The following is a 53364-nucleotide window of genomic DNA, read 5'->3' on the forward strand; positions in this document are numbered from 1 at the left end:
GCTGACGCTTATATTGTTGCCTGAACGCCGGTCGAATCTCCCGCTGGCACGGGCCCCAGCGACCCGCTAGAGGGCCGCGATGACCACGCGGACCGACACCCATACGCCGAGCCCCACAATCGAGAGCCGCGAGGATCTGCTTCGCGTTTTCGCGAATGGCGAGAAGCCCAAAATTGACTGGCGGATCGGCACCGAGCATGAGAAGTTCGTCTACCGCGTCGAGGATTATCGCGCGCCCTCATACGATGAGAAGGGCGGCATCCGTGACCTGCTGATGGGCCTTACCGATTATGGCTGGTCTCCGATCTTCGAAGGCGAGAATGTCATCGCCCTCTCCGGTCCGGACGGCACGGTCAGCCTCGAGCCCGCCGGCCAATTCGAGCTTTCCGGTGCGCAACGCACGCATCTGCATGAAACCTGCGCTGAGACAGGCAAGCATCTCGCCCAGGTCAATGCGGTCGGCGACAAGCTCGGCCTCGGTTTCCTCGGCCTTGGCATGTGGCCCGACAAGACGCGCGCTGAACTTCCGCGCATGCCAAAGGGTCGCTACGGCATCATGCTGAACTACATGCCGAAGGTCGGCAACCTCGGCCTCGACATGATGCTCCGCACCTGCACCATCCAGGTCAATCTCGACTATGCCTCCGAGGCGGACATGGCGCAGAAATTCCGTGTCGGCCTCGCGCTCCAGCCGCTCGCCACCGCGCTCTTTGCCAATTCGCCATTCACCGAGGGCAAACCGAACGGTTTCCTCTCCTTCCGCAGCCACATCTGGTCGGACACGGATCCCGATCGCACCGGCATGCTGCCCTTCGTGTTCGAGGACGGATTTGGCTACGAGCGCTACCTGGACTACGCGCTCGATGTACCGATGTACTTCGTCTACCGCGACGGCAGATATATCGACGCCTCCGGTCAGTCGTTTCGCGATTTCCTCGATGGCCGCCTTCCCGCGCTGTCGGGCGAAAAGCCGCTCGTCACCGATTTCACCGATCATCTGTCGACCATCTTTCCCGAGGTGCGCCTCAAGAGCTTTCTCGAAATGCGCGGTGCCGACGGCGGGCCATGGAGCCGGATCTGTGCGCTGCCGGCGCTCTGGGTCGGTCTCCTCTACGATCAGTCGGCGCTCGATGCGGCGTGGGACGAGGTCAAGGGCTGGTCCATCGCGGAGCGCCAGGCGCTTCGCGATGCGGTGCCCAAGCTCGGCCTCAAGGCACAGACGCCTCGTGGCGAGACGCTGCTCGATCTTGGCCGGCGCGTGCTGGCGATTGCAGAGGGGGGGCTCAACGCACGGGCGCAGCTGAATCCGTCGGGCGACAACGAGTCGGGCTATCTCGACCCGCTGCACCAAATCCTCGCGACCGGCGTCACCCCGGCCGAGCGCCTGCTCGAGCACTACCGGCGCGACTGGGACGGGGATCTGCGCCGGGTCTATGATGAGAAGAGCTTCTAGTCCCTACAGGCAGGCATCTCGCCCTTCGGCCTTCAGCCGATCGACGATGTCCTTGACGCGCTGGCTCTGATCCCTCGGCACGACCAGAACGGCGTCCGGAGTGGCCACGACCACCAGATTCTCGACGCCCACCACGGCGACCAGCGGCCCTTCGGAGCGGATCAGGCAATCGCGCACGTCAATGGCAATGATGTCGCCACCGACATCGTTGCGCGCCGGACCCCTGGCTGCATTCTCATGCAAAGCTTCCCAGCTGCCGATGTCGGACCAGCCGATCGACACAGGTGCGACCGCGACCTTCTCGGCCTTCTCCATCAGGGCATAGTCGATCGACACGGCCGGGGCCGAGGCGAACGCTGCGGCGTCCGGCTCGATGCGGCCGTTCCCGGCGTTCTGTCCTTCAACCGCGTCACGGACAGCCGCCAGGATGTCGGGAGCGTGCCGCGCCAGGCCATCGATGACCACATCGGCGCGCATAAGGAAAATCCCGCCGTTCCAGTCGTGCCCGCCCTCTGCAAGGTAACGGGCTGCGGTCTGCGCGTCCGGTTTCTCGACGAAGCGGTCCACCGCGAACAGTCCGTCGCCGAGCGGCGCGCCACGCCTGATGTAGCCATAGCCGGTCTCCGGCCGATCGGGCGTCATGCCGAAGGTGACGATCCAGCCGGCCTGCGCGAACGGCAGCCCGCGGCGAACGGCCTGGTTGAAGCCGTCGGCATCGCCGATGCTGTGATCGCTCGGGAGGACAAGCAGCACTGTTTCGGCCGGCATGTTCAATGCAGCCAGCGCGATCGCGGGGGCTGTGTTGCGCGGCGCCGGTTCGAGGACCAGTCGCGCCGCCGCTCCGACCTCGGCAGCGATCGCCTCGGCCTGGGCGGCGGCGCCGACGATCAGCGCCGGATCGTAGAGACCGGGATCATCGACACGACGGACCGTCTGGCGCAGCATAGAGTCCGTGCCGGTCAGCGCCAGCATTTGCTTGGGCCTGTCGCGCCGCGACATCGGCCACAGCCGTGTGCCCGCGCCGCCGCACAGAATAACCGGCGTGATCCGCCCATCCTTGTCCGCAGAGTCCATGGCCGATCCCTAGAGCCAATCCGCCATGGTGGAAATGCGTGTCAAAGCTGGGTGCGAAGGGTCCACAGCTCCGGAAAGGCGCGCTTGAGGAGGGTGGACTGGAGATATTTGACGCCGGCGGTGCCGCCGGTGCCGCGCTTGAACCCGATCACCCGCTCCACGGTCACCGCATGTTTGTGCCGCCATGTGGCCAGCGCATCGTCAATGTCGACCAGCTTCTCGGCGAGCTGGTAGAAGCGCCACCATCGGTCGGTGTCGCGGTAGACCTCGGCCCAGGCCGCCTCCACGTCCGGCGAAGGCTGGTAGGGCCGGGTCCAGTCCCGCTCCAGTGTCTCGGCGGGCAGGGCGAAGCCGCCGCGCGCGAGCGCCGCATTGGCCTCGTCCCACAGGCTCGGCCGGCCGAGCGCGCCGGCGAGCTCCGCGTGCGCAGCCGAACCCTCCTCATGACGGGACAGGTGCGCCCCGTCCTTGAGGCCGAGCCGGTACTCGACTTCACGGAACTGGGCCGACTGGAAGCCGCTCGAGGAGCCGAGCACACCCCGGAAGGTGAGGTAGTCTGTCGGCGTCAGCGTCGCGAGCACGTCCCATGACAGGGTCATCACCGACTGGATCCGCGACACGCGCGAGAGGTTCTTGTGGACCTCGATCAGCTTGTCGGCGCGAACCAGTTCCACCGCGAGGCGCAGCTCGTGCAGGATCTGCTTGAGCCAGAGTTCCTTGGTCTGGTGGATGATGATGAACAGCAGTTCGTCGTGATGATCCGAGACCGGATGCTGGGCGGTCAGCAACGGCTCCAGCGCCAGATACTGGCCGTAGGTCATATCGGATGTCGCCATGCGCCTGCACTTACACGCGGCGCCCGCATGCAGCAAACAAGCGTTTCGTGCGTTCAACGATCCGTTCGCAGGACAACCAAGGGGCGAGCAATGGCGGATGGGCATTTTGCGTGGCGGACTTCCATCGCCCTGGCTTCTATGGCGATGCTGTCGGGCTGCGGCGGCGGCGATGGCGGGTCTCCGGACCCGGGGCCGTCCAATCGGCCGCCGACCTTCACCTCAGCTGCGACCGCAAGCGTCCAGGAAGGCGCCACGGGTACGGTCTACACCGCCACCGCCAGCGATCCGGACGGCAACGCGCTGAGCTTCAGCCTGACCGGCGGCGCCGATCAGGCACGCTTCGCGATCACCGCCGCCGGTGCCCTGTCTTTCGTGACGCCGCCCGATTTCGAGGCGCCGACCGACGCCGACGGCAACAATGTCTACCTGGTCCAGATCGCCGTCAGCGACGGCACGACCAGCGCGACGCTGAATCTCAGCGTGACGGTTACCGACGACGGCACCGGCAGCGCCTTCCGCGTGACCCGGGTCGGCACCGGCTTCAGTTCCCCGCTGGCGCTCGTCGGTATTCCGGACAGTTCCGGCCGTGTCTTCATCGTCGAGCGGGCCGGGCGCATTCGAATTCTCAACCCGGCGAGCGGCGCCTCGAGTCAGTTCCTCGACATTGCGTCGCAGACGACGACCGACGGCGAGCGCGGCCTGCTCGGCCTCGCGCTGGCATCGGATTTTCCGACCAGCGGCACCTTCTATGTCTATCTGACCAACACCGCCGGAAACATCGAAGTCCGCCGCTATCGGACGGTTGCCGGCAATCGCGACCAGGGCGATCCGGCGAGCGGCGACGTCCTCCTCGTCATCCCGCATCCGGGCGCCTCCAATCACAATGGCGGCTTCATCGAGTTCGGCCCGGACGGCCTGCTCTATCTCGGCACCGGCGATGGCGGGGGCGCGAACGATCCCGACAACAACGCCCAGAATCGGGGCAGTCTGCTCGGCAAGATCCTGCGGATCGACATCGCCGGCGACGCCTTTCCCGCCGATCCGCAACGCGACTATCGCATCCCCGCCGGCAACCCGTTCGCCGGAGGAGGGGGCGCTGCCGAAATCTGGGCCTATGGCCTGCGCAATCCCTTCCGCGCGAGCTTCGACCCGCTCACCCAGAATCTGTGGATCGGCGACGTCGGCCAGGGCGCGCGCGAGGAGGTCGATCTGATGCGGCCCACCGACGGCGGCGCCAATTTCGGCTGGGATGTGGTCGAGGGCACGCTCGGCACGCCGCAAGCCGGCTTCGTCCCGCCGGTCGCCGAATATGGTCATGGCAACGGCCCGACGCAGGGCAATTCGATCACCGGCGGCCGCGTCTATCGCGGACCGATCGAGGCGCTGCGCGGCCAGTACATCTTCGGCGATTTCATCAGCGGCAATCTGTGGTCCTTCCCGATCGCGCAGGCGGCGATCGGCCAGACCATTCCGGCCAGCCAGTTCACGCTCCGCAACACAGATTTCGCGCCCAATGCCGGTACGATCGACAATCCCGCCGGGTTCGGCGTCGATCAGACGGGCAATCTCTATATCGTCGACTTCGACGGGGAGATTTTCCGGATCGAGCCGGCCTGAGCCGCTAGAGCCGCTCCGCGGTCGAGACCATCTCCACCGCCCGGAGAGCGGCGAGAATGCCCATCAGGTGCTGGAGATCGTGCACCTCGATGTCGAAGTGAAAGGTGTGGAACGATCCGTCCCGCGCCGTCTGGTCCATGCTGACGATATTGGCGCCGTGCCGGCCGAGGATGCCCGCCACCGCAGCGAGCGCGCCGGGCTCGTTCTTCACCACCACCGCGAGCCGCGCCGTGCCGCCGTCGGTCTCGTTCCCCCAGGCGAGATCGACCCAGTCGGCATCGACGCCGCTGGCGAGCGTGTCGCAGCCGATCGTGTGCACCTCGATCCCTTCGCCCTCGCGGCGCAGGCCGACGATCCGGTCGCCAGGGATCGGGTGGCAGCATTCGGCGAGCTGGAACGCGACGCCGGGGGTGAGGCCCTTGATCGAGATGGCCGTGCGCTGCGGCGGCGGCTTCGTCCCCTCGGTCGCGGAGCCCGGCATCAGCGCTTCCATCACCGCGACGTCGTCGACCCGCTTGGTCGCGATGGCTTCCATCAGCGCCTCATCGTTGGGGAGCTTCAGCCGGCGTAGCCCTTCGGTGATCGCTTCCCACCCGAGCGGGGTCGGCAGACGCTGGACGATCTCGTCGAAAATCTTGCGGCCCAGCGAGACCGTCTCCTCGCGCTCCTTCGACTTCACCCAGCGGCGGATCTTCGCGCGCGCCTTGCCGGTGACGACATAGGAAAGCCAGGCCGGCTGCGGGTGCTGTGCCTTGGAGGTCAGGATCTCCACCTGGTCGCCATTGTCGAGCAGGGTGCGCAGCGGCATCACCCGGCCGTTGATCTTGGCGCCGACCGTCTGGTCGCCGAGATCGGTGTGGACGGCATAGGCGAAATCGATCGGCGTCGCACCCTTGGGCAGCTGGATCAGCTCACCCTTCGGCGTGAAGGCGAAGATCCGGTCGGTGTACATCGCCATCCGGGTATGTTCGAGCAGCTCCTCGGCCGTCGCCGCATGCTCCAGGATCTCGACGAGATCGCTGATCCAGGGATGATCGCCGGTCGCAGTCGGCGCGCCTTCCTTATAGGCCCAGTGAGCGGCGAGGCCGTGCTCGGCCTGGGCATGCATCTCCCGCGTGCGGATCTGGATCTCGATCCGCATCTGCTCGTCATGGATGATGGTGGTGTGGATCGAGCGGTAGCCGTTGCGCTTCGGCGTCGAGATGAAGTCCTTGAAGCGGCCGGGGACCATCGGCCAGCGCTGGTGGATCAGGCCAAGGGTGCGGTAGCAGTCCTCGACGCTGTCGACGATCGCGCGGAACGCCATCACGTCGGAGAGCTGCTCGAAGCTGACATGGCGCTCGGCCATCTTGCGCCAGATCGAATAGGGGTGCTTCTCGCGGCCCGTCACCTCGGCCTCGACACCGTTCGCCTCGAGATGCGCCTTGATGCCGCGGCCGATGCGCTGGATGAGATCGTCGCCGCCGCCCTTGTTCAGCTGCGCCAGCCGCTTGGTGATCGATTCATAGGCGTCGGGCTCGAGCTCGCGGAAGGCGAGCGTCTGCATCTCGGTCATGAATTCGTACATGCCGATCCGCTCCGCGAGCGGGGCGTAGATATCCATCGTCTCCCTGGCGATGCGGCGGCGCTTCTCTTCGTTCTTGATGAAGTGGAGCGTACGCATGTTGTGGAGCCGGTCGGCGAGCTTCACGAGCAGCACGCGGATGTCGTCCGACATCGCCAGCAGGAACTTGCGCAGATTCTCGGCGGCGCGCTGGCTCTCGCTCTGCGCCTCGATCTTGGAGAGTTTGGTGACGCCGTCCACCAGGCGGGCGACGTTCTGGCCGAAATGCTTGCGGATCTCTTCGGGAGTCGCCAGCGTGTCCTCGATCGTGTCGTGGAGGATCGCGGTCGCGATCGTCTCGTCATCGAGATGGAGATCGGTGAGGATACCCGCCACCTCGATCGGATGGCTGTAATAGGGATCGCCCGAAGCGCGGGTCTGGTTGCCATGCGCCTTCATCGAGAAGACATAGGCGCGATTGATCAACGCCTCGTCGGCGTCGGGGTCGTAGCTCTTGACCTTCTCGACAAGCTCATACTGCCGCAGCATGCCCTAAAGATGTGGCGCTGCGGCGTTTCGATCAACCGAAATCGCTTGGTCTGCGGCTAGTTCTGCCGCGCCCGCATATTGCAGCTTTCCAGCTCCTCGGCAGCAAAGGCCCGGCCCTCGACCGAGAAGCTGCGCAGCCGGCCAACCTCGCGAACCAGCGTCTGGCAGACGATCGCCGGCCGCGCCGCGGTGCGGGCCGACTGGCACGCCCGGCTGTCGCAGCGCCAGATATTCTCGCGGACGAGGAAGCGCGCCTGGGCCGGCTGCACCTCTGGCTCGGCATGATAGTAGCTCTGCGCGAAGGTCGGGGCGGCGACGAAGGCGAGGGAGAGGGTGGCGGCGCGCAGCATGAAGGATTCCTCCATCTAGTTTCGTGCCGCAACCTATATGAATGATAGTTGCTGTTTACAACGGAAAATGCCACGCCATATCCATTTGCCGAGAAACAGCGTAGGATCGTCGGTCATGCTGGATGTCGAACGCCATCGCGAGCTGCTGCGGCAATGCTCGATCGCAGCTGCGCTGGAATCGGTGGGGGAGCGCTGGTCGTTCCTGATCCTGCGCGGCGCTTTCAACGGGCTCCACCATTTCGAGGAGTTCCAGTCGACGCTCGGCATCGCCCGCAACATCCTCTCCAATCGTCTCACGCGGCTGGTCGAGCGGGGCATATTGGCACGCGAGCCCGATCCGGCCGATCGACGCAAGATTGCCTATATGCTGACGGAAAAGGGACGGGATTTGCTGCCCGTGCTCATCTCGCTCCGGCAGTGGGGCGAGAAATGGGTATCGGAGCAGCCCAGCAATCCGGTGCTGGTCGACCGGCAAACGCGACGCCCGATCGCGCTGATGACCGTCCGCGCGGCCGATGGACGCCCGCTCGCGCTCGGCGAAATGGAGTGGCTGGACCGGTCGGAGATCATATCCGGATAAACGAACAGGGCAGGGTTCCGCGGTGAGCCGCGGAACCCTGCCCTGCGCAAACGGGATAAACGACTACGGGCTGGCCGGGGTGCCCTCGTCGCTGTCGTTCGAGACCGCGATCGCGATGATGGCGACGAGAAGCAGAACGCCCAACGCGATCCCCGCACTACCAGCCATCGAATTCGCATCGTCCATCGGCGCCGCGGCGCGAACGGGCGTCGCGACACTGAGCGGAGCCGCCGCCTGCGCGGCAACCGGCGACAATGCCAGTGCCGACGCGCTGACTGCGGTAAGAAGCCTCTTAAAGTTCACATCTGCCTCCCTGTTACAAAGGGCAAAGTCCCCTGCCCGTCGCTTCGAGTAACACAACAAAGCAGAACGTGCCAAGAGCCGCAAGGCTCCACGCTAATTGCGGATGCGAAATATTATTTCGGCAAGATCGGCTCAGCCGTCGTAATCGGCACCGGCATTGGTGTTGCGCTGGGGCGCTGCAGCGGTGAGGCGCAGCGCCTCGGCCGATGCGGAGAGCGAGCCCACCTCGTCGGCGACGTCGTCGTCGTCGACCTGCACGCGCTGCAAGCTGCCAACCAGCGCCTCTTCGAGATCGCGCGGACGAACCGTCTCCTCCGCGACCTCGCGCAGCGCCACGACCGGATTCTTGTCGCGGTCGCGATCGATGGTGAGTTCGGCGCCGCCCGAAATCTGCCGCGCGCGCTGCGCGGAGAGGAGGACGAGCTCGAACCGGTTCGGGACTTTGTCGACGCAATCTTCGACGGTAACGCGCGCCATGCGGCTGCTCCAACTCTATGAATCTGGTCTTGCGGGAAAGCCCGCGCGCCTATCAGCGCGGGCCCGCCGAGTCAATGTAAGAGGCCGGATGGTGGGGCGCTAGACCCGCATCGGCATCAGCACGTAGAGCGCTGGCGCCTTGTCATTCTCGCGCAGCAGCGTCGGCGCTGCAGCGTCGGCGAGGTGGACTTCGACCGCGTCGCCCTCGATCTGGTTCAGAATGTCGAGCAGGTAGCGGGCATTGAACCCGATCTCGAATCCGTCCGCGGCATAGTCGGCCGGCACTTCCTCGGCCGCCGTACCATTTTCGGGCGAGGTGACCGACAGCGTGATCCGGTCGCGCTCGAGGCTCATCTTGACCGCCCGGGTGCGCTCGCTGGCGATGGTGGAGACGCGGTCGACGCCCTCCTCGAAGCTGCGCGGATCAATCTTGAGGAGCTTGTCATTGGCGGTCGGGATGACCCGGCTATAGTCCGGGAAAGTGCCGTCGATGAGCTTGGACGTGAGCACCGCATTGCCGAGACCGAAGCGGATCTTGGTGTCGGAAAGCGACACCTGCACCGAGCCGTCGACCTCGTCGAGCAGCTTGCGGAGCTCGCCGACGCATTTGCGCGGAATGATCACGCCGGGCATGCCCTGCGCGCCATCGGGGCGCGGCACCGTCACCCGTGCCAGGCGGTGACCATCGGTGGCGGCCGCCTTCAGCACCGGCTGCGCCTCGTCTGAGACGTGGAGGTAGATGCCGTTCAGATAATAGCGCGTCTCCTCGGTCGAGATCGCGAAGCGGGTCTTGTCGATGATCTGGCGGAGCGCCGCCGCCGGCAGCTCGAACCGGTGCGGCAGCTCGCCCTCGGCGATCACCGGGAAGTCGTCCCGGGGCAGGGTCGCCAGGGTGAAACGGGCACGGCCGGCATTGACCTGCATCCGTCCTTCGGCGGCGATCAGCTCGACCTGGCTGCCTTCGGGCAGCTTGCGGGCGATCTCGAAGAGGGTGTGCGCCGGGACGGTCGTCGCGCCCGGATCGGAGATATTGGCCTCGACCATCTCGTTGATCTGGAGATCGAGGTCGGTCGCCATCAGGCGGATCGACCCGTCCTCGCCGGCCTCGATCAGGACGTTGGACAGGATCGGGATGGTGTTGCGCCGTTCGACCACGGAATGGACGTGGCCCAGTCCCTTGAGGAGCGTCGCCCGTTCGATCGTCGCCTTCATCGATTACCCCTGCTCGGCATTCTTTTCGGTTTCGGCAAGGTTATAGCGGCCGTTGCAAAGCCCGCCAGTGGGAAGTGAAACAAAAGGGGCCGGAGCGTCGCCGCCCCGGCCCGATATGGCACCGGCCCTAAGGCCGGGTGGATCCGCTCATGCCCCTCAGAAGCGGAAGCCGAAACCGCCGACCACCTGGTGGCGGCTGAAGCCGTCCTCGTAGTTCGAGTAGCGATACTCGGTCTTGAGGAAGGCGTTCTGACTGAGCGCATATTCCGCACCGGCGCCGAGACGGACGCCGTCCAGATTGCGGCCGATGTTGAAATCGGACGTCGTCGCGGCCGTGCCGTCGTCATAGTCGAGGCGGACGCGGCCGTTGGTGTAGCCGGCCTTCGCATAAAGCAGCAGGTTGCGGCTCACCGCGGCACCGGCGCGGCCGCCGACATAGAGGTCACGGCCAGCACCCGCACAGAGCTGGTCGCCGGCGATCACGGTGCCGCTGATGCACTCGTCCGCCGACGAATCGGTGACTTCACCCTCGATGCCGAAAACGGCGCGGCCGCGCTGCAGGTCGTAGCCGACCGCGGCGCCATAGGTCACGCCATTCGCTCCCTCTCCTTCGACATTGACGCGATCCCAGCCGACGATGCCCTCGATGCGGGCACCCTGGAAGGTGGCGTCCTGCGCGACAGCCGGCGTGGCAACGACACCGGCGAGAAGAAGCAACACAACAGACTTACGCATTATTCTAACTCCCATATTCTCCAGCCCTGAGGGGTAATGTCGGGCCGGCGGCGCCGCTCTGGCCCGGCGTTGGTGAACCTCAGCCGAACGGGTTTTTCAGTTGCCAGCAAGGTTCCGCGCGGGCGATCAGGGGCGGATGGTTCGGGGCTCCGTCTTTCTCGCTCTCCTCGCACTGGCCGCGCCGGCGGCGGCGCAGCGCCAGTCGCTGGGGGTGTTCGGCACCTGGGGTGCGTTTCGCGGCGCGGACTCCTGTTATGCGATTGCCCAGCCGTGGCAGGCGCCGGCGCCGGAGGGTTGGCGGCCATTCGTTTCGGTCGGACACTGGCCGGGCCGGCGCGTCGCCAACCAGCTCCACGTCCGGCTCAGCCGCGAGAAGCGTGAGGGCTCTGCGGTGCTGCTGCGGATCGACGGCGAGGTTTTCCAGCTGACCGGCAGCGGCCGCGACGCCTGGGCGCCGGACCGGCGTGCGGACGACGCGATCCAGGATGCAATGCGGACCGGTCTGGACCTCGTCGTCGAGACCCGCTCGACCCGCGGCGCACTGGTGCGTGACCTCTATCGCCTCCGCGGTGCCGCCACGGCGATGGACGCGGCTGCCGTGGCCTGTGTGGGGCGGCGCTGATGCGGTTCTTCATCGCCCGTCATGGCGCGACCGTGTTCAACGCCGCCGCGCGGCTGCAGGGCGGCGCGCGACATACGCCGCTCACCCGCGCCGGCTTTGCGCAAGCCGAGACGATGGGCGAGACCTTGCGCGCGGCGCTTGGCCCGCGTCCGGCCCTCGACCTGTGGGCCTCGCCGACCGATCGCGCGCTGCAGACGCTCGCGGTCATCGCCGAGCATCTCGAGCTGGACTGGCATGGCGCGCGCACCGATCCGCGTCTCGCCGAGATCGACGTCGGTGACTGGGGGAGTCGCACCTATGGCGAGATCGAGCAGCTCAGCCCCGGCTTCTTCGATCCGGCCGCGAAGCTCTTCGCGCGGCGGCCGCCCAGTGGCGAATGGTATGACGACATCGCCGCGCGCCTGACGACATGGCTGGACGATCTGGCCGGGGAGACGGCGGACCGCCTTGTCGTCATGCATGGCATCTCTTCATGCGTGCTTCGTGGCCTGCTTACCGGTCAGCCGCATCGCGACGGCTGCGGCGCGCCAGTGGCGGTGGGGCTTGCCCAAGGGTCGGTCGCTTGCGTGGCGGGCGGGCGGGAGACCGTTCTGGCTAGGCCGAACCGCGGAAGCTGAGGCCCGTCCAGGCAGCCAGCGCGATCATCAAGGCTGCGGTCGCCAGGAAGGGCAGCGGCAGGCTGATCATGTAGAGCCCGACGCCGACCGCGGGCGCGGCGATATAGGCGATGCCGTTGACCGAGGTGACCATGCCGGCGACGGCATTCTGCTCGTCGCGCCCGACGGCGAGACTGGCGCCGCTGGTGAAGCCGGGGCGGAACAGGCCGAAGCCGAGCGAACCCAGCGCATAGCCCAGGGTGATCCCGTAGAGCGTCTCGGCGACGCCGGTGACCGCTGTTCCTGCAGCGGTGACCAGGGAGCCCCACAGGATGAGCTGGCGCGGATCGAGCGCAAGCTGCGGAATCAGCCACCACTGCGCCAGCAGGGTGGCGAAGGCGCCGACGATCAGCACGATCGCGATCCATTGTTGGGCCTGGTCGGGCGCGATCGAAAGCCGGTCGATGACCAGGAACCCGACGACGCTGAGGAGGATCGCCTGGCCGTGACCGCCGATCATTCCCGCCATCAGCCAGGGCCATACCCGCGGATCGCGCCAGCGCAGCGGCGTGCGTTCTCCGTTTTCCGTCGGAGCGTGCGCGTCCGGGGCGCCGATCGAGGGATAGGCGACGATCGGCCCGCGCGCCGGATTCTTCGGCGTGTCGTCGGGAAGACGGGTGACCAGCAGCGCCAGCACGATCGCACCGATTCCGGCGAAGACGATCAGGGGCGCCGACAGGCCGAGCGGCGGAAAGATGAAGAGCGGCGCAACTGCCGGCCCGATGATCGTGCCAAGCCCGAACGACGAGGCGAGCGCGGCGAGCGCGTTGATGCGCTGCTCACCGTCGGTGCGCGCGGCGATATAGGCCTGCACCGCCGGCGGCGAGGCCGCGCCGAAGGCGCCGTAAAGCGAGCGTCCGAGGATGAAGACGACGAAGGCGGCGACCGGCCCGACATAGCCGGCAAGACCGGCGGCCAGCGCGCCGCCGCAGATCAGCATCGAGGAGACGAAACCGTAGAGCCCCACCCGCATCAGCGCACGCCGGCCGCGCCGGTCGGCGCGATGCGCCCAATAGGGTGCCGCGATGACCCAGAGCACCGCCGACAGGCTGAAGGCGAGCGCGACCCAGATGTCCGCGACGCCGAGCACCCGGCCGATCGACGGCAGCAGCGATTGCATCGCGGTGTTGCCCGCCGCGGCGACCAGCATCACCGAAAAGAGCAAGGCGAAGCGCCCGCGCGACAAGCCCAAGCCGCTCATAAGGTGTGACTTTCCGCCGCCGTCATCGGCTGCCGCTTCGTCCCGATCCGGCCCGCACGGGACCAACGGGACAGCGCTTGCCGCTGGACAAGCGCCCGGCGATTTGCGAACGCGTCATCTTTCCGCAACTGTTTGGACATCGGCATGTCGGCATCCTGGGACGAAGCGCGTAGAGAAAGCCGGTTCGCGCGTGGCGCGGGCGGCGGCCCGCTCTGGCACTTCCTGCGCGGCTTCATCAAGCATCCCGTGATGGTCGGCTCGATCATTCCCTCGTCCCGGCAGACGATCGACAAGGTGCTCGCCAAGGTCGACTGGGCCAATTGCAAGCTGTTCGTCGAATATGGCCCGGGCGTCGGCACCTTCACCGAGCATGTCCTGCGGCGCATGGCGCCGGACGCGACCCTGGTCGCGATCGACACCAACGAGGATTTCATCCGCTACCTGCGCGGCAAGTTCACCGACAACCGCCTGTTCGCGATCAATGGCTCGGCGGCGGACGTCAGGCAGATCATCGCCGATTGCGGTTTCGAGCATGCCGACTATGTCCTCTCCGGCCTGCCCTTCTCGACCCTGCCGCCCGGTGTCGGTCCCGCCATTGCCGAGCAGACCTATGAGGCGCTGCGTCCGGGCGGTGCCTTCCTCGTCTACCAGTTCACGCCAAAGGTCCGCGATTTCCTGGAGCCCCATTTCGACCGGATCGACCGCGGCATCGAATGGGTCAACGTGCCGCCCTGCACGATCTTCTGGGCCTGGAAGGATTGAGGCAAGCTCAGGTCGGCTCCGCCTCCCCGGCGAAGTTGAGCCGCCGGGTGATCCGGTAGTCGGCGATCGCCACGAGGAAATAGCCGATCGCCCAGCGCAGCCGGTTGAGGAAGGTGCGCTGCGCCTTGTGGCCTTCGCGCGTGATCTCCCGGGAATCAGCGACCTCGCCGTCGACATAGAGGCGCATTGTCGCCGCGAACGCATCGTCCTCGATCCGCAGCATCATCTCCAGATTGAGGAACAGGCTGCGCATGTCGAAATTGGCCGAACCGATATGGACGACGTTGTCGATCACGAACAATTTCGTGTGCAGCTTGGTCGGCTGATATTCGAAGATGCGCACGCCGCGCTTGAGCAGGGTCCAGTAGGTGTAGCGCGCGGCCGCAATCGTCGCGTTGTTGTCCGACTTGGCGGCGGTCACCAGCCGCACCGCGCCGCGCCGCGCGACATTCCCCGAGCGCCGCAGCAGCACCGGCCCCGGCGCGAAATAGGCGGCAATGATGTCGAGCCGTTTCGCGGACCGCATGTCCTTGCGCACCGCCTTGGCCCAGGGGCTCAGTCGCCGCGTCGGTCCGCCGAACAGCCAGTGGAGCCTGCCGTCGATCTTGCTGTGCTTCTGCAAAACGCGCCTGAGCTGCCGCATCGAGCCTTCGGGCTTCAGCGCCCATTTGAACAGATCGTCGAAATAGGCGACGGGGCGGGCGACGCTGTCGCCCTCGACCAGCAGCCCGAGATCGCGCCAGGCGCCCTCGGCGACCGTGCCGAAATAATCGGCGCCGATGTTGAATCCGCCGACGATCACCCGCCGGCCATCCGCGACGGCGAGCTTCTGGTGATTGCGCAGCAGATAGCGCCGGCCGAAGCGCGGCACGAATCGGCAGGATCGTGCGCCGGCCTCGGTCAGCTCGCGGAAGAATCCGTCCGGAGCGTTGGCGGCGCCGAAGCCATCGACCAGCAGCAACACCTCGACGCCGCGCCGCGCCGCCGCGATCAGGGCATCGCGGACGCGGCGGCCGACGGCGTCATTCTCCCAGATATAATAGAGGATTCGCAGCGATTCCCGCGCTCCGTCGATCAGGCCGATCAAGGCCTCCAGCCGCTCCGGCCCGTCGGGAAGCAGGGTGAGGCGATTGCCGGCCACCTCGATCGGCGCGATCCGCACCGGCTCTTCTGTCAGCGCATCCTCCATCCCGGGAAATGCTAGCCGGTGGAAATGACGGGGGGAAGCGTTCCGGTTGAAGGCGCGACCACTTGCGCTAGAGCGGAGCCGTGCACGTCGACCGCCTCAGCCTGACCGACTTCCGCTCCTATGCGGACGCGTCGCTGTCGCCCGGCCCGGGCCTCGTCGTCCTGACCGGCGAGAACGGCGCGGGGAAGACGAACCTGCTGGAGGCGGTGTCGCTCCTCTCGCCCGGCCGCGGCCTCAGAGGCGCGAGCCTCTCCGACATGGCGCGCAAGGGCGGCCCCGGCGGCTTCGCCGTGGCCGGCCGATTTGGTGAGATCGACATCGGCACCGGCATCCTCGCCGCGGCGCCGGATCGACGGCAGGTGCGGATCAACGGTGCCCCGGCCTCGGCGAACGCGCTGTCCGAATGGCTGTCGATCCTGTGGCTTACTCCGGCGATGGACCGGCTGTTCACGGAAGGCGCCTCGGGCCGCCGCCGCTTCCTCGACCGCCTCGTCCTCGCGCTGCGCCCGGACCATGCGACCCATGCCGCCCGCTACGAGGCGGCGATGCGGGCGCGCAACAAGCTGCTCGCCGAGGAGCGGCCCGATGCCGACTGGTTGACCGCACTCGAAGCGCGCATGGCCGAACATGGTGGGGCGCTCGCCGAGGCCCGTGCCGCGACCGTCGACGCGCTCGGCGACCGTCTCGCCGCCGCGCCGGAAGGCCCGTTCGCCCGCGCCGGCCTCGCGCTCGAAGGCGGAGAGGCCGACGACCTCGCCGCCGCGCTTGTCATGGCGCGCACACGCGATGCCGGCGCTGGCCGTACTTTGGCGGGTCCGCACCGGACAGATCTTGTCGTGACCCATCTGGGCAAGGACCAGCCCGCCGCGCTCTGCTCGACGGGCGAGCAGAAGGCGCTCCTGATCGGCCTCGTCCTCGCCCATGCCGATCTCGTTGCGGAACGGTCGGGCCGCCGCCCGATCCTGCTGCTCGACGAAGTGGCGGCCCATCTCGACCCGCTGCGCCGCCGCGCCCTGTTCAAGCGGCTGGGCGCAGCCGGCGGCCAGGTCTGGATGACCGGAACGGAGTGCGCGCTCTTTGCCGAAACCGGCGGCAGCCCGAGTTGGTTCGAGGTTTCGGACGGGCGCGTCGAACGGCGCTGAATCGCGCCGTTTTTCCTTGGGTTTCCCCCTGCGAATCCCTATATCCTCGCTATGTCATCCTCACCCAATGAAAGCAGCTACGGCGCCGAGTCCATCAAGGTGCTGAAAGGCCTCGACGCGGTCCGCAAACGGCCCGGCATGTATATCGGCGACACCGACGACGGTTCGGGCCTCCACCACATGGTGTTCGAGGTCTCCGACAATGCGATCGACGAGGCGCTGGCCGGCCATTGCGACCGCATCCTGATCACGCTCAATCCCGACGGCTCGGTCAGCGTCGAGGACAATGGCCGCGGCATCCCGACCGGCATCCATCCCGAGGAAGGCGTGTCGGCGGCCGAAGTCATCATGACCCAGCTCCACGCCGGCGGTAAGTTCGAGAACACGTCGGACGACAATGCCTACAAGGTCTCCGGCGGCCTGCACGGCGTCGGCGTGTCCGTCGTCAATGCCCTTTCCGAATGGCTCGATCTCACCATCTGGCGCGACGGCGAGGAGCATTACATGCGCTTCGCCCATGGCGACGCCGTGGCGCCCCTGAAGGTCGTCGGCCCGGCAGGCGAAAAGAAGGGGACGCGCGTCACCTTTCTGCCCAGCCCCGCCACCTTCAAGATCACCGAATTCGATTTCGAGAAGCTGGAGCACCGCTATCGCGAGCTCGCTTTCCTGAATTCAGGTGTTCGCGTCGTTCTCGCCGATGCCCGCCACGAGGAGCGGGCGGAGCATGAGCTTTATTACGAGGGCGGCATCGGCGCCTTCGTCAAATATCTCGACCGCGCCAAGACGCCGCTCTTTCCGGAGCCGATCTCGGTCTCCGGCCAGCGCGACGATATCGGCATCGATGTCGCGCTGGAGTGGAACGACTCCTATTACGAGCAGGTCCTCGCCTTCACCAACAACATCCCGCAGCGCGACGGCGGCACCCATATGGCCGCCTTCCGCGCGGCGCTGACCCGCACGCTCAACAATTATGCCGAGAAATCCGGCCTGATGAAGCGCGAGAAGGTGACGCTGACCGGCGACGACATGCGCGAGGGCCTGACCGCGATCGTCTCGGTCAAGCTGCCCGACCCCAAGTTCAGCAGCCAGACCAAGGACAAGCTGGTCAGCTCCGAGGTGCGCCAGCCGCTCGAAAGCCTGATGGCCGACAAGCTGGCCGAATGGCTGGAGGAAAATCCCGGCCACGCGCGCTCGATCATCCAGAAGATCATCGACGCCGCCGCCGCCCGCGAGGCCGCCCGCAAGGCGCGCGAGGCGAGCCGCAAGAGCGTGATGGGCATAGCCTCATTGCCCGGCAAGCTCGCCGACTGCCAGGAGAAGGACCCGGCCAAGTCCGAGCTGTTCCTGGTCGAGGGCGATTCGGCCGGCGGCTCCGCCAAGCAGGGCCGCGACCGCCACTATCAGGCGATCCTGCCGCTCAAGGGCAAGATCCTCAACGTCGAGCGTGCGCGCTTCGACCGGATGCTGTCCTCGAAGGAGGTCGGCACCCTGATCCAGGCGATCGGCACCAGCATCGGCCGCGACGAGTTCAACATCGAGAAGTTGCGCTACCACAAGATCGTCATCATGACCGACGCCGACGTGGACGGCGCGCACATCCGCACGCTGCTGCTCACCTTCTTCTACCGGCAGATGCCCGAGATCATCGAGCGCGGTCATCTCTACATCGCCCAGCCGCCTCTCTACAAAGTCGCGAAGGGCCGCTCGGAGGTCTATCTCAAGGACAATGCCGCGCTCGACGATTACCTGATCGACGCCGGCGTCTCGCTGAGCGCGCTCGAAACTGCGCAGGGGCCGCGCTCCGGCGAGGATCTGAAGGCGCTCGCCGAACATGCCCGCCGCGTCCGGTCGCTCATGACCTATGTGCCGCGCCGCTACGATCCGGGCCTGATCGAGGCGCTGGCGCTCACCGGCGCGCTCGATCCCGAGCTGCGGGCCACCGGTCGCGCGGCGGCATTGGGCCTGACCCAGGACTGGCTGAACGCGATCGACGAGGAAGGCCAGTGGACCGCCGAGGTCGGCGCGGACGGCGACTATATCCTGCGCCGCCTGTGGCGCGGCGTGACCGATCATCACGTCATCGACCACAAGTTCCTGGTCTCGGCCGAGGCGCGCAAGCTGCACGGCCTCGCGGTGCCGGAGGCCGCGACCTATGCCGGCGTCTCGCGCCTGGTCTCGCTCAAATCCTCGTCGGTCCAGACCGAGGCCGCCGAAGAGGCGGAGGAGAATGAGGGCGGCCCGGCGAAGACCCAGGCGCCCGATCCGCGCGGCGCGCTGGTCACCCGCCCGACCGAGCTGCTGGAGGCGATCCTCGCCGCCGGCCGCAAGGGCCTCAGCGTCCAGCGCTACAAGGGCCTCGGCGAGATGAACGCCGAACAGCTCTGGGAGACCACGCTCGATCCGGCCAACCGGGCGATGCTCAAGGTCGAGGTCGCCCAGGCCGACGTCGCCGACGAGATATTCACCCGCCTGATGGGCGACGTCGTCGAGCCCCGCCGCGACTTCATCCAGGAAAATGCGCTGAACGTCGCCAATTTGGACGTGTGATGCGTTGCGACTAAGTTCGACGAAAAAGCCAGTCGACAATCGAATTTTCATTCGGCGTCGGCGCATTCGTGCATGCTTGTGCCGCGGCGGCTCCCATTACGTCGGTAAGAGCATTCTCGAAATCGCGACTGACATCAACAAAACCTGTCGCTGCATGAACGATTTCATGGAGCAATGTCCCCGCGAAATTCCTGAGGTCGATAAGTTGATCCCTGCGGATCACGATGCAACTTGATTCTGGATCCCACAATCCTACCGAATCAGTGCCCGTCACGAAGTCGGCCCGCATCGTGCGGCTAATGCGAACACCCTTAACGTGACGAGGAAACCCTCCCGCAATCTGCGCAATAGAATCGCGCATCTCGAACACCCGCCGCTCATCCTTCGTCAGCGCCGCGGTGTCGACGAAGTCAAATACGAAGCTGTCGTTCCATTCGGCCTGATATGCCCCGAGGTCGCGGATCGGCGCGCCCAGAGCGTCGATTCCGCCGGCGACGTCAGCGTGAATGTTGTCCGGAATCGTTACGATAGCGAGACCGTCGTCCCGGGCCTTGTCGATCGCATCAACGTTCGTGACTAACTGAAAGGCTGTGACAAACAGATAGCGTCCGCTCGCATTCAGGATTTTACAAGCGTGAACAGCCACTTCTTTCCATTGTACCTCGTCGGCCCCAGTTCCCGCTTGGACTTTCACGAGTTCGTCGGCGAGGGTCGCGGCGACGGCTGCGCCTTTTGCTTGGAGAAGCATATGTTTGACGCGCTCAGTGTAGGCCGTGCGACCCACATTCGTTCTCTCCCTATTGAGGGCTTTTCTCATCGCGACGTTGAGCGAGGTGATATTGTAGGAGAAGGCGAACGCTTCCTCCTCGGCGATCAAGAGTCCCGCCACATAAACTCGCGCACTCTGTCCGTCCTTGCGCCCTAGAATCTGACCAACGCTCGTTTCCTCGAGCACCATTTCTCCCGAAAATTTCAGGAAGAAGCGCTTCGCCTCGTCCATCTCGCTATCGCGCAATCCAGCCAATGTAATTTTGGTGCCCACATAGTCTGGTCTGGCACTCGGCCCTACTTCGGCATGAAGGGTAACCACATCGTCAAATCCGTGCTTTGCCTTTTCGACAACGGTGATGGAGCCGTGGGCCGACTCGATCTCAACGCGCACGCCATTACGATGAAGCGTGGCCAGCGCATCCTTAAGTCCAACTCCGAATTTTCCGATAACCTTACCGACATTTTCAAGCTTCTCGGCACTCTCGTTCTGAGTGAAGTGCTCGTAGCGCAACCCCCGGCCATGATCCTGGATCACCCATGCCCCATCGCTGCGTCTAAGAATGTCGATTTCGGCGCTACGGCTGAGTGTCTGCTCATCAAGCGCGTTGGCGATAAGCTCCCGAACCGCGTGTGCGTTTGTCCAAGCCTCCAATATCCTTTCGATGTTGAGGTCGAATAGCCTTGTTCCGGTCATTTTGTCGTCCCCCAATATGCCGGCCGACATTACATCAAACTGAGATGCTGAGTTCGGAAATTACTAGCGCGTCGAGATTTGGTTCGATTCAGCCGACTAACACCCGCAGCTTCGCTCTGATCTCCTCCAACTCCACCGCGCTAGCCTTGCCCTTTTTGGTCGCCTTGCGTACTCGCCAATCGAGGCACTTCACTTGGTCGGCCAAGGCGACGCCGCCGCGGCTTCCCTTCACCGCCACCTCGAACGGATAGCCCTTCACGCGCGTCGTCAGCGGCACGCAGAGCATCAGGCCGGTCTTGCCGTTATAGGCGGCGGGCGAGAGCACCACTGCGGGGCGATGGCCGGCCTGTTCGTGTCCGGCCTGGGGGTTGAACTGCAGCCAGACGATATCGCCGGCGTCCGGCGTCCACTTGCCGGCTACCACGCCTCATTCCCGACAGCGGGGCCGAAATCGATTTCCTCATGCCGGTTCTCGGGGGTGATGCCTTCGAGCAGCCATTCCAATGTCGTCGCCTGCGGCTTGGCCTTCTCGATCACGATCCGGCCATTTTCCTCGCGCACCTCGATCGGATCATCTGGCTTCAGCCCGGCAGCGTCGAGCGTGGCAGCCGGAATACGCACAGCCGCACTGTTACCCCATTTGCGCACATACATGTTCATGGCGATCTCCGTATCTACACTGTAGATACTCGATGGCACGCATCGTTTCAACCGGTGCCTGCACGCGCTAGACGGCAATTCATGAAGCATATCGGTCAATGCCATTGCGGCGCGCTTCGCGTCTCTTTCGACACGAACAGGCCGCTCGTGCCACGTGCATGCCAATGCAGCTTCTGCCGTAAACATGGTGCGCGGACTGTGACCGACCCGGAGGGCCTGGCCATGCTGATCCTCGGCCCGAAGGCGAACCGCTATCGCTTCGCTTCGAAAACGACCGACTACATTTTGTGCGGCCGTTGCGGCGCCTATGTGGGCGCCGTCGCCGAGATCGAACGCGCTACCTACGCCACGCTCAATCTCAACGCATTCGACGATCCGCGGCTGGACCTCACCGCCGCCCCGGTCGACTATGACGGCGAGAGCCCGGCGGAGAAGGCGGCGCGGCGCCGGGCGCGTTGGACGCCCGCCCGGCTCGCCTGATTACTTGCTCCCGCCGCCTGCGAGCCGCTGCCGTTCCGCCAGCCGCGTGAGGTCGACGAACTCCTGCCGCCACCAGTTACGCCCCGCACCTTCCTCCGCCAGCGCGCGCGCGTCGGCGAAGGTGAAGCGGCCCATATTGGTGTCGCCGCGCAGCAACTGCCCATAGGCCGCCACCGCCGCCGCGAAGGCGCTGTCGCCGGTCGGCTGCTGCGCGGTGCGGATCAGGCCGGCGCGCACCGGCTGCTCGATGAGCCGCGACTGGTCCTCGCCCGGCAGTTTATACCTGAGGCGCAGGAACGCCATCTCGCCGGTCGGGTCGCCCGGCGGCTCGCGCCGCTGGTTCGCTTGGTAGCGACGGTCGGGCAGCCAGCCATAGGCGCCGAACGGCACGATCTCGTAGATCGCCGTCACCTGATGGCCTGCGCCGATCTCGCCCGCATCGACCGTGTCGTTGTCGAAATCCTCCTCGCGCAGCGCCCGGTTCTCGTAGCCGATCAGGCGGTATTCGCGGACATAGGCCGGGTTGAACTCGACCTGGATCTTCACGTCGTGGGCGATGGTGAAGAGGGTCGAGGCGAGCTCGTCGTCGAGCACCTTCTGCGCCTCGCGCGGGGAATCGATATAGGCATAGTTGCCGTTCCCGTGATCGGCGATCTGCTCCATCATCGCTTCGTTGAAATTGCCCGTGCCGAAGCCCAATGTAGTCAGCGTGATCCCGCTCTCGCGTTCGCGCTCGACCATGTCGATCAGCGCCTCGTTGTTCGAGATGCCGACATTGAAGTCGCCGTCGGTCGCCAGCACGACGCGGTTGATGCCGCCGTCGATCCTGCCCCGCCGCGCGGTCTGGTAGGCGAGCTGGATGCCTTCGGCCCCCGCGGTCGATCCGCCCGCCTTCAGCCGCGCCAGCGCCTCCATCACCACCTGCCGGCTGGAGGTCGGCGAGAGGACGAGCCCCGCCGCGCCGGCATAGACGACGATCGACACCCGGTCCTGCCGTTGCATCCGGTTGGCGAGCAAGGCGAGCGAGCAGCGGACCAGCGGCAACTTGTCGATCGAATCCATCGATCCGGACACGTCGACCAGGAAGACAAGATTGGCCGGCGGCCGCTCGTTCCTCGGCAGGTCGTAGCCGCGCAGACCGACGCGCAGCAGCCGCGTGTCCGGATTCCACGGGGTCAGCGTCATGTCGGCATTGACGCTGAACGGTCGCGACCGGTCGGCCGGCCGCGGATAGTCGTAGCGGAAATAGTTCAGCATTTCCTCGGTGCGCACCGCCGCCTGCGGCGGCAGCTGGCCCTGGTTCAGCATCCGCCGGACATTGGCGTAGGAGCCCGTATCGACGTCGACCGAGAAGGTCGAGACCGGCGCATCGGCGACGGCCTGCACCGCGGCAACCTCCTCGCCATCATAGCGTTCCCGATTCTCGGGCTGAGGCGGCAGCGGCCGATAGCGTGACTCGGGTGACGGCCGGGCGATGCGACCGCCCGTCACCGCGATCTGGTCCTCTGCCATCGTGCCGGAGACAGGCGGCGGCGGCGGAGGCGCCGACGGCATGATGGTGGGCGGCGGGGCGTAGTTCGACTGGGGCCGAACCCCGCCCAGACGAGGGGTCCGGGTGAGCTGGCGGCCCTCATATTCGTCGCGGAACGAGCCGTTGAGAAACGGCGCGCAGATCGTGTCGGGATTTTCCCCGCCGCGATCGCCGCGACGGTCCATCGGCTGGGCGGGCAGCGGCTCGACGGGAGTTGGAGGAAGTCCGCTGATCAACAAGGCGGACATGGTGGCCAGGACGAAAGCACGCATCGTCACCTCCCCGACAGTGATGTGACAGAATCACATGAGTCGGGATGAACCGCGACTGAACCCCGTTTCGGAACGGCTGGTCGCGGCTTCGCGTCTCCTCGTCATTGCGAGCGAAGCGAAGCAATCCAGTTCAGCGTCAGGGCAGGCTGGATTGCTTCGTCGCTGCGCTCCTCGCAATGACGACGGATCGGATCTGAACGCCTTTAATCCCGGCTGCGGCGATAAAGCTCCACCACCCGATCGACCGGCAGCGCCTCGATCCGCCCGCGATGGCCGGTCACCCCCTCCGCCGCGAACAGCGAATTGACCACCGCCTCCTCGGTCGCCTCGACCGCCGCCTGGAACAGCGGCGACAGGCTGTCGTTCGGCAATTCGGCGATCGGGGATGTTGCCGACCGCCGCGCGGCGGTGCGGCGCACCGCTTCGTTGGTGGAGAAGGCAACCGCATAGTCGCCCGATCCGTTGGTGATCGGCGATCCCGTCCGCGCGATGCCGAGAAAGGCGCGCCGCGCCAGCCGCTCCAGATTGCGATCGGAGAGCGGCGCGTCGGTCGCGATCACGATGATCACCGATCCGTCGGCCGAGGCGTCGTCGAGTTCGCGCTGCAGATAATATTGCCCGAGCGCCTGCCCCACCGGCACACCGGCAACGGTGAGCGCGCCGCCATAATTGCTCTGCACCAGCACGCCGACCGTCCAGCCGCCGAGGCTGGCCGGCAGCCGCCGCGAGGCCGTCCCGATGCCGCCCTTCCAGTCGAACGCGACCGTGCCGGTCCCGGCGCCGACCGATCCTTCCGCCACTGGCCCTGCGCGCGCCGCTTCGATTGCCGCGCGGGCATGGGCGGGCGTCACCCGCCGGGCACGGATGTCGTTCAGAGAACCGTCATTGGTCTCGCCGACGACGGCATTGACCGAGCGCGCCTCCTCATTGCCCGGCTGCGCCAGCGTCCATTCGATCGCGCCCGCCATCGCCTCGGGCACGGACAAAGTGTTGGTGAGCAGGATCGGCGTCTCGATCTCGCCCAGCTCGACGATCTGGGTCGATCCCGCGAACTTGCCGAAGCCGTTCCCGACCGCGAACCCGGCTGGCACCTTGTCCTGATAGAGGTTGCCGCCATGCGGCAGGATCGCGGTCACGCCGGTACGGATCGCCGTCCCTTCGTCCAGCGTGACATGTCCCACGCGCACGCCCGCCACGTCGGTGATCGCATTGAGCGGGCCGGTCGGCAGGATGCCGATCTCGATCCCCGCCTCCCGCGCGCGCGGCCGTTCCGGCGCCGCCGGGCTCAACGCCACCGCTCCGGCTGCAATGGCTGCAAAGATCCGCCTGTCGATCCGCATGTCCTCATCCCAGACTGAGCAGGCATAGCCCGACCAACAGCACGATTGCGAGCATCGCGATCAGCAGCGGCAGGCGGCCATCGCCGTAGAACCTCATGAACATCATTTCTCCTCCTCTTTCCTCGGCCGCCCGCGCGGACGGGCTTCGGGCGGGGCGACCTTGACGCCGCGCCGGGCGAGCGCCTCGCGCAGCAGCACCTCGATCTCCGCATTGACGCTGCGGAACTCGGCCGCGGCGCAGCGTTCCAGCGCGTCCCAGAGCGCCGGCTCGATGCGCAGTGGAAAGGCCTTCTTCGGCGCCACGCCCGATCCTACTGGTAGAGCGAGCCCGCGTTCACTACCGGCTGGGTGTCGCGCTCGCCGCAGAGCACCACCATGAGGTTCGAGACCATCGCCGCCTTGCGCTCGTCGTCGAGCTCGACGACCTGTTTCTCGGACAGCATCTGGAGCGCGGTCTCGACCATCGATACGGCGCCGGTGACGAGCTTCTGCCGCGCCGCGATCACGGCCTCGGCCTGCTGGCGGCGCAGCATCGCCTGGGCGATCTCGGCGGCATAGGCGAGATGGGTGAGGCGGGCTTCGTCGACGGTGATGCCGGCGCGGCCGACGCGCTCCTGCAGCTCGCGCTCCAGATCCTCGGCCACCGCCTCGGCATCGCCGCGCAGCGTCACCTCCTTGTGCTCGATGTCGTCATAGGGATATTTGCCGGCGATCGCCCGCACCGCGCTCTCGATCTGGATCTCGACGAACTCGAGATAATTGTCGACATCGTAGAGCGCCTGCGCGGTGTCGGTGACACGCCAGACCACGTTGGCGGCGATCTCGATCGGATTGCCGCGCTGGTCGTTCACCTTCAGCCGGTCCGACGTCAGGTTGTGGATACGGGTCGAGATCTTCTGGCGGGTGAGCCAGGGCAGCACCCAGCGGAGGCCCGGATTCCGGTCGGTACCCCGATATGCGCCGAACAGCAGGATCGCGGCCGCCTGGTTGGGCTGCAGCAGGTAGAAGCCGGGGCAGATGAGCCCGAACGCGATCGCGCCAGCCACGACGAACGTGATCCCGAGGCCGATATTGCCGCCGGACACGGCTTCGCCGGCGAGGTCGATCTGCTCGCCGCCCGTTGCGATCAGCTCGATCAGGCCGAAGACGATGGCGGCGATCGCAACGAGCCCGGCCAGCAGCATCACATAGCCGTTGCTCGTCATGGCCGGCCGTTCGCGCGAACGGCTGAGGGCGACGGGGCCGGCCTGTTCCACTGTGCTCATCATGTCCTCCCAGGGTGAATATATGATATCATAATTAAATCATCGATCGTTGCGCAAGCGGAATCTGCCGGAAAGCGCCCTGGGGCGATTTGTGGCGGGCGCCGCTTCTGCTAGAGGCCAGCGCGGCGCAATCCGAGGGCCTGTCGCCTCACCGTCTTAGGAGCTTACCGATGTCGGCATCCGATTCCCGCCCGGCCTGGCGCCTCGTCATCCATGGCGGCGCCGGCATGATCGAACGCGATCGGGTGAGTGCCGGAGAAGATCGGGCGATCCGCACGGCCCTCAACCATGCGTTGGAGACAGGCACGGCGGTCCTCGCGGGCGGGGGCGCTGCGCTCGATGCGGTCGAGGCGGCGGTCTCTGCGCTCGAGGACGATCCGCATTTCAACGCCGGCCACGGCTCGGTCTTCACCTGGGAGGGCGCGATCGAGATGGACGCCGCGGTCATGGACGGTCGCGACCGCAACGCCGGCGCGGTCTCCGGCGTCACCGCGACGCGCAATCCGGTCCGTCTCGCCCGCGCGGTGATGGAGGAGAGCCCGCACGTCTTCCTGAGCCGCGAAGGCGCCGACCTCTTCTCGGTCCGGCAGGGCCTGCCGCAGGTGCCGCCCGATTATTTCGAGACCGCAGAGCGCCGTCGCCAGCTCGACGAGCTGCGCGCCCGGCCGGAATCGGAGCATTCCGCCCTGCACCTCAAATATGGCACGGTCGGCGCAGTCGCGCTCGACACGGCGGGCAATCTCGCCGCCGCGACCTCGACCGGCGGCCTCACCGGCAAGCGTTGGGGACGGATCGGCGATTCGCCGCTCATCGGTGCGGGCACCTACGCCGACAACCGCGCCTGCGCGGTCTCGGCGACCGGGGCCGGGGAGTATTTCATCCGCGCGGGCGTCGCCCACGAGATTTGCGCCCGGCTGCGGCTGCTGGGCGGCGACGCCAGGGCGGTTGCGGATGCGGTGATGGCTGACGTCAAGGCGCTGGGCGGCAGCGGTGGCGTGATCGTCGTCACGCCGCGCGGCGAGGGCATCTGGAGCTTCAACACGCCCGGCATGTATCGCGGCGAGGCTTCGCCGGATGGCCGTTCGGTCGCGCTCTACGGCGACGATTAAGGCTCAGATCGCCAGCGGATAGCGCCGGCTGCCCTTGAGCGCTTCGCCGCTCTCCAGCACGACCTCATAGTCCCCGCTCTGATTGCCCGCGATCCGGCGGATGGCACCCCGCCGGACGAGCCGGGTGCGATGGATGCGCACGAAGCCGTGACCGGCAAGCGCGGCTTCGACGCCGGCGAGGGTCGCCCGGTGAAGGAGCGTCCAGCCCCGCCAGCGTATCTCGACATAATTGGCTGCCGAGGTGACGTGGTCGATCTCGTCGATCGGCACCTGATGAAGAACGGCGCCATCCCGAACCGCAAGCATCGGCCGTTCGTCCGGCCGCGTCGACGCAGCGCGCCGCGGCACGAGCCACTGGATCAGGGCGAAGACCAGCACGAAGCCGACCGTCGTCGCGACGTCCTTGCGATATTCGTAGAGCAATGCGCCCCAGATGTCGTTTGCGAACACGTAGGTGTGGCCGGCGGCCCAGTAGATGAGCTTGCGCAGGGCCACCATTCCCGCGACGTGAATCGCGGAGACCGGAGCGGTGATGGCGGCGACACCGATCGCCACCAGGGGCCAGCTGAGCCGGCGTTGCCGCGCCCAGGAAACCGCCCGCCAGATCAGAGGTGCGAGCCCGCACCAGACGATCGCGCTCGAAATCTCCCAACTCCAGGCTTCCCATCGGTGGAATCCCCGATCGCCGTGCTCGGCGATCGTCGATGTCGCGTTCGCCATCACGTTCACGGTGAGGAACAGGACCAGCACCAGCCAGCCGAGTGTGGCCGGCGCGATTCCGCTCGTCCCAGCCCCCTCGCCGCTCGTCCCAGGCCGATTCTCGTCCGTCACGCCGCCGCCGCTTCCCGTCCCTTGCCGCTCGCGCTGCCCGATGCGTCCGGTTTAGCCGCCTGATCCGCAACCGCAACAGCAAGTGAGGGGTGCGAACATGACGACGCAACGGCATTACGGAATGGACTGGCTCAGGATCGGTGCGTTCGGGCTGCTGATCCTCTATCATATCGGCATGTATTTCGTGCCTTGGGGCTGGCACGTGAAGATCGCCGCGCCGCTGGACTGGACGCAGGTTCCGATGATGGCCGTCAATCCGTGGCGGCTCGGGCTGCTGTTCGTCGTCTCCGGCTTCGCCAGCCACGCCCTGTTCTCGCGCATGCGCGGACCGGGGGAGTTCGTGACATCGCGCACGGCACGGCTGCTCATTCCGCTCGTCGCCGGAATGGTGATCATCATCCCGGCCCAGCCGTGGGTCGAGCTGATGTTCAAGCATGGCTACACGCACGGCTTCGCGCATTTCTGGCTGCACGACTATTTCCGGTTCGACGCTGCGCTCGGCGGGATCGCGCTCCCGACCTGGAACCACCTCTGGTTCGTCGTCTATCTCTGGGTCTATTCGCTCCTGCTCGGGGCGATGCTCTGGATCATTCCGGAACGTGTCCGCGCCGCCATCGCCGCGGGATTCGGGCGCGCGCTGTCCGGCTGGCTGATACTCATCGTGCCGATCCTGCTGCTCGCCTTCCAGGAGTTCATCCTGCTTCCGGGTACGGATATGACGCATGCGCTGATCGGCGACTGGGCGGCGCATGTCCTCTTCTTCCCGATGTTTCTGTTCGGCTATCTGCTGATGGGCAGCGAACGCCTCTGGGCGGCGATCCGGACGCACTGGCGGCCGATCGGCCTGCTCGCGATCGCGGGCTATGCCGCCTCCGTCGCGGTCGAGCTGGGCTGGAGCCTCGTCCCGGCCGGCTGGGGATACGGTGTCTATGAAGTCGCACGCATGTTCCAGGGCTGGGGCGCGATCGTGGCGTTGATCGGGCTGGCCGACCGCTATCTCGATCGCGACCTCCCGGCGCGCCCGATGCTGACCGAGGCGGTCTTTCCCTTCTACATCATCCACCAGACGACGATCGTGCTGCTCGGTTGGTGGCTGATCGGCCGCGGCTATGCGCCGGGCCTGCAGTTCGCCATCCTGCTCGTTGCCACGGTCGCGTCCTGCTGGGCCTTCTACCTGGCCGGGCGCGAGATCGGCTGGCTGCGCCCGCTGATCGGCCTCAAGCCCTGCAAGCGGGCCGCCCCGGTACCGGCCGCGCCGCAGGCACAATCGCTGTAGCGGCCGTCACCGAGGATGCGTATGGCGCCGGCATGCGCATCCTCCGGTACCTGCTTCCGCTGCTCGTCGCCTTCTCGCTCACCTCCCCCGCCGCCGCCTATTGGGACTATGGCCACCAGGTCGTGGCGCGGATCGCGTGGCTGAACATCCGGCCCGAGACCCGGGCCGAGCTTGGCCGGCTGATGCGCCAGTCCCGGCTGCTCGACACGCCGACCTGCCCGGCGCGGACGATCGAGGAGGTGAGCGTCTGGCCGGACTGCATCAAGTCGCTCGGCGAGCGGTTCAGCTACAGCGCATCCTGGCACTACCAGAATGTCGACATCTGCCGGCCGTTCGATCCGGACTCCGCCTGCCGCGACGGCAATTGCGTCTCCGTCCAGATCGAACGCAACGCACGCCTGCTCGCCGATCGATCGGTGCCGGCGCGCGAACGGCTGATGGCGCTGGCCTTCCTCGTCCATTTCGTCGGCGACCTCCACCAGCCGATGCACGCCGGCGACCATGGCGATCTCGGTGGCAACCGGGTGGCGGTGAGCTACGGGATCATCGCGGGGCGCACCAACCTCCACCTCGCCTGGGACGGCTATGTCGCGGAACGCGCGATCACCACCCCGCCCGGCAGTGCCGACGGCATTCTTTCGGAGCTGAGCGACGCCGACAAGGCGGCGATGAAGGGCGGCAGCATCGACGACTGGGCACGGGAGAATTGGGAGATCGCCCGCGACACCGCCTATCGCACGGTCAATCCGGACCCGTGCGGGCCGGAGGCCGCGGAGCGCCCGATGATCACCGAAGCAATCACGCGCAGCCTGATCCCGGTCGTGCGCCGGCAGGTGGCCCGCGGCGGCCTGCGCCTCGCCCGCATGCTGGACGAGGCGTTCGCGCCCGATTCACCATGGCGGCATGCCGCGGCGCGCCGTCGCCGCTGAACGCTGCGCTATCGGCCGGCGGCCGAGGCCATGAGCTGGACCTGGGTCACGTTGCCGACCCGGGTGGCGCTGACGGTGATCATGTCGCTGGCGCCGCGCCGGGCGGTCATGCCGACCGTCATTCGGTTCAGATTGGTGCGGTCCTCGATGGTGAAGCCGGCCTGCTCGGCGGCGCGCGCATAGAAATCGGCGACCTCGACCGGCGGGTCGGCGGTGCGGAAGGCCATGAACCCGCCCCGCCCGCCGGCCGCGCCGCCGGACTGGACCTGCTCGGCATTGGGATAGGCCGGCACGATGTCGAGCACGGCCGATCCATCGGACGCGGCGACGGCGTTGACCGGCTCGGCCGCATTTGCCGCCGATGAAGCTGCCGCGTTGCCGGTCTCCGGTGCTCCGCTGTTGCAAGCCGCCAGCGCCAACAGACCGATACCGGTGATCATCAATGCTGCGCGCATGCGACTCTCCCTTGTCCGATCGTCGTCCCGTCCTTGAAGGGGCCGGTCCGACAAGGCAAGAGGTGCGGGCGTGCGGCGATCAGAACCGCATCCTGCCTTCGATCACCGTTACGCAGCGGCTGCGCAGGATCACGCGGTCGCCCGCCATGCGTCCGGAGAGGTGGCCGCCACGGCGGCTCGCCTGGAAATAGCTGAGCTCCCCGCCGCCCAGGCGCTCCGCCCAGAACGGCACCAGCGCGGCATGGGCCGAGCCGGTGACGGGGTCCTCGTCGATCCCCCAGGCGGGGACGAAGACACGGCTCACGACGTCGGCCTTGCCGTCGCCGGGCGCCGTGACGATGGCCATCAGCTCGATGCCCGCCAGCGCCTTCATGTCGGGCGCGCAGACGCGCACCGCAGCGGCATCGTCGAGGAGCACGATCGCGGTCGCCTCCGCACCGGCATAAGAGAGGAAGGCCTGGCCATCGGGCGTGCCGAGCGCGGCCAGCAGGGGCGGATTGTCGTCGGGCGCGACCCGGATCTGCGGCAGATCGAGCACGAGGACATCGCTCTCGCGGCTCACGACCAGCACGCCCGCCTTGCGGGTGCGGAAGCGGACGGAGGGCCTGTCGCCGATCAGCACATGCCCGCTGGCCAGCGTCGCATGGCCGCACATCGCGACCTCGGTGGTCGGCGTGAACCAGCGCAGTTCGTAATCCGCCTCGCCGGTCGTGTCGGGAACGGTGAAGGCGGTCTCGCTGAGATTGTTCTCGAGCGCGATCGCCTGCATCTCATCGTCGGGCAGCCAGGCGTCGAGCGGCATCACCGCGGCGGGGTTGCCGGCGAACGGCCGGTCGGCAAAGGCATCGACCTGGATCAGCCTGAGTTCGGTCACGGACGCAATCCTTCTGTTTCGTCTGTCTCGGCGAGCGGGTTGTCCGGCTGGTCCACCTGCCCTTCGGGATCGAGGTGGATTAGCACGTCGGCGCCAGCAAATTCGCGGGCCAGTTCCGTTTCAATGGCCTCGACGACGCGATGGGCCTGCGCCACCGTCATGCCGGGATCGATCCAGATGTGGAACTGGATGTGATCGGTGACGCCGCTGCTGCGGGTGCGCAGATCGTGGACGCCGCGCACCTCCGGATGGCGCGCCGCGATCTCGACCACCCGGCGGCGCCTGTCGTCCGGCCATTCCTTGTCCATCAGTTGGTCGATCGCCCGGGTCGAGGCGCGCAGCGCGCCGAACAGGAGCCAGAGCGCGATGGCGAGGCCGAACAAAGGATCGGCGCCCGTGAGGCCGAAATACTGGTCGAGCGCCAGCGCGGCTATCACCGACAGGTTGAGGAGGAGATCGCTCTGATAGTGGAGCCGGTCGGTCAGAATCGCGACCGAGCCGGTGCGGCGGATGACGGCGCGCTGATAGGCGGTGAGGCCGAGCGTCGCGGCAATCGCGATCACGGAAACGGCGATGCCATATTCGGCATTCGCAGAGGTCGCGCCGGAGAGGAGGCGCTGCATCGCCTGCCAGCCGATCCCGACCGCCGAGACGCTGATGACGGCAACCTGGAACAGGGCGGCGAGCGCCTCCGCCTTGCCGTGGCCGAAGCGATGGTCGGCGTCGGCGGGCCGGCCGGCGACGCGGACGCCGAACAGGGTGACGAGCGAGGCGACCAGATCGAGTCCGGTGTCAGCGAGCGACGCGAGCATCGCCACCGATCCGGTTTCCAGGGCTGCCCATGCCTTGAGCCCGAGCAGCAGGAGCGCGACGGCGACGCTGGCGAGCGCGGCGCGGGCGGTGAGCGCGGCACGATCCGCTCCGCGCGCCATGCTCATGGGTAGAGCAGGCCTTCCGTCCAGCTGTCCGCGGTGCGGGTGAACAGCCGCCGCTCGTGGAGACGGTGCGGCCGGTCCTGCCAGAACTCGATCCGTTCCGGCACGACCCGCCAGCCGCTCCAGTGCGGCGGGCGCGGCACGTCGGTGGCGGCGAAGCGCGCGACCACCTCTTCGTAGCGCGCCTCGAACAGGGCGCGGCTCTCGAGCGGACGCGACTGGTCCGACGCCCAGGCGCCGAGCCGGGATTCGCGCGAGCGCGTGGCGAAATAGGCGTCGGCCTCGGCTTCGCTCACCGGTTCGACCTGCCCTTCGACCCGCACCTGCCGGCGCAGCGATTTCCAGTGGAAGAGCAGGGCCGCTTGGCGGTTGGCGGCGAGCTCGCGGCCCTTCCGGCTCTCCCAGTTCGTATAGAAGACGAAGCCGCGCGCATCATGCCCCTTCAGCAGCACCATCCGGACCGACGGCGCGCCCGAGGCGTCGGCGGTGGCGAGCGCCATTCCGTCGGGATCATTGGACTCGGCGGCGCGCGCCTCGGCGAACCAGGTGTCGAACAGGCGGTGCGGATCGGCTTCCATGGCCGCGCTCTACCCCCCATATCGCGGTGCGGACAAGCCGGCGCGGTTTCCGGCGGGTGTGGACTTTTCGGAAGGAGTGGAGAAGAAACCGGCATGGCCGACCTCTATTCGACCCTGAGCGTGGCACGCGGCGCGAGCGAGGCCGACATCAAGAAGGCGTACCGCAAGCTCGCCAAGGAGCTGCATCCGGACCGCAACAAGGACAATCCGGGCGCGACCGAACGGTTCGCCAAGGTCACGCAGGCCTATGACATCCTGACCGACAAGGACAAGCGCGCCCAGTACGACCGCGGCGAGATCGACGAGGACGGCAATCCGCGCATGCCGTTCGGCTTCGGCGGCGGCGGGGCACGCAGCGGACGCGGCCCGGACTTCCGCGGCCCCAATGGCGAGCCGTTCGAATTCAGCGGCGGCGGCGAGGCGGCGGATCTCAGCGACCTGTTCGAAGGACTGTTCGGTGGCCTCGGCGGACGGCGCGGCAGTGGTGGCGGCGGAACGGGGCCCTTCAGTGGCTTCGGGCGCCGGAGCGCGCCGCCGCAAAAAGGCGCCGATGTCGGCTACCGGCTCGACGTCCCGTTCGAGGACGCGGCGGCGCTGAAGGGGCAGCGGGTCACCCTTTCCAGCGGCAAGACGCTGGACATCAAGCTGCCCGGCGGAGTCGAGGACGGCACCAAGATTCGCCTGTCCGGCCAGGGCCAGGCCGGGCCCGGCGGCAACGGCGATGCGATCGTCACCATCGCCATCAAGCCGCACCGTTTCTTCCGGCGCGACGGCGACAATATCCGGATCGAGCTCCCGGTGACGCTGAACGAGGCAGTGCTCGGCGCCAAGGTGCGGGTTCCGACCGTCGACGGACCGGTGATGGTAAGTGTTCCCAAGGGCTCGAGCGCCGGCAAGGTTCTTCGCCTCAAGGGCAAAGGCTTCACCGGCAAGAACGGGGAGCGCGGCGACCAGCTCGTCACCTTGATGATCGACCTTCCCGCCGACGATGCCGGGCTGGCGAAGTTCGCGGAGGGCTGGGCCGACACGCGCAACATCCGGGCCGGCCTGGGTGTTTGATCCTGCATGAACGACACGAACGCCCCGGCCCCTCCGCTGAAAGCGCAAGCGGAAGCCGAGGCGATCGAACATGAGGTCCACGACCAGTTCGCCGCCAAGGGCCGTTCGCCGCATTCGCCCGAGGCGCGGCGCGAGGCGGCGATCCGCACCGAGCGGGCGCTGCGAAGGCAGGGCGCCTGGCGACGTCATGTCGGTCCCGGCACCCGCCCGTTCCGGATCGCCAGGCGCGTGCTGGTCGGCGCCTATTATGACGGCTTCATCCATGCCGGGAACCTCGCCTATCTGGCGCTGATCGCGCTCTTCCCCTTCTTCATCACCGCCACCGCGGTGATGAGCGCGCTCGGCCAGACCGCGGAGGGCGAGCATGCGCTGGAGGTGATCCTCGCCACCATGCCACCCGGCGTCGCCGAGACATTGGGCCCGCCGGTGCGCGAGGCGATGTCCGCGCGGACCGGGCCGCTGCTGTGGCTGGGCGCGGCGGTGGGCCTGTGGACCGTGGGCAGCCTGATCGAGACGATCCGCGACATCCTGCGACGCGCCTACGGCACCCAGTTCACCCGCAGCTTCTGGCACTACCGCCTCTATTCGATCGGCCTGATCGTCGGCGCCGTCGTGCTGCTGCTCATCTCGTTCAGCGCGCAGGTGGTGACCACGGCGGTGTCCGAGTTCATCGAGCGGGTCCTGCCGGAAGAGGTCGACGCCGTCTTCCAGATCGCGTTGTCGCGCGGAATCTCGGCCTTCGGCCTGTTCCTGTCGCTCTACCTGCTGTTCTACACCCTCACCCCCAGCCGCTACCGGCAGCGGCGCTATCCGAAATGGCCCGGTGCGCTCGCCACGACGATCTGGTGGGTGGCGGTGACCCTAGCCCTGCCGCCGCTGCTCGCCGGCCTGCTCTCCTACGATCTCACCTATGGCAGCCTCGCCGGCGTGATGGTCGTGCTGTTTTTCTTCTACCTCGTCGGGCTCGGGGTCGTTATCGGGGCGGAACTCAATGCCGCGCTGGCGGAATCGCCGATGGAACACCACGACGATGTCGGCCAGGCGGACGACAGGATGCACAAGGAGGCATGATGACGGCATTGATGGCGGGAAAGCGCGGGCTGATCATGGGGCTCGCCAACGACCGCTCACTGGCCTGGGGGATCGCGCAGCAGCTGCATGCGGCGGGCGCCGAGATCGCCTTCTCCTATCAGGGCGAGGCGCTGCAGAAGCGGGTGGCGCCGCTCGCGGAGCAGCTCGGATCCGATTTCCTGATCGATTGCGACGTCGCCGACATGGCGGCGCTCGACGCGACCTTCGACGCGCTGAAGGCGCGCTGGGCGACGATCGACTTCGTCGTCCACGCGATCGGCTTTTCGGACAAGAACGAGCTGCGGGGCCTGTTCGTCGACACCAGCCTCGACAATTTCCTGATGACGATGAACATCTCCGCCTACAGCTTCGTCGCGGTGGCGAATCGGGCACGGCCGATGATGCCCGACGGCGGCAGTCTCCTCACCCTGTCCTATTACGGCGCCGAGAAGGTGATCCCCCACTACAACGTCATGGGGGTCGCCAAGGCGGCGCTCGAGACCAGCGTCAAATATCTCGCTATGGACCTGGGGCCGGAGAAGATCCGGGTGAACGCGATCTCGGCCGGCCCGATCAAGACCCTGGCGGCGAGCGGCATCGGCGACTTCCGCTACATCATGAAGTGGAACGAGTATAATTCGCCGCTCCGGCGCAACGTCACCATCGAGGATGTCGGCGGCGCCGGCCTCTACCTCCTCTCCGATCTCGCCTCGGGCGTGACCGGCGAGATCCACCATGTCGACGCGGGCTACAACGTCATTGGCATGAAGGCCGAGGACGCGCCCGACATCACCACCCTGTGAGCGGCGGCATCCGCCCGGCCGAGCCGCCCGACGCGGCCGCCATCCGCGCCGTCCATCTCGCTGCCTTCCCCACCGCAACGGAGGCCGATCTGGTCGCGGCGCTCGATCGCGACGGCGACACCGTCGTCTCATTGGTCGGAGAGACGCAGGGCGAGATCGTCGGCCATGCCCTGCTGAGCCGGATGCGGGTCACGGGTGGCGGGCGTGACCGGCGCGCTGTCGCGCTCGCGCCGGTCGGCGTTCGCCCGGATTTTCAGGGCGCGGGTGTCGGCCGGCGCCTGATCGAGGGCGCGCTGGCGATCGCGCGGGCGACCGGCGAGGAGCTGGTCTTCGTGCTCGGCGAGCCGGCTTATTACGGCCGCTTCGGCTTCTCCGCCGAAGCTGCTGCGCCGTTCGCGTCGCCTTATGCGGGACCCTATTTCATGGCGCTCGCGTTGAAGGAGGGGCCGGCGCTCCACGAGAAGGGCGAAGCCGCTTACGCTCCCGCGTTCGCCGGCCTCGCGTGAGACCATGATCGTTCGCCGTCTCGTCATCCACGGCCGGGTTCAGGGCGTCTTCTATCGCGGCTGGGCGGTCGAGACGGCCCGTGCGCTCGGGCTTCGAGGCTGGGTGCGCAACCGGCGCGACGGGACGGTCGAGGCGCTGATCGCCGGGCATGAGGACGCGCTCGAGCAGATGATCGAACGCTGTCACGAGGGGCCGGACGCGGCGCTGGTCGAGCGTGTCGAGGTCGAGGATGCCGCCGACGAACCGCCGGCCGGATTCGCGCAGCGGCCGACCGTCTGACGCTGCTCCGTCATCCCGGCGAAGGCCGGGATCTCAGGACCAGAGGTCACGGCGGGTCCCCACGAGACCCCGGCCTTCGCCGGGGTGACGGCAAGCGCTATCCCGCCTTGCGGCCGATCAAAGTGCCCTTGGTGCCGGAGAGGTCGAGCCGGAAATCGAACTCGGGATGGGCGTGGCGCCAGCGGCGGGCAACGAAGCGCTCGCCGGGGCGGGCGCCGTCGTCGAGCATGACCGTGCCGCCGGGCGAGACATGATCGAACAGGGAGGCGGCCGCGCCGCGGGTGAGGGGATGGATCGACCAGGGCGGCCCGTCGATCAGCATCAGATCGATGCCGTCGGGCAGCGGGCCGTGATCGTACCACAGGCCCGGCCAGCCGTCGGGCGACGGCCGGAGCGGCACGGCGCGCAGGTCGCCCTTCAGGCCGTAGTCGGCAAGCCACTGCCGCGTCGCGACGACGAAATCGGCATGCTGGTCGAAGCTGATCAGCTCGCCGCCGCCGGCCTGCTGGAGCGCCCGCGCCAGGATCAAGGTCGAGGCGCCCATGCCGAACTCGACGACGAGCTGTGGCCTTGCCTCGAAAATGTGATCGACGACGAGGCCGAGGAGGCCGGTGTCCGCCTTCCAGCTGCCCAGATAGGGCAGGGCGTCATAGGGAAGGTCGAGGCGGTCGAGCAGGGCGTGCTTGTCGGCGAGCCGCCCGCCATGGAGGCTACGCAGGAGCCACGGCCATTGGAAGGCACCGAAGAAGATCATTGTCGCCCGGTCCGCGATCGACCGGCCGTCCGCGCCGATGATGAGCGTGTCGCCGATGCGGGGGAGCAGGCCGGTGGCTTCGCGGGTCGTCATGCTTGGCTCACCATAAAGCGCGTCCTTAACCGGCAAACGGGTCCCGCACCAGAATCGTGTCTTCCCGTTCGGGACTGGTGGACACCAAAGCAACGGGGCACGCAATCAGTTCCTCGATCCGGCGGATGTACTTGATCGCCTGAGCCGGAAGCTGCGCCCAGCTGCGCGCGCCGGCGGTCGATTCGGACCAGCCGCGCATCGTCTCGTAGATCGGCTCCACCGCGGCCTGGTCGCCCGGGTGGGAGGGGAAATGGTCGAGCGTCTGCGCACCGAGCGTGTAGCCCGTGCAGATCCTGATCTCGTCGAGGCCGTCGAGCACGTCCAGCTTGGTCAGCGCGATACCGGTGACGCCGGAGACGGCCATCGACTGGCGCACCAGCACCGCATCGAACCAGCCGCAGCGACGCTTCCTGCCCGTGACCGTGCCGAACTCGTGGCCACGCTCGCCGAGCCGCTGGCCGATCGCGTCGTCGAGCTCGGTCGGGAACGGGCCCGAGCCGACCCGGGTGGTATAGGCCTTGACGATGCCGAGCACGAAGCCCGCCGCGGACGGGCCGAGCCCGGTGCCGCCGGCCGCGGTCCCGGCGATCGTGTTCGACGAGGTGACGAAGGGGTAGGTGCCGTGATCGACGTCGAGCAGCACGCCCTGCGCGCCCTCGAACAGGATCCGCCGCCCCTGCTGGCGGGCCTCGTTCAGCGTCTTCCAGACCGGGCCGGCAAACTGCAGCACGAACTCGGCGATCTCGCCGAGCTCGGCCTCGAGCCGGGCGCGGTCGACCGGCGGCTCACCGAAGCCGGCGCGCAGCGCGTCATGATGGGCGCAGAGGCGATCGAGCTGCGGCCCCAGGCCACCGAGATGCGCGAGGTCGCAGACCCGGATCGCGCGGCGGCCGACCTTGTCCTCATAGGCCGGGCCGATGCCGCGCCGGGTCGTGCCGATCTTGCCCTGGCCGCTCGCATCCTCGCGCAAGGCGTCGAGATCGCGGTGGATCGGCAGGATGAGCGGGCAATTGTCGGCGATCCTGAGCGTCTCCGGCGTCACCGCCACGCCTTGCGCGGCCAGCTTTCCGACCTCGGCCTTCAATGCCCAGGGATCGAGCACCACGCCGTTGCCGATTACCGACAGGGTGCCGCGCACGATGCCGGACGGCAGCAGCGACAGCTTGTAGGTCTGGCCGTCGATGACCAGCGTATGGCCGGCATTGTGGCCGCCCTGGAAGCGCACGACGAGATCGGCGCGGCTGGCGAGCCAGTCGACGATCTTGCCCTTGCCCTCGTCGCCCCACTGGCCGCCGATCACCGTAACGTTCGCCAAAGCGCTGGTCCTGACAGAAACATGACCGGCCGCCCCTAGGCCACGGCGGGGCGTGCGTCCAGCAGGTTGCGGTTACCTGACGGAATCGTTGTTTTGGGTTAATGAAACCGAGTGGGACGGGGTGCGTTCATGTCCCGGAATTTCCCAGCACGGAGACCTGTCATGCGTAATCTGATTCTTGCCGCTTCGGCGACGGCATTGGCCGTTCCGGTCACCTTCGCATTGCCGACCACGACCGGTGAGGCCGAGGCCCAGCGCCGTTATTATCGCGACGGCTACTACAATGGTCCGACCTGGCGCGATGATCGCGGCCGCTATCGCTGCCGGCGGTCGAACGGGACGGTCGGCCTGCTGGTCGGCGGCGCCGCCGGCGCGCTGATCGGCCGCGAGATCGACGGCGGCCGTGACCGCACCACCGGCACCATCGTCGGCGCCGCGGCCGGCGCACTGCTCGGCCGCGAGGTCGACCGCGGCAGCAGCCGTCGCCGTTGCCGCTAGGCGGCTCGCTGACTTGAAGAGAAAGGGCGCCCGCGAGGGCGCCCTTTGTCGTTCAGACGCCTGCGGGTGGCGGCGTGGTGCCGCCGCCATTCGGCTTGCGGGCCCGCGCGGCACCCGGCTTGCGGGCGCCGGTCTTCTTCGCCGGGGCGCGCTTGGCGGCGGACGACCTTGCGGTCGTCTTGGTCTTCGCCGGCGCTTTCTTCTTTGCGGCCGATCGCGGAGAGGATTTGGCGGCCGCCGGCTTCGCGGCTGCTGGAGCCGTGCCGTCGCCCATCATGCGGCGCACTGCCTCGGTCGCGGCATTGATCATCGCCGCGCCGATCTTGCTCGCGCTCTCCGCCGCGGCGTCGGCCGCTGCCTCGGCCGCGTCCTGGGCATGGCGCGCGCTCTTCTTGGCAGTGTCGCGCACTGACTTGTTTGCCGCCAGGGCGGCGGCCGCCGTCACGAGTCCTGCGGCCAGCAGGCTGCGTGCGACCGGGTTTTGCGCCAGCTCGGCGGCCTTGCGGCCGGCATCGCGCAGCGCGTCAGGAATGGCGTCGGCGGCCTTGCGCGCACCGCCCGTCTTGCCCGTGGACGTCTTTCCGGTGGAGGATTTGGCCATCGTCGGTTCTCCTGCGGTTCGTATCCGTTGCGTAACAGACCCGCGAACGCACGAACAGTTCCACCGGCTCAGGCGTCGTCGGGCTGTTCGACCGAGCTGCGTCCGGTCGGCTCGCCATAGGGCTCGCCGTCCGGCCCCACCGGCTTTCCGGCCGGCTGCACGGCCTCGACGCTGTCCTCGCCGGTGCCTTTCTCGCTGACCAGGTTCTCCGGCAGCTCGTCTTCCCGCGCTTCCTCGCTGGCCGGCAGCGGATGGCGGGGCTCGGTGCTCAGGCGGTCATCTCCGGTCATCGTCTCGCTCCTCTTTGCCGAGAAAAGCGAAAGGCCGCCGGGTTGTTCCACCCGACGGCCTGTTCACATGGTCAGCGGCCGGAAGCCGACTGCCCGGAAGATCCTGGAAAGCCTAGGCTTTCATCTCCCGAACGGACTTGACCGACCTCTCTGCTGAACCATGAGACATCGGATCACCTCCTTTCGCTGGTTGCTGTTGACCCCTGTATGATTCGGGCCGAATCGCCAATCAAGACTTGAACTTGATTTTTTTCTGGCTAGGATTCCATGCTTCGCGCGGCGCCCCGGGAGGGCGCCTTTTCTTTATCCGCGGCATTCCTCCACGACGCGTGCCGGCTCCGGCCAGGCGGGCAGGAAGAGCGGCGTTGCGCCTGCGGTCTGGACGAGAAAGCGGCCGCGGCTGAAGGCGATCTGGTCGAGCAGCGGATCGTTCGGCGAAAGGCTCGCCGCCGATCCGGTGCCTTGCGGCGTGGCAGGGAGGCTGCGGTCGCTGAAGGTGGTGCGCACCGTCATGGCCTGGGCGGCGACACCGGGTCTCAGCAGGCTGATCTGCCGGCCCGGGTCGCAGCGCACCATGAAGACCGGATTGCCCTCTGCACTGTAGGCGGCAACGGACGCGCCGCCCTCGATGCTGTAGCTCCAGTCGCCGGGGGTGAGCGGCACATCGCGCCAGTCGGACGGCGCGGGAGACGGCGGCGGTGCGGGCGGCGGCGGAGGTGGCGGGGCCGGTTCCGGCGCCAGCGGGGGCGGCGGCGCCTCCGGGCGCGGCACGCAAGCCGTGACTGACAGGAACAGCAGGCCGATGCCGGCCAGGGCCAGATTACGCATTGTCACATCCTCTCGCCGGTTCAACGCCGCAGGCCGCAGCGGTTCACTGCGTCGCGGCGCCGTTCGTGGCGGCCTCGGCACCGTTCGCCTCGGGTGCGGCGGCGTTGCCGGCCTCGTCCGCCGCCGCGCCCGCGGTCTCGCCTGACGCGCAGGCAGTGAGGAAGGCGCCGATCTGGTCGCCCGGCGGCAGCACCAGCGGCGGCGAATCGCCGATCCGGATGGTGATCGGCGAATCCGCCGCGGTCAGGGTCTGGCGGAACGGATCGCCGGAGGTCAGCGTGGCGCGCAGCATCGGAATGGTCCCGCCGGTGCTGGTGACCGCGAAGCGCCGTGTATCGCTGCCGACCGTGATCAGCATGGTCGGCAGGTCGCCGGTGAGTGCGGCGCCGTGCCGTTGCAGGAGCGTGCCGCGGCGGCCGTCGCAGCGCAGGCTGAACAAGGGCGGCGCGCCGGCCGGTCCGAACTCGAGCGCCGCCGCGTCGTCCTGGAGCGAGTCCCGCCACTCGCCGAGCGCGACCTCATTGTCGTCCTGCTCCGGCGTGCGGACCCGCTCGACCGCGGTCGTCTGTCCGTTGGTGTCGGCGACGACGCTCGCATCCTCCGAACGCGCGCAGGCGCCCGCGAGGAGCAGCAGAGCAAGCGGAAACGCGGTGCGAACGGCCATGGTCATCCTTCTCATCCTGATCGGTCGGCGACGTCCTTAGCCCGGGACGCCGCCATGCGCATCCCATAGCGCAAGGAATTCGCGTCGCGTCCTGGGCCCGTAGGTCGCGAAGCTCGGATTGGGCCGCTCGCGATACGCGGCACGACGCTCGGCCAGGGTGCCGCGATCGTGGAGGGCGGCCACATCGATCCTGTAGACCTCGGCGCCGTTGAGGCCGAAAATCCGGCGCTTCGCCTCCGGCGTCAGCGCCGGATAGCCGTAACGTTCCTGGAATTCCTCGCTGATCCGGAAGGCGCGGAACGCCTGGATCTGGTCCTGCGGGCTGCCGTACCAGATCGAATCCGTCCCCCACATGATCCGGTCCTCGCCGAAATACCGGAGGAGCTTGCCCATCACATGGGCGGCCTCCTCCGGCCGGCTCATGAAGTAGCGCCAGAGCGAACCCATCTCGGCATAGAGATTGCCCTGGTTGCGCCGCAAGCCGGCATCCTGGTGCGACTTGATCAGCCGATCCACGCCTTGCGGGTTCTCGGGATTGTAGGGCCCCTCGGTCTTCCCGCCCTCGAAGCCGCCATGATAGACGAGGAAGGTGAGATCGGGATTGGCGACGGCTGCCGGGCCCATGTCGCGCGGCGAGCTGTATTCATATTCGAGGCCGCCCAGCGGCACGCCCTTGTGGACGGCGACGGTCTTCACATTGAGCGCGCGCGCCTTCTCGAAGAAGCGGTCGGCGTGCTCGCTCCGGTCGAGCCAGATGCCGCGGCCGTTCGATCCATATTGCGGATAGAGCTTCCACGCCTCGACCCGGTGGCGCTCGGCCATCGCGTCCATCGCCTCGATCGCGCCGGGCTCCTGCGGAAAGACGCCGCCATGGATGAGCGCGCGGGCGCCCTCGCCGCCGATGCTGGCGACGATCTCGCGCGCCTCGTCGGCATATTCGATCGGCGTCGGATTGGGCTGGCCCCACAGCGCCGAGACCACTGCGACGTCGGTGTCACTGTCGAGGAAGACCTCGCGCGCCAGCGTCTGCGCGGAATAGCATTCGAAGCTGCCGCTCTCGCATTTGGAAGCTTGGCCGAACACCCGGCTGAGCGTGCGCGTCCAGCGTTCGCCGTCGGCGCCTCGCGCCCAGCGGCCGGCTGGATCGACGCAGTGCGTTTGCACGTCGAAGATGAATTCATCACCACCAATCGCTGCCGCGGCCTGCTGCTGGTCGAGCGCCGCCTCGTTGTCGACCGCGAAGCTGCCGCCTGTCATGCCGTTCGCCTCGGCGGCGCGGTTGCAGGCGAGCAGAGTCGAGGCGGCGCCGGCGGCGGACACCAGGAAGGCGCGGCGGCCGAGCCCCAAACGCCGCGCATTCTCGCTCGCCGCCTCGTGGGCGAGACGCCTGGCCAGCGTCTGCGTCGGCGTCAGCGGCGGCGGCATATATTCGCCGTTCGAGGTGCGATCGATCTTGATCGGCAGCCGCCTGCCGTCGGGATCGAGATCGTCGGCGCGGGACATGAGGCTTTCCTCCGTGCGATTCGCCCCCCATCCACAAGCCTGACGGGCGGGGCCCGTGCTGGCAAGCGTCAGCGCGCGTCGTGGAAGATGATCCCGAGCGTGAACCTGAGGCCGGAGCGCAGCCGGCTGACGCCATGGCGCATCGCCCGGCGGTGCCAGCCGCGCGCGCCCTGCACTGGCCGGTCGCGGACCGGGAAGATCACCGCGTCGCCCTGGGTCAGCGGCACCACCTCGGCGCGCGACTGCTGGCGCGGCCGCTGCTCGGTGAGCACGAGTTCCCCGCCGGTGAAATCGCGGCCCGGCTCGGAGAGCAGGATGGCGACCTGGAGCGGGAAGACACGCTCGCCGTAGAGGTCCTGGTGCAGCGCGTTCCAGTCGCCGGGCTCGTAGCGCAGCAGCAAGGGCGTCGGCCGGCTCTGGCCGGCGGCATGGCAGCGGGCGAGGAACTCGGCATGGTCCTCCGGGAAAGTGGACGTTCCAAATATCTCTGCCCAGCGATTGGCGATCCGCGCCAGGTGCGGATAGAACGCTTCGCGCAGGCGCGCGACCGGTTCCGGCAGCGGATAGGCATAGTAGCGATAGGCGCCCCGGCCATAGCCGTGCCGGGCCATCACGACCTCCGACCGGTACAGGTCGCGCGCACCCCAGCCCGTACGCAGGGCCTTGCAGGTGGCGCCGTCCAGCAAGCCGGGGAGGATCGCGCAGCCATGCGCGTCGAGTTCGGCTTCGGTTTTCGTCCAGTCGATCCGTTTCATGAGCCCATTCTCAACGCTCGCGGGCCGGATCGCGTCCCGCCGCTTGCGCCCAAAGCGCTTGACACGGCTCTTGATTGAGCATTCAACTCAGCGCCGTGAACGCCGACACGCGCACCCGCATCGTGATGACCGCGATGGAGCTGTTCTGGGAGAAGGGCTTCCAGTCGACCTCGATTGCCGACATCCTGAGCCGCAGCCAGGTCCATTCCGGCAGCCTCTACCATTTCTTCCCCGGCAAGCAGGACGTGCTCGCGGCGGTGCTGGAGGCCTACCGCGACGGGATCGAGGAATGGCTGCTGAAGCCCGCCTGGTCGGGCGTCGACGATCCGGTCGAGCGGGTGTTCGCGCTGCTGGACGGCTACCGTATCCAGCTCGTCACCACCGACTGCACCTACGGCTGCCCGATCGGCAGCCTCGCGCTCGAGCTGCACGAGCCCGACCCGAACATCCGCGAGCTGCTCTCGATCAACTTCGCCAACTGGACCACCGCGATCGAGCGCTGCCTCGACGACGCGGGCGACCGGCTGCCGCGCGGCCTCGACCGGCGGCGTCTCGCCGAATTCACCCTCACCGTGATGGAGGGCGCGATCATGCAGGCGCGCACCTATCGCGACATCGCAAGCTTCGACCGCAACGTCGCCGTCCTCCGCGAGCATTTCGAGATGCTGCTGGAGACGGCGCGGCAGGAGAAGGAGTCGGCGTAGAAGCGACAGCCTTAAGGGAGGGAATATGCCGGAGGTGAACTATATCGCGGTGCTGCTCGCCGCCTTGTCCGCGTTCGTGCTCGGGGGATTGTGGTATTCGCCGGTCCTGTTCGGCAACAAATGGGCGGCGCTGACCGGACAGAGCGAGGAAGTGCTGAAATCCGGTTCCATGCCGGTGATCTTCGGCGGGGCGTTCCTCCTCAACCTGATCGCCGCCTTCGTGCTGGCGATGTTTCTGGGGCCGATGCCGCCGTCGCATGCGACCCTCGCCGGCCTGTCGGTGGGCCTGTGCTGGGTCGCGGCGAGCCTCGGCGTCAACTATCTCTTCGAGCGCCGGCCGCTCGGCCTGTGGCTGATCAACAGCGGCTATTTCGTCCTGCAGTTCACCGCGATGGGCGCGATCATCGGGGCGTTCAACTAGCCGCTAGCGCCGCTTGAAATACTGCACCTCGCGCTCATGCGTCTCGGCCGCCGCGCGCGAGGTGAAGGTCCCGAGGTTGCGACGCTTGCCGGTCTTCGGATCCTTCTTGCGCGAATAGAGGCGATACTCGCCGGATTTGAGCTTGCGGATCATGGGTGCAAAACGTGGGTGGCCGAGGCGCGTTCCTCAGGCCGCCTTTTGCACCGTAAGGCGCAACCCAAGAGAGGAAATAATCGCAGTCACCGTCTCGAGCGTCGGATTGCCCTGCTCGGACAACGCCGTGTAGAGTGCTTGGCGGCCGAGGCCGGTGCGTCGGGAAATCGCCGTCATGCCCTCGGAACGTGCGACGTCTCCGAGGGCACGGGCGATATGGGCGGGATCGTTGTCCTCCATCGCCGCGTCGAGATAGGCGATGATGTCCTCCTCGGACTTCAGATATTTGGCGGGGTCAAACACCTTCGTCTTGATCCTCATCGAAATCGCCCTTCGCCATTTCCTTCGCCCGCGCGATATCCCGCTTCTGGCTCGACTTGTCACCGCCGCAAAGCAGCAGGATCAGGCGATCGCCGCGGTTGATGAAATAGGCGCGATAACCCGGCCCGAAATCCATCCGCAGCTCATGAACGCCATCGCCCACGGACTTTGCGTTGCCGAACTTCCCATCACCGAGCTTGCGAAGCTGGTTGAGGATGCGGGCGCTCTTCTGCCGGTCGCGCAAGCCATCCAGCCAGGCCTCGAAAATCTCAGTCACGCGAACTTCGAACTCTTGTCCTCTATATAGGACAGAGGGCACTTGGTCAAAGTTTTTGCCTGTTGGGTCAGAGCTGCGGACCACGATGCTACCCCTCGATTTGGTAGCTGATTCTGACGCTAATCTAGGCTGAGTTCCACGGCCGTTAGGTCAACCACGAACCACCGCATTCACAGGGACCGCCGTCCGCCACCCCATTTCCTTTGCGTTTTTCCATAGCGCGTCTTCCGCGTGCCCGGCTTGCCCTCGTTGGAATGCCCGACGGCCGGGGCGCGGCTTTGTTCGGTGGCGAGGCCGAGCTCGCCGGCTTCGAGGCGGCGGATTTCGTCGCGCAGGCGGCCGGCCTCCTCGAACTCGAGATCGGCGGCCGCCTTGCGCATCCGCTTTTCGAGATCGTCGATATAGGCGCGCAGGTTGTGGCCGACGAGGTGGGGCGCGTCCTCGTCGCCGGTGTCGATCATGACGCTGTCGCGGTTCGACACGTCGGACAGGATGTCGGCGATGTCGCGCTTGATCGTCGTCGGCGTGATGCCGTGGAGGGCGTTGTACGCCTCCTGCTTCTCGCGGCGCCGGCTGGTCTCGTTGAGCGCGCGCTCGATCGAGCCGGTCTTGCGGTCGGCGTAGAGGATGACCTTGCCCTCGACGTTGCGGGCGGCGCGGCCGATCGTCTGGATCAGCGAGGTTTCCGAGCGCAGGAAGCCTTCCTTGTCCGCGTCGAGGATCGCGACGAGGCCGCATTCGGGGATGTCGAGGCCCTCGCGCAGCAGGTTGATGCCGACGAGCACGTCGTAGACGCCGAGGCGCAGGTCGCGGATCAGCTCGATGCGCTCCAGCGTCTCGACGTCGCTGTGCATGTAGCGCACCCGCAGACCCGCTTCGTGGAGGAACTCGGTCAGGTCCTCGGCCATCCGCTTGGTGAGCGTGGTGACGAGGGTACGATAGCCCTTGGCCGCGGTCGCCCGGGCCTCGGCGATCAGGTCGTCGACCTGGTCCTCGACCGGTTTGATCTCGACCGGCGGGTCGATGAGGCCGGTCGGGCGGATCACCTGCTCGACGAAGACGCCGCTCGCCTGCTCCATCTCCCACGGGCCGGGCGTCGCCGAGACCGCGACGGTCTGCGGGCGCATCACGTCCCATTCGTTGAAGCGGAGCGGACGGTTGTCGATGCAGCTCGGCAGGCGAAAGCCATATTCGGCGAGCGTGATCTTCCGCCGGTGGTCGCCGCGCGCCATCGCGCCGATCTGCGGCACCGTCTGGTGGCTCTCGTCGACGAACAGCAGGGCATTGTCGGGGAGATATTCGAACAAGGTCGGCGGCGGCTCGCCCGGCAGGCGGCCGGTGAGGAAGCGCGAGTAGTTCTCGATGCCGGCGCAGGAGCCGGTGGCCGCGATCATTTCCAGGTCGAAATTGGTCCGCTGCTCCAGCCGCTGCGCCTCCAGCAGGCGGCCTTCCGCATTCAGCTCCTTCAGCCGCTCGGTGAGCTCGAAGCGGATCGCCTCCATCGCCTGCTTGAGCGTCGGGCCGGGGGTCACATAGTGGCTGTTCGCATAGACGCGGACATAGTCGAGCGCCGCCGACTTCTTCCCCGTCAGCGGATCGAACTCGACGATCTCCTCGATCTCGTCGCCGAAGAAGGAGATGCGCCAGGCGCTGTCTTCATAGTGCGACGGGAAGATTTCGAGATTGTCGCCCTTCACCCGGAAATTGCCGCGCGCGAAGGCCTGATCGTTGCGCTTGTACTGGAGCGCGACGAGCTTCCTCACGATCTCGCGCTGGTCGACGCTCTGGCCCTTCTTCAGGTCGAAAATCATCGCCGAATAGGTCTCGACCGAGCCGATGCCGTAGAGGCAGGAGACCGAGGCGACGATGATCACGTCGTCGCGCTCGAGCAGCGCCCGGGTCGCCGAGTGGCGCATCCGGTCGATCGCCTCGTTCACCGAGCTTTCCTTCTCGATGTAGGTGTCGGACCGGGGCACATAGGCCTCGGGCTGGTAATAGTCGTAATAGCTGACGAAATATTCGACCGCATTGTCGGGGAAGAAGCTCTTGAACTCCCCGTAGAGCTGGGCGGCGAGGATCTTGTTGGGGGCCAGCACCAATGCCGGCCGCTGCACCCGCTCGATCACCTGCGCCATGGTGAATGTCTTGCCCGATCCGGTGACGCCCAGGAGCACCTGCGTCTTCTCGTCCGCCTCGATCTGCTCGACCAGCTCGGCGATCGCCTGCGGCTGGTCGCCCGAGGGCTGATAGTCCGAGACGATCCTGAACGGCCGGCCGCCCTCGGCCTTCTCGGGGCGCTGCGGGCGGTGGGGAACGAAGGCCTCGCCGGTCTCCGGCTCCTCGAGGCTGGTGCGAATCTGGATGGCCATGTTCCCCATATGGTCTCATACCGTAACCTTCGCAATTGCCACCTCCCCGCGTTTGCGCCACATTCCCGCAGGCGGGGGCGCGTGCCTTCGCGGCAACAAGGGGGGAAGTTCCATGAAGCGGCTTGTCTTGCTGGCGCCGGTCCTGGCGCTCGTCGCGGCCTGTTCGCAGGGTCCCGACACGATCCAGCCCGGCCAATGGGAAATGGCCGTGCAGATGACCGAATTCGACGCGCCCGGCGCGCCGCCCGAAGTCGCCAACCAGATGCGTGCGATGATGGCGACCGGCCAGAGCCAGACCCAGGCGCGCTGCATCACGCCGGAGGAAGCCGCCAATCCGACCCGCGGCATGATGAACCCGAGCGGCCAGGCCGAAGGGTGCACCTACACCGAACAGACCTTCGCCGGCGGCCGCATCCAGATCGCCGGCTCCTGCCCGGTGCCCGGCAATCGCGGCACCGTGAAGACGACGATGACGGGCAGCTATACGGCGACGACGATGGAAACCCGACTCAACAGCGAGATCGACGCCGGCGCCAATGCCCCGCCGGGCGCGCCGCGCATCGTGCGCATGGGCGGCACGATGACCGGCCGCCGCACCGGCGACTGCCCCGCGGGCTAGGTTCAGGATCGAGGCGCCGCGCCCGCGCAGGTCCGGCGCCTCGTCATATTTGCAATCCGGCGCGTGGGCGTTACGGTCCGGCCCCATAACAAAAGGGGGATGACCTGATGCGCAAACTTGCCTGCATTCCGTTGTTGTTCGTGGCCGCCTGCGGGGATGGCGAGGCGGAAAAGAATGCCGCCGCCCCGGCGACGGCCGCCAGCCTCGCCGCCGGCCAGTGGGAGCTGACATCCGAGGTCACGGCCTTCCGCGCCGCCGACGGCGGCGCGCCCAGGATCGACACGCCGGTCGGCACCCGCGCGACCCAGAGCGTCTGCGTCGGCGCCGGCCAGCCGCCGATCGAATTCTTCGCCGGCGACGGCTTCACCTGCACCACCGGCGCGTCCTATATCCGCAACGGGCGGATGAACGTCACAGCCTCGTGCACGCGCGATGGCCTGGAGGGTTCGATCCAGATCATGGCCGATGGCACGTTCCAGGCCGACTCGGCCGAATTCAACCGCAATATCGGCACGATGCTGAGCACCGACGGCGACGTCGAGATCACGGCGCGGGTCGACGGCCGGCGCACCGGCGACTGCACGCCGGGCACCGAAAGCGGCGGCAACAACGCCGCGACGGCCGGCTAGCGGGGGACATGGGCGCGCGGGCGATCCTGCTCACCGCGCTGGCCCTGCTCGGGGGCTGCGGTGGCGAGGAGAGCCGCAACATGTCGGCCAGCGAGGTCGCCGGCGCGCTCGATTCCCTGCCGATCGAGCCCGGCCTGTGGGAGATTGCGAGCGACGTGACCGATGTCGGCGCGCCCAACCTGCCGGTCGAGGTGCAGCGGCGGATGATCGGGCCGCGGCAGCGGCTGCGCAGCTGCGTCACGCCGGAGCAGGCGGCGCGGCCGAGCGCCGGCTTCCTCGCCGCGCGCGAGGCCGGGCAAGGCTGCAGCTATGCCGATTTCGCGATGCAGGGCGGCCGGATGACCGGGACGATGCGCTGCGCCGAACCGGATGGTGGCGCAACGGTCGCGCGGATGGACGGCACCTATCGCCGCGACCAGTATGTGCTCAGGATGGCGATCGAGACGCCGATGCCCGACGGCGTCACGATGCGGATTGGCACGCGGACGACCGGGCGGCGGATCGGCGCATGCGTCGATCCAGGACAGGAAGGGAATTCAGGATGATCGGCTATGCCTGCATCGGCACCAACGACCTCGGCAAGGCGCGCGCTTTCTACGATGCCCTGTTCGGATCGATCGGCGGTCGGCGGCTGATGGAATTCCCGGACGAGCAGGGCGGCTTCACCCTCTACGGCGTGGGCTGGGGCAAGCCCGGCGTCGCCGTGACCCGGCCCTATAACCGGGAGGCCGCCACCGCCGGCAACGGCAACATGATCGCGATCGTCATGGACAGCCGCGACAAGGTCGACGCCTTCCACGCGAAGGCGCTGGAGCTGGGCGGCACCGACGAAGGCCCGCCGGGACTGCGCACGCCGGAAGGCGACCGCGCCTTCTACGGCGCCTATTTCCGCGATCCCGAGGGCAACAAGTTCTGCGCCTTCCGGACCGGGCCGGCGGCCGGCTGATCAGGACCGCCGCGGCGGCGCGGCCTCGAAACGCCAGGTCGCCCCGCCAACGCATTTGACGCCGCCGAGCGTCGCCGATCCGCCAGACGCCAGCGTCTCCAGCAGACGGTCGAGCTCCGGCCCTCGTGCCGCTACGCCGGGCGCGAGCCCGGCGAGGATACGCAGTGTGAGCCGTCGACGAAGCTCGCCGGGAAGGCCGTCCGTATCGAGTTGGAAGGCGTCACCGGCCCGTGTCACGCACTCGCTCAGCAAGCGCTCGGCCATCCATTCAAGCGCCGCGTCCGCCTCGGCAAGCGCCGCCGCGCTGCGGGCGACCCCGCGTCGATCGATCCAGCCGGCATCCGCCAATTGTGCGCGAAGCCGGGCGCGGTCGTAGCGCGGATCGATATTGCCGGGGTCCTGCACAGGGATAAGTCCCGCTGCCGCGACGACGGCTGCCAGCTCTTCGCGCGACCAGCCCAGGAGAGGGCGCGCGACTTTTGCCCTGTCGATGACGGTCGTCGCCCGAACCCCGGCAAGGCCGCCCACGCCAGCGCCTCGGTTCAGCCGCATCAGCAGCGTTTCGACCTGATCGTCACGATGATGGGCGGTCAGCAGCCACCCGGCACCGGTCGCCTCCGCCCAGTGGCCGAGCAGGCGATAGCGCAGGGCACGGGCACCCGACTGTACGTTGCCCGTGATCGGCGCATCGTCGGCCAGGGTCGCGTGCGGCACGTCCAGCTCGGCGCAGACCCTCGCGACGAAGGCGGCTTCGTCCGCGCTCTCGGTGCGCAGCCGATGATCGACCGTGGCGGCCGCGATCCCCCCGGGCCGCGCGGCATGGGCGAGCAGCAGCAGCGCGAGGCTGTCGGGACCGCCCGAGATGGCGACGCCGAGCCGCCCGTCGCCCTCACCGACAAGCGCGTCCAGATCGGCCCGAAAGCGCGACACGAGAGCAGATGGGGGCACGGCAAGGGCCATGCCGTATCCTATCTGCCGCGATCCGCCGCGCCTAGTTCGCGCTGCAGCGGGCGTCGGTGCGGGCCTGGGGCAGGCGGGTGCGGATGAAGTCGCGCATGTTCGGATAGACCTGGGCGAGCTCGTCATAGACGCGGCAGGCCTCGGTGCGCCGGTTGAGCCGCGCCAGCGACTGGCCGAGGAAATAGAGGCTGTCGGCGGCCCGGTCGCCGCGTGGATTGTCCTGATAGTTGGCGAGGAAGATGCGTGCCGCCGTCGCCGGCTTGTTGTCGTCGAGATAGGCGCGGCCCTGCAGGTTGCGCGTCCAGCTCGTCCAGCGGCTGTTCGGATATTGGGTCGCCGCCGCCTCGAGCGCGCGCTGCGCCTCGCCATATTGGCCGGCATTCCACAACCGGTAGCCGGCATTGTAGGCGGCCTCCGCCGCGTCGCCGGCCGGCGCGGGCTCTGCTGCGGGTTCGGCAGCCGGCTCGGCCGGCGGTTCTGCGGCGGGCTCTTCCGTCGGGCGGGGCGGGCGTCCAGAGGATACAGGCGCGGGCGGAGTCACGGCGACCGGCGTCGCGCCCTGCTGCTCGATCCGGTCGAGCCGGCCCCTCAAGTCGGTGCGCAGCTCGCCGAGCTGCTGCTCGAGCTGGCGGGTGCGGAAATCCTGCTCCTCGACCTGGGCGGTGAGCGAGCGCAGCTGCGCCTCGAGGGCATCGACCCGGGCGGTGAGGTTCGACAGGGCATCGGCGCCGGGGCGCCCGGCCAGATCGGGCGGCGTCTGCTGCGGCTGGATCTCGGGCTCGACGAACTGGGCGCGTCCGCCGGGGAAGACGCGGCGCTGCACGGCGCGCATCTCCTGTTCGAGACGGCCGACGCGCCGCTCGACAGGATCGCTCTGCGCCGTCGCCGGCACCGCGACGCTCGCCATCAGGACCAAGCCGAGAAGATGAAAACGCATGATTGTCCCCAGAAATCCGGATCGGTGCCGGCCACTCTATTGAACGCCGGCGCCTGTCGCCAGCCTTAAGCGGCGCCCTTCATGGTGTCGGCGGCTGGGCCGCGGGAGGCGTGGCGCCCGCCGGAGCGCCGGCGGCCTGAATGCGCGCCGCGATGTCCTCGGCGCGCAGGCTGACGTCCGAGATGGTGCGCTCGACCGGGTCGATCGGGCCGATATCGCGTCCGCCGATGGTGACGCGCAGCACCTGCGGGCGCCCGGTGCGGATCACCGGTCCCTGCGCCGTCGCCGGCAGGGTGAAGGTCTGGCCCGGCGTCATGATGCCGTTGAACAGCGCCGGCCCGCCCGACGCATCGGTGATGCGCAGCCAGACTTCCTGGGTGGCGGTGAGCGTCACCGGCTGACCGGCGAGCGCCTGTGGCGCGGCGGGCTGCTGCGGCTGCGGAATCGGCTGGGCCGGACCCTGGGCTTCGTCGAGCGGCACGCTGACGCTGGCTGATGGTGCGCTGGTCTCGCCGCCGCCGAGGCCGCTGCGCCAGACCAGATAGCCGCCGACGAACAGTATGACGATGATGCCGACGACGATTGCCAGCGCCCGCGGCGGCACGCGGGCCGGATCGGCCGGCTCGTAATATTCCGCGGCCGGGGCGCGGCTCCGGAGGCCGCCGAGCCGGTCGCGGACCTCGCGGCTAACCTCGGCGCCGTCGAGCCCGACGGCGTTGGCATAGGCGCGCGCGAAGCCGATGCTGTAGGTGACGGCGGGCAGCGCGTCCCATTCCTCGTTCTCGATATGCTGGAGATGGCGGATCGGAATGCGGGTCTGGCTCGCGATCTGCTCGAGCGGGATGCCGCTCGCTTCGCGCGCCTCCTTCAGGCGCTCCCCGATCGATCGGGGAGTGAACGGATCCTCGAGGCCCTCTTCCGCCATCTGTCGATGCCGCTCCTCAAACCGGGGCTGCTGAATGGGTGCAAGCCATCGGCGGAAGCGGTGGTCGATGTCAACCGCCCGCGGGGTCCATAGCGAAGGAAACTTGGTTAACCGACCGCGATACCGTTCTTTTCCGCCCAATCGCCGAGCGCGGCGCGCATATTCTGCGGCGGTTCTTCCAGCAGGCTGCCGACGAACGCCATCGCCGCGGCACGGTCCAGCGTACGGATCATCG

Annotated in this window: 62 protein-coding genes (1 of these 62 only partly in view); 24 read left to right on the plus strand and 38 right to left on the minus strand. The window is 67.5% G+C overall.

Annotation, left to right across the window (positions count from 1 at the left end; genetic code table 11):
• The first annotated feature begins 79 nt into the window (after positions 1 to 79).
• Complete coding sequence (locus tag RCO27_RS17405; RefSeq protein WP_309003983.1) at positions 80 to 1453, plus strand: glutamate--cysteine ligase; 1374 nt, start codon at positions 80 to 82, stop codon at positions 1451 to 1453.
• A gap of 3 nt (positions 1454 to 1456) precedes the next feature.
• On the opposite strand, the gene RCO27_RS17410 is transcribed toward RCO27_RS17405, so the two are convergent.
• Together RCO27_RS17410 and RCO27_RS17415 are read right to left on the minus strand one after the other, a co-directional pair.
• A complete protein-coding gene (locus RCO27_RS17410; RefSeq protein ID WP_309003984.1) occupies positions 1457 to 2527 on the minus strand; it encodes a mannose-1-phosphate guanylyltransferase/mannose-6-phosphate isomerase in 1071 nt (356 codons plus the stop codon).
• 41 nt (positions 2528 to 2568) lie between these two features.
• Positions 2569 to 3363, minus strand: a complete 795-nt coding sequence (locus RCO27_RS17415) for a tryptophan 2,3-dioxygenase family protein (protein WP_309003985.1) — start codon at positions 3361 to 3363, stop codon at positions 2569 to 2571.
• Positions 3364 to 3501: 138 nt separating this feature from the next.
• On the opposite strand from RCO27_RS17415, the gene RCO27_RS17420 reads away from it, so the two are divergent.
• On the plus strand, positions 3502 to 4980 hold the full coding sequence (locus RCO27_RS17420; RefSeq protein ID WP_309003986.1) for a PQQ-dependent sugar dehydrogenase: 1479 nt from the start codon (positions 3502 to 3504) through the stop codon (positions 4978 to 4980).
• A gap of 4 nt (positions 4981 to 4984) precedes the next feature.
• Here RCO27_RS17420 and RCO27_RS17425 read toward each other — a convergent pair whose 3' ends face one another.
• Both RCO27_RS17425 and RCO27_RS17430 read right to left on the minus strand, forming a co-directional pair.
• A complete protein-coding gene (locus tag RCO27_RS17425; RefSeq protein WP_309003987.1) occupies positions 4985 to 7072 on the minus strand; it encodes a bifunctional (p)ppGpp synthetase/guanosine-3',5'-bis(diphosphate) 3'-pyrophosphohydrolase in 2088 nt (695 codons plus the stop codon).
• A 56-nt stretch (positions 7073 to 7128) separates the two neighbouring features.
• Positions 7129 to 7437 (minus strand): hypothetical protein, encoded by a 309-nt coding sequence (locus RCO27_RS17430; RefSeq protein ID WP_309003988.1) that lies wholly within the window; start codon positions 7435 to 7437, stop codon positions 7129 to 7131.
• A 100-nt stretch (positions 7438 to 7537) separates the two neighbouring features.
• Here RCO27_RS17430 and RCO27_RS17435 point away from each other — a divergent pair, with 100 nt between their 5' ends.
• Positions 7538 to 8002 carry a helix-turn-helix domain-containing protein gene (locus RCO27_RS17435; protein ID WP_309003989.1) on the plus strand — a complete coding sequence of 155 codons (465 nt, stop codon included), beginning with the start codon at positions 7538 to 7540 and terminating at the stop codon, positions 8000 to 8002.
• 63 nt (positions 8003 to 8065) lie between these two features.
• Here RCO27_RS17435 and RCO27_RS17440 read toward each other — a convergent pair whose 3' ends face one another.
• From RCO27_RS17440 to RCO27_RS17455, 4 genes are all read right to left on the minus strand, one after another.
• The gene (locus RCO27_RS17440; RefSeq protein ID WP_309003990.1) at positions 8066 to 8305 is read right to left on the minus strand and encodes a hypothetical protein; all 240 of its coding nucleotides are present in this window, start codon (positions 8303 to 8305) and stop codon (positions 8066 to 8068) included.
• Positions 8306 to 8437: 132 nt separating this feature from the next.
• On the minus strand, positions 8438 to 8782 hold the full coding sequence (rpoZ, locus tag RCO27_RS17445) for a DNA-directed RNA polymerase subunit omega (protein ID WP_309003991.1): 345 nt from the start codon (positions 8780 to 8782) through the stop codon (positions 8438 to 8440).
• Positions 8783 to 8881: 99 nt separating this feature from the next.
• Entirely contained in the window at positions 8882 to 9994 is a 1113-nt protein-coding gene (gene dnaN / locus RCO27_RS17450; RefSeq protein WP_309003992.1) for a DNA polymerase III subunit beta, read from the minus strand.
• A 156-nt stretch (positions 9995 to 10150) separates the two neighbouring features.
• Positions 10151 to 10729, minus strand: a complete 579-nt coding sequence (locus RCO27_RS17455) for a porin family protein (RefSeq protein ID WP_309003993.1) — start codon at positions 10727 to 10729, stop codon at positions 10151 to 10153.
• Positions 10730 to 10865: 136 nt separating this feature from the next.
• On the opposite strand from RCO27_RS17455, the gene RCO27_RS17460 reads away from it, so the two are divergent.
• Together RCO27_RS17460 and RCO27_RS17465 are read left to right on the plus strand one after the other, a co-directional pair.
• Positions 10866 to 11351: a hypothetical protein gene (locus RCO27_RS17460; RefSeq protein WP_309003994.1), complete on the plus strand. Its 486-nt coding sequence runs from the start codon at positions 10866 to 10868 to the stop codon at positions 11349 to 11351.
• Positions 11351 to 11968 carry a histidine phosphatase family protein gene (locus tag RCO27_RS17465; RefSeq protein ID WP_309003995.1) on the plus strand — a complete coding sequence of 206 codons (618 nt, stop codon included), beginning with the start codon at positions 11351 to 11353 and terminating at the stop codon, positions 11966 to 11968. The genes RCO27_RS17460 and RCO27_RS17465 overlap by 1 nt, the downstream gene beginning before the upstream one ends.
• On the opposite strand, the gene RCO27_RS17470 is transcribed toward RCO27_RS17465, so the two are convergent.
• Entirely contained in the window at positions 11946 to 13208 is a 1263-nt protein-coding gene (locus RCO27_RS17470; RefSeq protein ID WP_309003996.1) for an MFS transporter, read from the minus strand. The two genes, RCO27_RS17465 and RCO27_RS17470, sit on opposite strands and share 23 nt — an antisense overlap.
• A gap of 144 nt (positions 13209 to 13352) precedes the next feature.
• Between RCO27_RS17470 and RCO27_RS17475 the strand changes: the two genes are divergently transcribed.
• On the plus strand, positions 13353 to 13970 hold the full coding sequence (locus RCO27_RS17475; RefSeq protein WP_309003997.1) for a methyltransferase domain-containing protein: 618 nt from the start codon (positions 13353 to 13355) through the stop codon (positions 13968 to 13970).
• Between the two features lie 7 nt (positions 13971 to 13977).
• On the opposite strand, the gene RCO27_RS17480 is transcribed toward RCO27_RS17475, so the two are convergent.
• Positions 13978 to 15159, minus strand: coding sequence for a phosphatidylserine/phosphatidylglycerophosphate/cardiolipin synthase family protein (locus RCO27_RS17480; protein WP_309003998.1), 1182 nt, complete (start codon positions 15157 to 15159; stop codon positions 13978 to 13980).
• Positions 15160 to 15239: 80 nt separating this feature from the next.
• On the opposite strand from RCO27_RS17480, the gene recF reads away from it, so the two are divergent.
• Positions 15240 to 16301, plus strand: a complete 1062-nt coding sequence (gene recF / locus RCO27_RS17485) for a DNA replication/repair protein RecF (protein WP_309003999.1) — start codon at positions 15240 to 15242, stop codon at positions 16299 to 16301.
• A gap of 51 nt (positions 16302 to 16352) precedes the next feature.
• On the plus strand, positions 16353 to 18848 hold the full coding sequence (gyrB, locus tag RCO27_RS17490; RefSeq protein WP_309004000.1) for a DNA topoisomerase (ATP-hydrolyzing) subunit B: 2496 nt from the start codon (positions 16353 to 16355) through the stop codon (positions 18846 to 18848).
• A gap of 10 nt (positions 18849 to 18858) precedes the next feature.
• Here gyrB and RCO27_RS17495 read toward each other — a convergent pair whose 3' ends face one another.
• The 3 genes from RCO27_RS17495 to RCO27_RS17505 all read right to left on the minus strand — a co-directional run bounded on the left by RCO27_RS17495 (position 18859) and on the right by RCO27_RS17505 (position 21078).
• A complete protein-coding gene (locus RCO27_RS17495; protein ID WP_309004001.1) occupies positions 18859 to 20313 on the minus strand; it encodes an ATP-binding protein in 1455 nt (484 codons plus the stop codon).
• A gap of 88 nt (positions 20314 to 20401) precedes the next feature.
• The gene (mazF, locus tag RCO27_RS17500) at positions 20402 to 20737 is read right to left on the minus strand and encodes an endoribonuclease MazF (RefSeq protein ID WP_309004002.1); all 336 of its coding nucleotides are present in this window, start codon (positions 20735 to 20737) and stop codon (positions 20402 to 20404) included.
• Entirely contained in the window at positions 20731 to 21078 is a 348-nt protein-coding gene (locus RCO27_RS17505; protein WP_309004003.1) for an AbrB/MazE/SpoVT family DNA-binding domain-containing protein, read from the minus strand. The genes mazF and RCO27_RS17505 overlap by 7 nt, the downstream gene beginning before the upstream one ends.
• A gap of 93 nt (positions 21079 to 21171) precedes the next feature.
• On the opposite strand from RCO27_RS17505, the gene RCO27_RS17510 reads away from it, so the two are divergent.
• Positions 21172 to 21453, plus strand: coding sequence for a hypothetical protein (locus RCO27_RS17510; protein ID WP_309004004.1), 282 nt, complete (start codon positions 21172 to 21174; stop codon positions 21451 to 21453).
• Here RCO27_RS17510 and RCO27_RS17515 read toward each other — a convergent pair whose 3' ends face one another.
• The 4 genes from RCO27_RS17515 to RCO27_RS17530 all read right to left on the minus strand — a co-directional run bounded on the left by RCO27_RS17515 (position 21454) and on the right by RCO27_RS17530 (position 25864).
• Positions 21454 to 23256, minus strand: a complete 1803-nt coding sequence (locus RCO27_RS17515; RefSeq protein WP_309004005.1) for a VWA domain-containing protein — start codon at positions 23254 to 23256, stop codon at positions 21454 to 21456. It abuts the gene before it with no gap.
• Positions 23257 to 23459: 203 nt separating this feature from the next.
• Complete coding sequence (locus tag RCO27_RS17520) at positions 23460 to 24596, minus strand: P1 family peptidase (RefSeq protein ID WP_309004006.1); 1137 nt, start codon at positions 24594 to 24596, stop codon at positions 23460 to 23462.
• Between the two features lie 102 nt (positions 24597 to 24698).
• The gene (locus tag RCO27_RS17525; protein WP_309004007.1) at positions 24699 to 24899 is read right to left on the minus strand and encodes a toxin-antitoxin system HicB family antitoxin; all 201 of its coding nucleotides are present in this window, start codon (positions 24897 to 24899) and stop codon (positions 24699 to 24701) included.
• An 8-nt stretch (positions 24900 to 24907) separates the two neighbouring features.
• Positions 24908 to 25864 carry an SPFH domain-containing protein gene (locus RCO27_RS17530; RefSeq protein ID WP_309004008.1) on the minus strand — a complete coding sequence of 319 codons (957 nt, stop codon included), beginning with the start codon at positions 25862 to 25864 and terminating at the stop codon, positions 24908 to 24910.
• 167 nt (positions 25865 to 26031) lie between these two features.
• Between RCO27_RS17530 and RCO27_RS17535 the strand changes: the two genes are divergently transcribed.
• On the plus strand, positions 26032 to 26970 hold the full coding sequence (locus RCO27_RS17535; RefSeq protein WP_309004009.1) for an isoaspartyl peptidase/L-asparaginase: 939 nt from the start codon (positions 26032 to 26034) through the stop codon (positions 26968 to 26970).
• A gap of 3 nt (positions 26971 to 26973) precedes the next feature.
• Here the strand turns inward: RCO27_RS17535 and RCO27_RS17540 are convergent, their stop codons facing one another.
• The gene (locus RCO27_RS17540; protein ID WP_309004010.1) at positions 26974 to 27801 is read right to left on the minus strand and encodes a LytTR family DNA-binding domain-containing protein; all 828 of its coding nucleotides are present in this window, start codon (positions 27799 to 27801) and stop codon (positions 26974 to 26976) included.
• A 97-nt stretch (positions 27802 to 27898) separates the two neighbouring features.
• Here RCO27_RS17540 and RCO27_RS17545 point away from each other — a divergent pair, with 97 nt between their 5' ends.
• Together RCO27_RS17545 and RCO27_RS17550 are read left to right on the plus strand one after the other, a co-directional pair.
• Positions 27899 to 29077: an acyltransferase family protein gene (locus RCO27_RS17545; RefSeq protein ID WP_309004011.1), complete on the plus strand. Its 1179-nt coding sequence runs from the start codon at positions 27899 to 27901 to the stop codon at positions 29075 to 29077.
• Between the two features lie 32 nt (positions 29078 to 29109).
• On the plus strand, positions 29110 to 30006 hold the full coding sequence (locus tag RCO27_RS17550) for a S1/P1 nuclease (RefSeq protein ID WP_309004012.1): 897 nt from the start codon (positions 29110 to 29112) through the stop codon (positions 30004 to 30006).
• Between the two features lie 8 nt (positions 30007 to 30014).
• Here the strand turns inward: RCO27_RS17550 and RCO27_RS17555 are convergent, their stop codons facing one another.
• From RCO27_RS17555 to pdxH, 4 genes are all read right to left on the minus strand, one after another.
• On the minus strand, positions 30015 to 30461 hold the full coding sequence (locus RCO27_RS17555) for a hypothetical protein (protein ID WP_309004013.1): 447 nt from the start codon (positions 30459 to 30461) through the stop codon (positions 30015 to 30017).
• Positions 30462 to 30540: 79 nt separating this feature from the next.
• Positions 30541 to 31335 carry a PhzF family phenazine biosynthesis protein gene (locus tag RCO27_RS17560; protein ID WP_309004014.1) on the minus strand — a complete coding sequence of 265 codons (795 nt, stop codon included), beginning with the start codon at positions 31333 to 31335 and terminating at the stop codon, positions 30541 to 30543.
• Positions 31332 to 32273, minus strand: a complete 942-nt coding sequence (locus RCO27_RS17565; protein ID WP_309004015.1) for a cation diffusion facilitator family transporter — start codon at positions 32271 to 32273, stop codon at positions 31332 to 31334. Before RCO27_RS17565 ends, RCO27_RS17560 begins: the two co-directional genes overlap by 4 nt.
• On the minus strand, positions 32270 to 32848 hold the full coding sequence (gene pdxH, locus RCO27_RS17570) for a pyridoxamine 5'-phosphate oxidase (RefSeq protein ID WP_309004016.1): 579 nt from the start codon (positions 32846 to 32848) through the stop codon (positions 32270 to 32272). Before pdxH ends, RCO27_RS17565 begins: the two co-directional genes overlap by 4 nt.
• Positions 32849 to 32941: 93 nt before the next feature.
• Between pdxH and RCO27_RS17575 the strand changes: the two genes are divergently transcribed.
• The 5 genes from RCO27_RS17575 to RCO27_RS17595 are packed head-to-tail and all read left to right on the plus strand — an operon-like array spanning position 32942 to position 36567.
• Entirely contained in the window at positions 32942 to 33907 is a 966-nt protein-coding gene (locus tag RCO27_RS17575; RefSeq protein ID WP_309004017.1) for a J domain-containing protein, read from the plus strand.
• A gap of 6 nt (positions 33908 to 33913) precedes the next feature.
• Entirely contained in the window at positions 33914 to 34978 is a 1065-nt protein-coding gene (locus tag RCO27_RS17580; RefSeq protein WP_309004018.1) for a YihY/virulence factor BrkB family protein, read from the plus strand.
• Complete coding sequence (gene fabI / locus RCO27_RS17585) at positions 34978 to 35781, plus strand: enoyl-ACP reductase FabI (protein WP_309004108.1); 804 nt, start codon at positions 34978 to 34980, stop codon at positions 35779 to 35781. The genes RCO27_RS17580 and fabI overlap by 1 nt, the downstream gene beginning before the upstream one ends.
• Positions 35778 to 36287 (plus strand): N-acetyltransferase, encoded by a 510-nt coding sequence (locus RCO27_RS17590; RefSeq protein ID WP_309004019.1) that lies wholly within the window; start codon positions 35778 to 35780, stop codon positions 36285 to 36287. The genes fabI and RCO27_RS17590 overlap by 4 nt, the downstream gene beginning before the upstream one ends.
• A 4-nt stretch (positions 36288 to 36291) precedes the next feature.
• On the plus strand, positions 36292 to 36567 hold the full coding sequence (locus tag RCO27_RS17595) for an acylphosphatase (protein ID WP_309004020.1): 276 nt from the start codon (positions 36292 to 36294) through the stop codon (positions 36565 to 36567).
• A gap of 97 nt (positions 36568 to 36664) precedes the next feature.
• Here RCO27_RS17595 and RCO27_RS17600 read toward each other — a convergent pair whose 3' ends face one another.
• Positions 36665 to 37414, minus strand: a complete 750-nt coding sequence (locus RCO27_RS17600) for a class I SAM-dependent methyltransferase (protein WP_309004021.1) — start codon at positions 37412 to 37414, stop codon at positions 36665 to 36667.
• A gap of 25 nt (positions 37415 to 37439) precedes the next feature.
• Positions 37440 to 38729 (minus strand): adenylosuccinate synthase, encoded by a 1290-nt coding sequence (locus RCO27_RS17605; protein ID WP_309004022.1) that lies wholly within the window; start codon positions 38727 to 38729, stop codon positions 37440 to 37442.
• A gap of 162 nt (positions 38730 to 38891) precedes the next feature.
• Between RCO27_RS17605 and RCO27_RS17610 the strand changes: the two genes are divergently transcribed.
• Complete coding sequence (locus RCO27_RS17610) at positions 38892 to 39227, plus strand: glycine zipper 2TM domain-containing protein (RefSeq protein ID WP_309004023.1); 336 nt, start codon at positions 38892 to 38894, stop codon at positions 39225 to 39227.
• Between the two features lie 52 nt (positions 39228 to 39279).
• Here the strand turns inward: RCO27_RS17610 and RCO27_RS17615 are convergent, their stop codons facing one another.
• The 6 genes from RCO27_RS17615 to RCO27_RS17640 form a co-directional block, all read right to left on the minus strand.
• A complete protein-coding gene (locus RCO27_RS17615) occupies positions 39280 to 39828 on the minus strand; it encodes a hypothetical protein (protein WP_309004024.1) in 549 nt (182 codons plus the stop codon).
• A gap of 68 nt (positions 39829 to 39896) precedes the next feature.
• The gene (locus RCO27_RS17620; protein ID WP_309004025.1) at positions 39897 to 40118 is read right to left on the minus strand and encodes a hypothetical protein; all 222 of its coding nucleotides are present in this window, start codon (positions 40116 to 40118) and stop codon (positions 39897 to 39899) included.
• 303 nt (positions 40119 to 40421) lie between these two features.
• Positions 40422 to 40946 carry a hypothetical protein gene (locus RCO27_RS17625; RefSeq protein WP_309004026.1) on the minus strand — a complete coding sequence of 175 codons (525 nt, stop codon included), beginning with the start codon at positions 40944 to 40946 and terminating at the stop codon, positions 40422 to 40424.
• Between the two features lie 43 nt (positions 40947 to 40989).
• The gene (locus RCO27_RS17630) at positions 40990 to 41616 is read right to left on the minus strand and encodes a hypothetical protein (RefSeq protein WP_309004027.1); all 627 of its coding nucleotides are present in this window, start codon (positions 41614 to 41616) and stop codon (positions 40990 to 40992) included.
• A gap of 30 nt (positions 41617 to 41646) precedes the next feature.
• The gene (locus RCO27_RS17635) at positions 41647 to 43113 is read right to left on the minus strand and encodes an amidohydrolase family protein (protein ID WP_309004028.1); all 1467 of its coding nucleotides are present in this window, start codon (positions 43111 to 43113) and stop codon (positions 41647 to 41649) included.
• A gap of 68 nt (positions 43114 to 43181) precedes the next feature.
• Positions 43182 to 43868 carry a 2OG-Fe(II) oxygenase gene (locus tag RCO27_RS17640; RefSeq protein ID WP_309004029.1) on the minus strand — a complete coding sequence of 229 codons (687 nt, stop codon included), beginning with the start codon at positions 43866 to 43868 and terminating at the stop codon, positions 43182 to 43184.
• 95 nt (positions 43869 to 43963) lie between these two features.
• On the opposite strand from RCO27_RS17640, the gene RCO27_RS17645 reads away from it, so the two are divergent.
• Both RCO27_RS17645 and RCO27_RS17650 read left to right on the plus strand, forming a co-directional pair.
• On the plus strand, positions 43964 to 44572 hold the full coding sequence (locus RCO27_RS17645; RefSeq protein ID WP_309004030.1) for a TetR/AcrR family transcriptional regulator: 609 nt from the start codon (positions 43964 to 43966) through the stop codon (positions 44570 to 44572).
• A gap of 25 nt (positions 44573 to 44597) precedes the next feature.
• The gene (locus tag RCO27_RS17650; protein WP_309004031.1) at positions 44598 to 44993 is read left to right on the plus strand and encodes a DUF1761 domain-containing protein; all 396 of its coding nucleotides are present in this window, start codon (positions 44598 to 44600) and stop codon (positions 44991 to 44993) included.
• Between the two features lie 3 nt (positions 44994 to 44996).
• Here the strand turns inward: RCO27_RS17650 and RCO27_RS17655 are convergent, their stop codons facing one another.
• The 4 genes from RCO27_RS17655 to uvrB form a co-directional block, all read right to left on the minus strand.
• Complete coding sequence (locus RCO27_RS17655) at positions 44997 to 45146, minus strand: hypothetical protein (protein WP_309004032.1); 150 nt, start codon at positions 45144 to 45146, stop codon at positions 44997 to 44999.
• Between the two features lie 33 nt (positions 45147 to 45179).
• A complete protein-coding gene (locus RCO27_RS17660; protein WP_309004033.1) occupies positions 45180 to 45467 on the minus strand; it encodes an addiction module antidote protein in 288 nt (95 codons plus the stop codon).
• A complete protein-coding gene (locus RCO27_RS17665; RefSeq protein WP_309004034.1) occupies positions 45442 to 45744 on the minus strand; it encodes a type II toxin-antitoxin system RelE/ParE family toxin in 303 nt (100 codons plus the stop codon). The genes RCO27_RS17660 and RCO27_RS17665 overlap by 26 nt, the downstream gene beginning before the upstream one ends.
• 170 nt (positions 45745 to 45914) lie before the next feature.
• Positions 45915 to 48113: an excinuclease ABC subunit UvrB gene (gene uvrB, locus RCO27_RS17670; protein ID WP_309004035.1), complete on the minus strand. Its 2199-nt coding sequence runs from the start codon at positions 48111 to 48113 to the stop codon at positions 45915 to 45917.
• Between the two features lie 112 nt (positions 48114 to 48225).
• Here uvrB and RCO27_RS17675 point away from each other — a divergent pair, with 112 nt between their 5' ends.
• The 4 genes from RCO27_RS17675 (at position 48226) to RCO27_RS17690 (ending at position 50307) form a co-directional block, all read left to right on the plus strand.
• A complete protein-coding gene (locus RCO27_RS17675) occupies positions 48226 to 48732 on the plus strand; it encodes a DUF3617 domain-containing protein (RefSeq protein WP_309004036.1) in 507 nt (168 codons plus the stop codon).
• Between the two features lie 107 nt (positions 48733 to 48839).
• Positions 48840 to 49361, plus strand: coding sequence for a DUF3617 family protein (locus RCO27_RS17680; protein WP_309004037.1), 522 nt, complete (start codon positions 48840 to 48842; stop codon positions 49359 to 49361).
• Positions 49362 to 49369: 8 nt separating this feature from the next.
• The gene (locus tag RCO27_RS17685; protein WP_309004038.1) at positions 49370 to 49906 is read left to right on the plus strand and encodes a DUF3617 domain-containing protein; all 537 of its coding nucleotides are present in this window, start codon (positions 49370 to 49372) and stop codon (positions 49904 to 49906) included.
• The gene (locus RCO27_RS17690; RefSeq protein ID WP_309004039.1) at positions 49903 to 50307 is read left to right on the plus strand and encodes a VOC family protein; all 405 of its coding nucleotides are present in this window, start codon (positions 49903 to 49905) and stop codon (positions 50305 to 50307) included. The genes RCO27_RS17685 and RCO27_RS17690 overlap by 4 nt, the downstream gene beginning before the upstream one ends.
• On the opposite strand, the gene tilS is transcribed toward RCO27_RS17690, so the two are convergent.
• The 4 genes from tilS to ptsP all read right to left on the minus strand — a co-directional run.
• The gene (gene tilS, locus RCO27_RS17695; protein ID WP_309004040.1) at positions 50308 to 51267 is read right to left on the minus strand and encodes a tRNA lysidine(34) synthetase TilS; all 960 of its coding nucleotides are present in this window, start codon (positions 51265 to 51267) and stop codon (positions 50308 to 50310) included.
• A 31-nt stretch (positions 51268 to 51298) separates the two neighbouring features.
• Positions 51299 to 52204 carry a tetratricopeptide repeat protein gene (locus RCO27_RS17700; protein ID WP_309004041.1) on the minus strand — a complete coding sequence of 302 codons (906 nt, stop codon included), beginning with the start codon at positions 52202 to 52204 and terminating at the stop codon, positions 51299 to 51301.
• Positions 52205 to 52283: 79 nt separating this feature from the next.
• Positions 52284 to 53129, minus strand: a complete 846-nt coding sequence (locus RCO27_RS17705; protein WP_309004042.1) for a RodZ domain-containing protein — start codon at positions 53127 to 53129, stop codon at positions 52284 to 52286.
• A 107-nt stretch (positions 53130 to 53236) separates the two neighbouring features.
• Positions 53237 to 53364: the end of a phosphoenolpyruvate--protein phosphotransferase gene (gene ptsP, locus RCO27_RS17710; protein ID WP_309004043.1), read on the minus strand. Its footprint extends 2146 nt past the window's final position; only the last 128 of its 2274 coding nucleotides appear in the window; its start codon lies beyond the right edge, outside the window; its stop codon occupies positions 53237 to 53239.

This window comes from Sphingosinicella sp. LHD-64 (assembly GCF_031157375.1).
Lineage (GTDB): Bacteria > Pseudomonadota > Alphaproteobacteria > Sphingomonadales > Sphingomonadaceae > Allosphingosinicella.

What these genes read in the sequence shown, in the direction of transcription:
- RCO27_RS17535 (WP_309004009.1), top strand. Translation starts at nt 26,032, where the DNA reads ATGTCGGCATCCGATTCCCGCCCGGCCTGGCGCCTCGTCATCCATGGC.
- RCO27_RS17615 (WP_309004024.1), bottom strand. Translation starts at nt 39,828, where the DNA reads ATGGCCAAATCCTCCACCGGAAAGACGTCCACGGGCAAGACGGGCGGT.
- RCO27_RS17415 (WP_309003985.1), bottom strand. Translation starts at nt 3,363, where the DNA reads ATGGCGACATCCGATATGACCTACGGCCAGTATCTGGCGCTGGAGCCG.
- RCO27_RS17625 (WP_309004026.1), bottom strand. Translation starts at nt 40,946, where the DNA reads ATGCGTAATCTGGCCCTGGCCGGCATCGGCCTGCTGTTCCTGTCAGTC.
- RCO27_RS17515 (WP_309004005.1), bottom strand. Translation starts at nt 23,256, where the DNA reads ATGCGTGCTTTCGTCCTGGCCACCATGTCCGCCTTGTTGATCAGCGGA.
- RCO27_RS17675 (WP_309004036.1), top strand. Translation starts at nt 48,226, where the DNA reads ATGAAGCGGCTTGTCTTGCTGGCGCCGGTCCTGGCGCTCGTCGCGGCC.
- RCO27_RS17425 (WP_309003987.1), bottom strand. Translation starts at nt 7,072, where the DNA reads ATGCTGCGGCAGTATGAGCTTGTCGAGAAGGTCAAGAGCTACGACCCC.
- RCO27_RS17465 (WP_309003995.1), top strand. Translation starts at nt 11,351, where the DNA reads ATGCGGTTCTTCATCGCCCGTCATGGCGCGACCGTGTTCAACGCCGCC.
- fabI (WP_309004108.1), top strand. Translation starts at nt 34,978, where the DNA reads ATGACGGCATTGATGGCGGGAAAGCGCGGGCTGATCATGGGGCTCGCC.
- RCO27_RS17655 (WP_309004032.1), bottom strand. Translation starts at nt 45,146, where the DNA reads ATGATCCGCAAGCTCAAATCCGGCGAGTATCGCCTCTATTCGCGCAAG.
- RCO27_RS17705 (WP_309004042.1), bottom strand. Translation starts at nt 53,129, where the DNA reads ATGGCGGAAGAGGGCCTCGAGGATCCGTTCACTCCCCGATCGATCGGG.
- RCO27_RS17565 (WP_309004015.1), bottom strand. Translation starts at nt 32,273, where the DNA reads ATGAGCATGGCGCGCGGAGCGGATCGTGCCGCGCTCACCGCCCGCGCC.
- RCO27_RS17595 (WP_309004020.1), top strand. Translation starts at nt 36,292, where the DNA reads ATGATCGTTCGCCGTCTCGTCATCCACGGCCGGGTTCAGGGCGTCTTC.
- RCO27_RS17640 (WP_309004029.1), bottom strand. Translation starts at nt 43,868, where the DNA reads ATGAAACGGATCGACTGGACGAAAACCGAAGCCGAACTCGACGCGCAT.
- uvrB (WP_309004035.1), bottom strand. Translation starts at nt 48,113, where the DNA reads ATGGCCATCCAGATTCGCACCAGCCTCGAGGAGCCGGAGACCGGCGAG.
- RCO27_RS17405 (WP_309003983.1), top strand. Translation starts at nt 80, where the DNA reads ATGACCACGCGGACCGACACCCATACGCCGAGCCCCACAATCGAGAGC.
- RCO27_RS17620 (WP_309004025.1), bottom strand. Translation starts at nt 40,118, where the DNA reads ATGACCGGAGATGACCGCCTGAGCACCGAGCCCCGCCATCCGCTGCCG.
- RCO27_RS17680 (WP_309004037.1), top strand. Translation starts at nt 48,840, where the DNA reads ATGCGCAAACTTGCCTGCATTCCGTTGTTGTTCGTGGCCGCCTGCGGG.
- RCO27_RS17430 (WP_309003988.1), bottom strand. Translation starts at nt 7,437, where the DNA reads ATGGAGGAATCCTTCATGCTGCGCGCCGCCACCCTCTCCCTCGCCTTC.
- RCO27_RS17435 (WP_309003989.1), top strand. Translation starts at nt 7,538, where the DNA reads ATGCTGGATGTCGAACGCCATCGCGAGCTGCTGCGGCAATGCTCGATC.
- pdxH (WP_309004016.1), bottom strand. Translation starts at nt 32,848, where the DNA reads ATGGAAGCCGATCCGCACCGCCTGTTCGACACCTGGTTCGCCGAGGCG.
- RCO27_RS17555 (WP_309004013.1), bottom strand. Translation starts at nt 30,461, where the DNA reads ATGCGCGCAGCATTGATGATCACCGGTATCGGTCTGTTGGCGCTGGCG.
- RCO27_RS17545 (WP_309004011.1), top strand. Translation starts at nt 27,899, where the DNA reads ATGACGACGCAACGGCATTACGGAATGGACTGGCTCAGGATCGGTGCG.
- RCO27_RS17530 (WP_309004008.1), bottom strand. Translation starts at nt 25,864, where the DNA reads ATGATGAGCACAGTGGAACAGGCCGGCCCCGTCGCCCTCAGCCGTTCG.
- RCO27_RS17580 (WP_309004018.1), top strand. Translation starts at nt 33,914, where the DNA reads ATGAACGACACGAACGCCCCGGCCCCTCCGCTGAAAGCGCAAGCGGAA.
- RCO27_RS17600 (WP_309004021.1), bottom strand. Translation starts at nt 37,414, where the DNA reads ATGACGACCCGCGAAGCCACCGGCCTGCTCCCCCGCATCGGCGACACG.
- RCO27_RS17550 (WP_309004012.1), top strand. Translation starts at nt 29,110, where the DNA reads ATGCGCATCCTCCGGTACCTGCTTCCGCTGCTCGTCGCCTTCTCGCTC.
- RCO27_RS17505 (WP_309004003.1), bottom strand. Translation starts at nt 21,078, where the DNA reads ATGGCATTGACCGATATGCTTCATGAATTGCCGTCTAGCGCGTGCAGG.
- RCO27_RS17690 (WP_309004039.1), top strand. Translation starts at nt 49,903, where the DNA reads ATGATCGGCTATGCCTGCATCGGCACCAACGACCTCGGCAAGGCGCGC.
- RCO27_RS17575 (WP_309004017.1), top strand. Translation starts at nt 32,942, where the DNA reads ATGGCCGACCTCTATTCGACCCTGAGCGTGGCACGCGGCGCGAGCGAG.
- RCO27_RS17410 (WP_309003984.1), bottom strand. Translation starts at nt 2,527, where the DNA reads ATGGACTCTGCGGACAAGGATGGGCGGATCACGCCGGTTATTCTGTGC.
- RCO27_RS17495 (WP_309004001.1), bottom strand. Translation starts at nt 20,313, where the DNA reads ATGACCGGAACAAGGCTATTCGACCTCAACATCGAAAGGATATTGGAG.
- RCO27_RS17480 (WP_309003998.1), bottom strand. Translation starts at nt 15,159, where the DNA reads ATGGAGGATGCGCTGACAGAAGAGCCGGTGCGGATCGCGCCGATCGAG.
- RCO27_RS17660 (WP_309004033.1), bottom strand. Translation starts at nt 45,467, where the DNA reads ATGAGGATCAAGACGAAGGTGTTTGACCCCGCCAAATATCTGAAGTCC.
- RCO27_RS17460 (WP_309003994.1), top strand. Translation starts at nt 10,866, where the DNA reads ATGGTTCGGGGCTCCGTCTTTCTCGCTCTCCTCGCACTGGCCGCGCCG.
- RCO27_RS17685 (WP_309004038.1), top strand. Translation starts at nt 49,370, where the DNA reads ATGGGCGCGCGGGCGATCCTGCTCACCGCGCTGGCCCTGCTCGGGGGC.
- rpoZ (WP_309003991.1), bottom strand. Translation starts at nt 8,782, where the DNA reads ATGGCGCGCGTTACCGTCGAAGATTGCGTCGACAAAGTCCCGAACCGG.
- RCO27_RS17520 (WP_309004006.1), bottom strand. Translation starts at nt 24,596, where the DNA reads ATGCGGATCGACAGGCGGATCTTTGCAGCCATTGCAGCCGGAGCGGTG.
- tilS (WP_309004040.1), bottom strand. Translation starts at nt 51,267, where the DNA reads ATGGCCCTTGCCGTGCCCCCATCTGCTCTCGTGTCGCGCTTTCGGGCC.
- RCO27_RS17455 (WP_309003993.1), bottom strand. Translation starts at nt 10,729, where the DNA reads ATGCGTAAGTCTGTTGTGTTGCTTCTTCTCGCCGGTGTCGTTGCCACG.
- RCO27_RS17630 (WP_309004027.1), bottom strand. Translation starts at nt 41,616, where the DNA reads ATGACCATGGCCGTTCGCACCGCGTTTCCGCTTGCTCTGCTGCTCCTC.
- gyrB (WP_309004000.1), top strand. Translation starts at nt 16,353, where the DNA reads ATGTCATCCTCACCCAATGAAAGCAGCTACGGCGCCGAGTCCATCAAG.
- RCO27_RS17635 (WP_309004028.1), bottom strand. Translation starts at nt 43,113, where the DNA reads ATGTCCCGCGCCGACGATCTCGATCCCGACGGCAGGCGGCTGCCGATC.
- RCO27_RS17470 (WP_309003996.1), bottom strand. Translation starts at nt 13,208, where the DNA reads ATGAGCGGCTTGGGCTTGTCGCGCGGGCGCTTCGCCTTGCTCTTTTCG.
- RCO27_RS17650 (WP_309004031.1), top strand. Translation starts at nt 44,598, where the DNA reads ATGCCGGAGGTGAACTATATCGCGGTGCTGCTCGCCGCCTTGTCCGCG.
- RCO27_RS17700 (WP_309004041.1), bottom strand. Translation starts at nt 52,204, where the DNA reads ATGCGTTTTCATCTTCTCGGCTTGGTCCTGATGGCGAGCGTCGCGGTG.
- RCO27_RS17420 (WP_309003986.1), top strand. Translation starts at nt 3,502, where the DNA reads ATGGCGATGCTGTCGGGCTGCGGCGGCGGCGATGGCGGGTCTCCGGAC.
- RCO27_RS17475 (WP_309003997.1), top strand. Translation starts at nt 13,353, where the DNA reads ATGTCGGCATCCTGGGACGAAGCGCGTAGAGAAAGCCGGTTCGCGCGT.
- dnaN (WP_309003992.1), bottom strand. Translation starts at nt 9,994, where the DNA reads ATGAAGGCGACGATCGAACGGGCGACGCTCCTCAAGGGACTGGGCCAC.
- RCO27_RS17610 (WP_309004023.1), top strand. Translation starts at nt 38,892, where the DNA reads ATGCGTAATCTGATTCTTGCCGCTTCGGCGACGGCATTGGCCGTTCCG.